Source organism: Peribacillus sp. NPDC101481 (genome assembly GCF_044767165.1).
GTDB lineage: Bacteria > Bacillota > Bacilli > Bacillales > DSM-1321 > Peribacillus.
The window spans coordinates 747,866-805,536 of the sequence record NZ_JBIWNJ010000002.1; the positions used below are offsets into that span (position 1 = coordinate 747,866).

At 40.6% G+C, this 57,671-nt stretch carries 48 protein-coding genes and 1 pseudogene (2 of these 49 running past the window's edge); 35 read left to right on the forward strand and 14 right to left on the reverse strand.

What is annotated here, in order from left to right; translation table 11 throughout:
• Nucleotides 1-1,585: the 3' portion of a cyanophycin synthetase gene (gene cphA, locus ACIROD_RS13650; protein ID WP_402941569.1), read on the forward strand. 1,037 nt of this gene lie to the left of the window's left edge; only the last 1,585 of its 2,622 coding nucleotides appear in the window; its start codon lies beyond the left edge, outside the window; its stop codon occupies nucleotides 1,583-1,585.
• A gap of 96 nt (nucleotides 1,586-1,681) precedes the next feature.
• Here the strand turns inward: cphA and yidC are convergent, their stop codons facing one another.
• Together yidC and ACIROD_RS13660 are read right to left on the reverse strand one after the other, a co-directional pair.
• Nucleotides 1,682-2,467 (reverse strand): membrane protein insertase YidC, encoded by a 786-nt coding sequence (gene yidC, locus ACIROD_RS13655; RefSeq protein ID WP_232782986.1) that lies wholly within the window; start codon nucleotides 2,465-2,467, stop codon nucleotides 1,682-1,684.
• 28 nt (nucleotides 2,468-2,495) lie between these two features.
• On the reverse strand, nucleotides 2,496-2,783 hold the full coding sequence (locus ACIROD_RS13660) for a hypothetical protein (RefSeq protein WP_101224472.1): 288 nt from the start codon (nucleotides 2,781-2,783) through the stop codon (nucleotides 2,496-2,498).
• Between the two features lie 304 nt (nucleotides 2,784-3,087).
• Here ACIROD_RS13660 and ACIROD_RS13665 point away from each other — a divergent pair, with 304 nt between their 5' ends.
• Entirely contained in the window at nucleotides 3,088-3,540 is a 453-nt protein-coding gene (locus ACIROD_RS13665) for a hypothetical protein (protein ID WP_402941574.1), read from the forward strand.
• 449 nt (nucleotides 3,541-3,989) lie between these two features.
• Here the strand turns inward: ACIROD_RS13665 and ACIROD_RS13670 are convergent, their stop codons facing one another.
• Entirely contained in the window at nucleotides 3,990-4,811 is an 822-nt protein-coding gene (locus ACIROD_RS13670) for a glycerophosphodiester phosphodiesterase (RefSeq protein WP_402941577.1), read from the reverse strand.
• A 205-nt stretch (nucleotides 4,812-5,016) separates the two neighbouring features.
• Here ACIROD_RS13670 and ACIROD_RS13675 point away from each other — a divergent pair, with 205 nt between their 5' ends.
• Complete coding sequence (locus ACIROD_RS13675) at nucleotides 5,017-6,333, forward strand: MFS transporter (protein ID WP_402941580.1); 1,317 nt, start codon at nucleotides 5,017-5,019, stop codon at nucleotides 6,331-6,333.
• Between the two features lie 53 nt (nucleotides 6,334-6,386).
• Here the strand turns inward: ACIROD_RS13675 and ACIROD_RS13680 are convergent, their stop codons facing one another.
• Nucleotides 6,387-6,803, reverse strand: a complete 417-nt coding sequence (locus ACIROD_RS13680; protein WP_101224475.1) for an organic hydroperoxide resistance protein — start codon at nucleotides 6,801-6,803, stop codon at nucleotides 6,387-6,389.
• A 299-nt stretch (nucleotides 6,804-7,102) separates the two neighbouring features.
• Here ACIROD_RS13680 and ACIROD_RS13685 point away from each other — a divergent pair.
• From ACIROD_RS13685 to ACIROD_RS13695, 3 genes and pseudogenes are all read left to right on the forward strand, one after another.
• Nucleotides 7,103-7,378, forward strand: a pseudogene (locus ACIROD_RS13685) (GntR family transcriptional regulator); the annotation flags it as partial.
• Nucleotides 7,375-8,274, forward strand: coding sequence for an ABC transporter ATP-binding protein (locus tag ACIROD_RS13690; RefSeq protein ID WP_101224477.1), 900 nt, complete (start codon nucleotides 7,375-7,377; stop codon nucleotides 8,272-8,274). The pseudogene ACIROD_RS13685 and the gene ACIROD_RS13690, both read left to right, overlap by 4 nt.
• Nucleotides 8,249-10,216, forward strand: a complete 1,968-nt coding sequence (locus ACIROD_RS13695) for a DUF6449 domain-containing protein (RefSeq protein WP_402941584.1) — start codon at nucleotides 8,249-8,251, stop codon at nucleotides 10,214-10,216. Before ACIROD_RS13690 ends, ACIROD_RS13695 begins: the two co-directional genes overlap by 26 nt.
• Nucleotides 10,217-10,313: 97 nt before the next feature.
• Here ACIROD_RS13695 and ACIROD_RS13700 read toward each other — a convergent pair whose 3' ends face one another.
• Entirely contained in the window at nucleotides 10,314-10,517 is a 204-nt protein-coding gene (locus ACIROD_RS13700; protein ID WP_061462203.1) for a cold-shock protein, read from the reverse strand.
• Between the two features lie 859 nt (nucleotides 10,518-11,376).
• Between ACIROD_RS13700 and ACIROD_RS13705 the strand changes: the two genes are divergently transcribed.
• The 4 genes from ACIROD_RS13705 (at nucleotide 11,377) to nhaC (ending at nucleotide 20,946) form a co-directional block, all read left to right on the forward strand.
• On the forward strand, nucleotides 11,377-12,951 hold the full coding sequence (locus ACIROD_RS13705) for a peptide chain release factor 3 (protein WP_076366909.1): 1,575 nt from the start codon (nucleotides 11,377-11,379) through the stop codon (nucleotides 12,949-12,951).
• Between the two features lie 853 nt (nucleotides 12,952-13,804).
• Complete coding sequence (locus ACIROD_RS13710) at nucleotides 13,805-18,004, forward strand: S8 family serine peptidase (protein WP_402941589.1); 4,200 nt, start codon at nucleotides 13,805-13,807, stop codon at nucleotides 18,002-18,004.
• A gap of 71 nt (nucleotides 18,005-18,075) precedes the next feature.
• Entirely contained in the window at nucleotides 18,076-19,338 is a 1,263-nt protein-coding gene (locus ACIROD_RS13715) for a response regulator aspartate phosphatase (protein WP_402941592.1), read from the forward strand.
• 228 nt (nucleotides 19,339-19,566) lie between these two features.
• Nucleotides 19,567-20,946 carry a Na+/H+ antiporter NhaC gene (gene nhaC / locus ACIROD_RS13720; protein ID WP_230177631.1) on the forward strand — a complete coding sequence of 460 codons (1,380 nt, stop codon included), beginning with the start codon at nucleotides 19,567-19,569 and terminating at the stop codon, nucleotides 20,944-20,946.
• Nucleotides 20,947-21,058: 112 nt separating this feature from the next.
• Here nhaC and ACIROD_RS13725 read toward each other — a convergent pair whose 3' ends face one another.
• A complete protein-coding gene (locus tag ACIROD_RS13725; protein ID WP_230177630.1) occupies nucleotides 21,059-22,252 on the reverse strand; it encodes an FtsW/RodA/SpoVE family cell cycle protein in 1,194 nt (397 codons plus the stop codon).
• A gap of 632 nt (nucleotides 22,253-22,884) precedes the next feature.
• Here ACIROD_RS13725 and ACIROD_RS13730 point away from each other — a divergent pair.
• The 4 genes from ACIROD_RS13730 to ACIROD_RS13745 all read left to right on the forward strand — a co-directional run bounded on the left by ACIROD_RS13730 (nucleotide 22,885) and on the right by ACIROD_RS13745 (nucleotide 27,849).
• Nucleotides 22,885-24,444 carry an aldehyde dehydrogenase family protein gene (locus tag ACIROD_RS13730; protein WP_402941597.1) on the forward strand — a complete coding sequence of 520 codons (1,560 nt, stop codon included), beginning with the start codon at nucleotides 22,885-22,887 and terminating at the stop codon, nucleotides 24,442-24,444.
• 259 nt (nucleotides 24,445-24,703) lie between these two features.
• Nucleotides 24,704-25,486 carry a TerC family protein gene (locus tag ACIROD_RS13735; protein ID WP_101224482.1) on the forward strand — a complete coding sequence of 261 codons (783 nt, stop codon included), beginning with the start codon at nucleotides 24,704-24,706 and terminating at the stop codon, nucleotides 25,484-25,486.
• A gap of 354 nt (nucleotides 25,487-25,840) precedes the next feature.
• A complete protein-coding gene (gene sigI / locus ACIROD_RS13740) occupies nucleotides 25,841-26,599 on the forward strand; it encodes an RNA polymerase sigma factor SigI (RefSeq protein WP_402941600.1) in 759 nt (252 codons plus the stop codon).
• Nucleotides 26,596-27,849: an anti-sigma factor domain-containing protein gene (locus tag ACIROD_RS13745; RefSeq protein ID WP_402941603.1), complete on the forward strand. Its 1,254-nt coding sequence runs from the start codon at nucleotides 26,596-26,598 to the stop codon at nucleotides 27,847-27,849. The genes sigI and ACIROD_RS13745 overlap by 4 nt, the downstream gene beginning before the upstream one ends.
• Nucleotides 27,850-27,905: 56 nt before the next feature.
• Here ACIROD_RS13745 and ACIROD_RS13750 read toward each other — a convergent pair whose 3' ends face one another.
• Nucleotides 27,906-28,097: an alpha/beta-type small acid-soluble spore protein gene (locus ACIROD_RS13750; protein WP_034314196.1), complete on the reverse strand. Its 192-nt coding sequence runs from the start codon at nucleotides 28,095-28,097 to the stop codon at nucleotides 27,906-27,908.
• Between the two features lie 234 nt (nucleotides 28,098-28,331).
• On the opposite strand from ACIROD_RS13750, the gene ACIROD_RS13755 reads away from it, so the two are divergent.
• The 14 genes from ACIROD_RS13755 (at nucleotide 28,332) to ACIROD_RS13820 (ending at nucleotide 42,159) form a co-directional block, all read left to right on the forward strand.
• On the forward strand, nucleotides 28,332-29,684 hold the full coding sequence (locus ACIROD_RS13755; RefSeq protein WP_101224485.1) for a TrkH family potassium uptake protein: 1,353 nt from the start codon (nucleotides 28,332-28,334) through the stop codon (nucleotides 29,682-29,684).
• 197 nt (nucleotides 29,685-29,881) lie between these two features.
• Nucleotides 29,882-31,204 carry an ATP-binding protein gene (locus ACIROD_RS13760; protein WP_157831110.1) on the forward strand — a complete coding sequence of 441 codons (1,323 nt, stop codon included), beginning with the start codon at nucleotides 29,882-29,884 and terminating at the stop codon, nucleotides 31,202-31,204.
• Nucleotides 31,205-31,308: 104 nt separating this feature from the next.
• On the forward strand, nucleotides 31,309-32,538 hold the full coding sequence (locus tag ACIROD_RS13765) for an acyl-CoA dehydrogenase (RefSeq protein ID WP_402941608.1): 1,230 nt from the start codon (nucleotides 31,309-31,311) through the stop codon (nucleotides 32,536-32,538).
• The gene (locus ACIROD_RS13770; RefSeq protein WP_101224488.1) at nucleotides 32,535-33,308 is read left to right on the forward strand and encodes an SDR family oxidoreductase; all 774 of its coding nucleotides are present in this window, start codon (nucleotides 32,535-32,537) and stop codon (nucleotides 33,306-33,308) included. The genes ACIROD_RS13765 and ACIROD_RS13770 overlap by 4 nt, the downstream gene beginning before the upstream one ends.
• 37 nt (nucleotides 33,309-33,345) lie before the next feature.
• Complete coding sequence (locus ACIROD_RS13775; RefSeq protein ID WP_402942927.1) at nucleotides 33,346-34,956, forward strand: long-chain-fatty-acid--CoA ligase; 1,611 nt, start codon at nucleotides 33,346-33,348, stop codon at nucleotides 34,954-34,956.
• Nucleotides 34,957-35,028: 72 nt separating this feature from the next.
• Nucleotides 35,029-35,592, forward strand: coding sequence for a TetR/AcrR family transcriptional regulator (locus tag ACIROD_RS13780; RefSeq protein WP_402941611.1), 564 nt, complete (start codon nucleotides 35,029-35,031; stop codon nucleotides 35,590-35,592).
• A 43-nt stretch (nucleotides 35,593-35,635) separates the two neighbouring features.
• A complete protein-coding gene (locus ACIROD_RS13785; RefSeq protein WP_402941614.1) occupies nucleotides 35,636-36,523 on the forward strand; it encodes a 3-hydroxyacyl-CoA dehydrogenase family protein in 888 nt (295 codons plus the stop codon).
• Entirely contained in the window at nucleotides 36,520-37,299 is a 780-nt protein-coding gene (locus tag ACIROD_RS13790) for an enoyl-CoA hydratase (RefSeq protein WP_230177626.1), read from the forward strand. The genes ACIROD_RS13785 and ACIROD_RS13790 overlap by 4 nt, the downstream gene beginning before the upstream one ends.
• Nucleotides 37,300-37,315: 16 nt before the next feature.
• Nucleotides 37,316-37,717, forward strand: a complete 402-nt coding sequence (locus ACIROD_RS13795; RefSeq protein WP_101224492.1) for an acyl-CoA thioesterase — start codon at nucleotides 37,316-37,318, stop codon at nucleotides 37,715-37,717.
• Nucleotides 37,718-37,736: 19 nt separating this feature from the next.
• On the forward strand, nucleotides 37,737-38,798 hold the full coding sequence (locus ACIROD_RS13800) for a phosphotransferase family protein (protein ID WP_402941618.1): 1,062 nt from the start codon (nucleotides 37,737-37,739) through the stop codon (nucleotides 38,796-38,798).
• Between the two features lie 3 nt (nucleotides 38,799-38,801).
• On the forward strand, nucleotides 38,802-39,560 hold the full coding sequence (locus tag ACIROD_RS13805; RefSeq protein WP_230177624.1) for a 2-phosphosulfolactate phosphatase: 759 nt from the start codon (nucleotides 38,802-38,804) through the stop codon (nucleotides 39,558-39,560).
• A 28-nt stretch (nucleotides 39,561-39,588) separates the two neighbouring features.
• Nucleotides 39,589-40,368, forward strand: a complete 780-nt coding sequence (locus tag ACIROD_RS13810; RefSeq protein ID WP_101224494.1) for an SDR family NAD(P)-dependent oxidoreductase — start codon at nucleotides 39,589-39,591, stop codon at nucleotides 40,366-40,368.
• Between the two features lie 17 nt (nucleotides 40,369-40,385).
• Nucleotides 40,386-41,165, forward strand: coding sequence for an enoyl-CoA hydratase/isomerase family protein (locus ACIROD_RS13815; RefSeq protein WP_402941623.1), 780 nt, complete (start codon nucleotides 40,386-40,388; stop codon nucleotides 41,163-41,165).
• A gap of 16 nt (nucleotides 41,166-41,181) precedes the next feature.
• Nucleotides 41,182-42,159: a quinone oxidoreductase family protein gene (locus ACIROD_RS13820; protein ID WP_101224496.1), complete on the forward strand. Its 978-nt coding sequence runs from the start codon at nucleotides 41,182-41,184 to the stop codon at nucleotides 42,157-42,159.
• A 60-nt stretch (nucleotides 42,160-42,219) separates the two neighbouring features.
• Here the strand turns inward: ACIROD_RS13820 and ACIROD_RS13825 are convergent, their stop codons facing one another.
• On the reverse strand, nucleotides 42,220-42,555 hold the full coding sequence (locus ACIROD_RS13825) for a DUF3905 domain-containing protein (protein ID WP_101224497.1): 336 nt from the start codon (nucleotides 42,553-42,555) through the stop codon (nucleotides 42,220-42,222).
• 123 nt (nucleotides 42,556-42,678) lie between these two features.
• On the opposite strand from ACIROD_RS13825, the gene ACIROD_RS13830 reads away from it, so the two are divergent.
• A complete protein-coding gene (locus tag ACIROD_RS13830; RefSeq protein ID WP_094246584.1) occupies nucleotides 42,679-42,837 on the forward strand; it encodes a hypothetical protein in 159 nt (52 codons plus the stop codon).
• Nucleotides 42,837-42,983: a hypothetical protein gene (locus tag ACIROD_RS13835; protein ID WP_402941628.1), complete on the forward strand. Its 147-nt coding sequence runs from the start codon at nucleotides 42,837-42,839 to the stop codon at nucleotides 42,981-42,983. The genes ACIROD_RS13830 and ACIROD_RS13835 overlap by 1 nt, the downstream gene beginning before the upstream one ends.
• Nucleotides 42,984-43,020: 37 nt before the next feature.
• Here the strand turns inward: ACIROD_RS13835 and ACIROD_RS13840 are convergent, their stop codons facing one another.
• Both ACIROD_RS13840 and ACIROD_RS13845 read right to left on the reverse strand, forming a co-directional pair.
• Nucleotides 43,021-44,781 (reverse strand): B12-binding domain-containing radical SAM protein, encoded by a 1,761-nt coding sequence (locus ACIROD_RS13840; RefSeq protein ID WP_402942931.1) that lies wholly within the window; start codon nucleotides 44,779-44,781, stop codon nucleotides 43,021-43,023.
• A gap of 194 nt (nucleotides 44,782-44,975) precedes the next feature.
• The gene (locus tag ACIROD_RS13845; RefSeq protein WP_402941629.1) at nucleotides 44,976-46,001 is read right to left on the reverse strand and encodes an acyltransferase family protein; all 1,026 of its coding nucleotides are present in this window, start codon (nucleotides 45,999-46,001) and stop codon (nucleotides 44,976-44,978) included.
• Nucleotides 46,002-46,273: 272 nt separating this feature from the next.
• Between ACIROD_RS13845 and ACIROD_RS13850 the strand changes: the two genes are divergently transcribed.
• On the forward strand, nucleotides 46,274-48,433 hold the full coding sequence (locus ACIROD_RS13850) for a PAS domain S-box protein (protein ID WP_402941631.1): 2,160 nt from the start codon (nucleotides 46,274-46,276) through the stop codon (nucleotides 48,431-48,433).
• Nucleotides 48,434-49,042: 609 nt separating this feature from the next.
• Nucleotides 49,043-49,282, forward strand: a complete 240-nt coding sequence (locus tag ACIROD_RS13855) for an aspartyl-phosphate phosphatase Spo0E family protein (protein WP_101224501.1) — start codon at nucleotides 49,043-49,045, stop codon at nucleotides 49,280-49,282.
• 304 nt (nucleotides 49,283-49,586) lie between these two features.
• Here the strand turns inward: ACIROD_RS13855 and ACIROD_RS13860 are convergent, their stop codons facing one another.
• The 3 genes from ACIROD_RS13860 to ACIROD_RS13870 all read right to left on the reverse strand — a co-directional run bounded on the left by ACIROD_RS13860 (nucleotide 49,587) and on the right by ACIROD_RS13870 (nucleotide 53,291).
• The gene (locus ACIROD_RS13860; protein WP_402941633.1) at nucleotides 49,587-50,318 is read right to left on the reverse strand and encodes a ZIP family metal transporter; all 732 of its coding nucleotides are present in this window, start codon (nucleotides 50,316-50,318) and stop codon (nucleotides 49,587-49,589) included.
• Between the two features lie 113 nt (nucleotides 50,319-50,431).
• The gene (locus ACIROD_RS13865) at nucleotides 50,432-51,655 is read right to left on the reverse strand and encodes an MFS transporter (protein ID WP_101224503.1); all 1,224 of its coding nucleotides are present in this window, start codon (nucleotides 51,653-51,655) and stop codon (nucleotides 50,432-50,434) included.
• Nucleotides 51,656-51,797: 142 nt separating this feature from the next.
• On the reverse strand, nucleotides 51,798-53,291 hold the full coding sequence (locus ACIROD_RS13870) for an ATP-binding protein (RefSeq protein ID WP_402941636.1): 1,494 nt from the start codon (nucleotides 53,289-53,291) through the stop codon (nucleotides 51,798-51,800).
• Between the two features lie 156 nt (nucleotides 53,292-53,447).
• On the opposite strand from ACIROD_RS13870, the gene ACIROD_RS13875 reads away from it, so the two are divergent.
• The 3 genes from ACIROD_RS13875 to ACIROD_RS13885 all read left to right on the forward strand — a co-directional run bounded on the left by ACIROD_RS13875 (nucleotide 53,448) and on the right by ACIROD_RS13885 (nucleotide 57,314).
• The gene (locus ACIROD_RS13875; RefSeq protein WP_034314147.1) at nucleotides 53,448-53,885 is read left to right on the forward strand and encodes a MarR family winged helix-turn-helix transcriptional regulator; all 438 of its coding nucleotides are present in this window, start codon (nucleotides 53,448-53,450) and stop codon (nucleotides 53,883-53,885) included.
• Nucleotides 53,886-54,101: 216 nt separating this feature from the next.
• On the forward strand, nucleotides 54,102-55,796 hold the full coding sequence (locus ACIROD_RS13880) for a M3 family oligoendopeptidase (RefSeq protein ID WP_402941638.1): 1,695 nt from the start codon (nucleotides 54,102-54,104) through the stop codon (nucleotides 55,794-55,796).
• Nucleotides 55,797-56,273: 477 nt separating this feature from the next.
• Nucleotides 56,274-57,314, forward strand: a complete 1,041-nt coding sequence (locus ACIROD_RS13885) for a YkvI family membrane protein (RefSeq protein WP_101224506.1) — start codon at nucleotides 56,274-56,276, stop codon at nucleotides 57,312-57,314.
• A gap of 51 nt (nucleotides 57,315-57,365) precedes the next feature.
• Here ACIROD_RS13885 and ACIROD_RS13890 read toward each other — a convergent pair whose 3' ends face one another.
• A protein-coding gene (locus tag ACIROD_RS13890; RefSeq protein WP_402941639.1) for a hypothetical protein crosses the window boundary here: on the reverse strand, nucleotides 57,366-57,671 show its 3' portion. Its footprint extends 309 nt past the window's final position; the window shows 306 of its 615 coding nt (coding positions 310-615); the start codon falls outside the window, past its right edge; the stop codon is at nucleotides 57,366-57,368.

Here is a 57,671-nt window from a genome sequence, read left to right on the forward strand (position 1 = left end):
TGAGAAGCCAATGTCAAAGATCCCGCTTACACATACCGTGACGTGTTACTTGGAAAAATCGAATCGGACGCTCGATACCATTCCGAATCAAGGGGAATTGGTTCAAGTTGTCGGCAATGCAAATCTTTCGACTGGTGGAAAGGCAATCGATGTAACGGATCAGGTTCATCCCACCATTAAAAATATGTCAGTTGCTGCCGCGAAAGCGGTTGGTCTGGATATAGCCGGAATCGATTTTATCTGTGAGGATATATCCAAACCAATCGAGCATTCACGGACTGCGATTATTGAAGTGAATGCTGCTCCGGGAATTCGAATGCATCATTATCCGAGCGAAGGGAAAAAAAGGGATGTAGGCAAGGCCATTGTCGATTATTTATTTCCGACTCGGGAAGAGGCAGCTATACCGATCATCGCAGTGACCGGAACAAATGGAAAGACGACAACGACCCGATTGGTTCATTATTTTCTTTCTAATGAAAATACAAAGGTGGGTATGACGAATTCAGATGGAGTATATATCGGCGATGAGGTAATGGATCAAGGTGACTGCAGTGGCCCGGTCAGTGCACGAATGGTATTGGCCCATCCTGAAGTTGATGTAGCCGTATTGGAAACGGCCAGGGGAGGGATTCTTCGTGAAGGTCTTGCATTTCGTAAATGTGATGTGGGGATCATTACCAATGTAAGTGAGGATCACCTCGGCCATGATGGAATCGATACATTGGATGATCTCATTAAATTAAAGAGGCTGGTAGCCGAAGTCGTAATGAAAACAGGCTATTGTGTGCTGAATGCAGATGATCCGAATGTAGCAGCCATGAACGCTCATACAGATGGAGAGGTCATTTACACCTCTACTGATGCCACGCAGCCTCACGTGAAGGCTGCGATAAATGGGGGATGTAAAGTTTGGTACGTCAATGAACAAGGTGTAATCTGTCATTCATCTGATGGTGTCATCCGACAATTTATGGATTGCACCAAGATTCCAATAACGATTTCCGGCATGGCACGTCATAATATCGCCAATTTACTTCAAGCGTTAGCCGCAGCCGAGACTCAAGGCATTTCAATGGAAGAACTACGAAGGAAGGCTGCCACATTTATGCCTGATACGAATTTGTCCAAAGGACGTTTCAATTTAAAAAAGTTGAAAGAGCGCACGATCATCATCGACTATGCCCATAATGAAGCAGGATTGAAGGCCATATTCGAAACGGTCAGTGCCTATAACAAAAATCGTCTTATCACTGTTTTGGCAGGACCTGGGGACCGTATTGATGAAGAGCTAATCAGGCTCTCCAAGGAGGCGGCCATGAATTCTGATCTATTCATCATTAAAGAAGACGATGATTTGCGGGGCAGGGAGCCGTTCGAAGTAGCCAGACTGCTTCAGGAAGCTGCCGTAGAAGCAGGGTTACAAAAAGATCGGACCTTAATCGAACCTAATGAATTGGACGCATTTGTAAAAGCTTGGGAAACATCACAACCGGGTGACCTATTATTGTTCTTTTACACGGATTTCGAATATGTAGAGAAGTTTTTCGAAAAGGTTTCAACAAATCCATTGCCGAAGAAATAAAATAGTGAATTTCGCCCTGAAAATCCACTTTCCATCAAGGCTAGCAATTACTCGCGAAAATTTAACTTTATGAAAAAAAAAGCTAATCCAATTGGATTAGCTTTTTTTCATAACCGTTTCATTTGCAGCCGGAACAACGGCATGGTCTTTTTTATATATTCGCTGAAGCACGATGGACTGAACAATCATGAAAATACCTCCGATTGACCAGTATAACGGCAAAGCAGCAGGAGCGGAGAAAGAAATGAATAAAATCATTGCTGGTGAGAGCAGGCTCATCATCTTCATTTGTTTCTGCTGTTCCTCCGGCATTTGTCTCATGGAAATGACCGATTGGAAGTAATAAATGACACCAGCAATAATCGCCATGGCAATATTCGGCTGACCAAGGCTGTACCAAAGGAAACTATGGGTCGCAATTTCATGTGAGCCTTGGATCGCATAATAAAAGCCCATTAGAATCGGCATTTGAATTAAGAGCGGCAAACAGCCCATGTTTAAAGGATTGACTCCATGCTTTTGGTAAAGCTGCATCATTTCCTGTTGAAGGGCCTTTTGTTTAGCTGGATCTTTCGTCTCTTTGATTTTCTGCTGGATTGCAGTCATTTCCGGTTTCAGCCCATTCATCTTCGTTTTCATGCTAAGCTGTGTTTTATATTGCTTGGCAGTCAGTGGAAGCAAGACAAGGCGAATCAAAAATGTCATCATGATGATGCTTAAACCATAGTTGCCATTAAATAAATCAGCATTAAATTCCAACATTTTTGTCATAGGGTTAACCAAAGCGGTATGAAATGGACCGCTCGTTGCTGCTGAGCATCCTGTCAATAGGGTCGTTGCCAGAAATAGTACTGCAATTAGAAACATGTTTTTCTTCTTCAATATAATTTCCTCCTCAAATTGTTAGTGATTAAACAAAGAGAAGGAGGCTTGGCTCATCGGAATCATCTGGTGAATCCTTTTGCCGGATAAATGTGAAGAAGCGCTGTGCACCGCGCCAGTCAAAAATGCTGCCCGCATGAACGGGGGATTTACTTTTATCTGTATGAACGGAAGCTTGATATTTGTCGTTCAAGAGCGATTGCTTTTTATTTAAGAAGTAAAACGCAGCCAGTGGAAAGACAAAGGTAAATAAGTAACCTGCCCATACCGCATGGCGAACGGTCTGATAATCGAATTCTAATAATAATTCCCACATAGGAATCCCTCGTTTTTTCTAAGATAAGAAAATTTGGCCTCCACAATGATTCAGGGCCTGAAATGACTTTTGACTTTATTGAGTTTAAATCATTAAGAACACTATATCAAATTCTAGTGCAAGAAAGCTAAAAAATACAGGGATTTTTTCAAAAAATAAACAGGGAATATTTTCTGACGCATTATTTTCCGTTTAAAGATTCGATAGAACCACAAAGTAGAGACAGTAATTAGGAATGAAAATGCACATATGGCCGTTCGTCTACATACGGATAAAAGAAAGTTCAATTATGAGGTGAAAAAGTATGAAACCATACAATTCATTCTATCAACACCATAACGGTACTGAAAATATCTATCAAGATGCACATCTCCGAAACATAGATAATGATTTCTTGGCGATTCCATATCCAAAACAAATAATGGATGTAAGGACTCCTCCTGGCCCGCCTGGCCCGTCCTACGGGGACCATCCGCCGCCGCGGCCGCCGCACGGAGGAGGCCCGCCTCATATAGCTCCGCCATTATTCACTCCACAACTTCACGATGGAATGTCTAAGGCAATGGACACTGATTCAATGAAAGGGTGTTTATACAAACATACGTATGTTTGGCTTAAAAATGGCCGCTCATTTTGGTTTTACCCCACATATGTCGGCTATAATTCCGTGGCAGGTTATCGATGGAGACGAAGTCAACAGCGATGGGCATATTATGGAACGGACGCGCATGAGATACAATTCTTTCATTGTTATTAAAATAACAATCCGCATTAGCGGATTGTTCAGTTGTGGACAAAAGGGGGTCGAATAAAATGGGTGTGGGTCGAATAAAATGGGTGTGGGTCGAATAAATGCGTGAACGGTCGAATAAAGTGTGGTGTAGGTCGAATAAAGTGCGTGAACGGCCGATAAAAGTGCGGTGTAGGTCGAATAAAGTGGGGTGTGGGTCGAATGAAATGGTGAACGGTCGAATAAAGTGGGGTGTAGGTCGAATAAAGTGCAGTGTAGGTCGAAAAAATGCGTGAACGGTCGAAAAAAGCGTGGTGTGGGTCGAATAAATGCGTGAACCCCAACAAAAGTGCTCCGGCTGAAAACAACGGGGAAGTTTTTTAAGAAGGAGGTTCGGAATGGTCTCACCCCGAACCATGATTATAAAAATTTCTGTAACCCTTATTAGAGTGAAGAAGGCAAATTCATTCAATGATTCAATCAAAAAAATAATCAGGAAAATCAGAAATGATCCCATCTAACTGCATCTTTTTGAACATGCGGATTTGTTTTTTATTGTTGACGGTCCATGTATATACTTTCATCCCGTGCTTTTGGATTCGCATTTGCAGTTTCGTACTCAAAATCGTTTGCTTTGGATTCAAAAATGATGCAAACTCGGCAATCTCCTTTAATTTTTGGTCATTAATTCGCCGTTTTATCAAAACGCCCACTTGTATGTCTGGCATTAATTGATGAAACCTTTTCATGGATTCCATATCGAACGAATGAATCATTATCCTATTTTCACTTGTTGAATATTCTTGGAATTTTCCTAATTCTTCTGCAAGTTTCCGTTCAATGCCGGGATAAGCAGATGGATGTTTTAATTCGATTAAGATTCCGACTTTTGACCCGAAATTTTCCAATACCTCACTTAATAAAGGAATTTTTTCGTTTTTAAAACGGGAATGATACCAGCTTCCTGCATCCAGTTCCTTTAATTCGGCAGCCGTGTAATCACGGATGTTCCCTTTGCCGTTCGTGGTTCGATCCAGAGTTGGGTCATGATGAACCACAAGTACATCATCTTTACTAAGATGGATATCCACTTCCAGGAAATCAGCTCCCAATTCAATAGCTTTATTATAAGATGCCATTGTATTCTCGGGGCAATATCCAGATGCACCGCGATGTCCAATTTTAAGTGGTGAATGCTGCATTTTGAAGTCCTCAGGGAAAACACCCTTTGTTCGATTAGAATAGATGGCGAACAGGACAAGTATGGTTACCAAGATAATAAGAAAAAATGCAATCATCTTTCACACTCCTTTTAGGAATTAAAATTCTTAAATATTCTTTAGATAGAATATAAAGAAGTTTTCAGGACAGCCTCATTTCACAATTTTACATGTTAGCCAAGGAAAAATCATGTTTTACACAATGTTATAATCCCGACTTAAAGGATTTATTGGAAAGGTATGGAATACATATAATTTAAGTATCAATAAGGGGGGAAAGCAGATGGAATTGCAGGTGAAACCGAAGTCTAAAAAATGGAGGGGGAATTTTGGTTTATATTTTTCCCTGCCCATTCTGTCTTGGGCGTTTTACGATTTTGCCAATACGATTTTTTCTTCTAATATCAATACGATTTTCTTTCCATTCTTCCTCCAGGAACAGATTGGGGAAAATGCCGTTCTTGATCAGATTGCCAGTACCTTCATCTCCTACGCAAATGCGATTGCCAGTTTGTTTCTAGTTTTGTTTTCCCCGCTGTTCGGTGTCATGATCGATCGAACGGGAAAAATGAAAAAATACATTATGATTTTCACAATCATTTCCGTTGTATGTACATTTTTAATGGGGGTATTTGGAGGGGCGCCGTTCGATGGGAAGCTTCTTGGCATTCCAATTTCCTTGGCGATCGTCATTCTTTTATTTGTGATAGCAAAGTTTTTCTATCATTCGAGTCTTGTTTTCTATGATACGATGATGAGTGATTTAGGCACGAAACAGCAATTGCCGCTTATATCAGGATTTGGCGTGGCGGTAGGCTACCTTGGAACGTTAGTGGGCCTGTCCATCTATCCATTCATAAGTAAAGGGAGTTCACATGAAGCCTTTATTCCCACGGCCATTTTATTTCTGGTTTTTTCCCTTCCATTGTTCTTTTTTTTAAAAGAGTCTCCAAAACAGCAAAAAGCGAAACAACCTTTTTTATCCGGTTATAAGGAAATTAAATCCACATTTAAAGATATGAAATCCCATCGATCGGTTTTTACATTCATGATTGCTTATTTCTTTTTAAATGATGCAATTGCGACCACTATCGGCATGATGGCCATATATGCCAAGACTGTTGTTGGATTTTCCTCAAGCGGATTCATTTTGCTTTACTTGGTTTCGACAGTATCGAGTATTGCCGGATCGTTTCTGTTTGGATACATCACGCAGTCGAAGGGGCCGCGGCTAGCTGTGACATATGTGGGGGTTCTGCTTTTGGTTGCTTTATTTATAGCGGTATTTGCACAAACCGCTCTATGGTTCTGGGTTGCCGGAAGTATGTTCGGCATTTCGCTTGGTTCGATGTGGGTGACATCACGGACATATATCATTGAATTGACCCCGGATGAGAAGAGGGGGCAATTTTTTGGACTATTTGCATTCTCAGGAAAAGTCTCTTCAATAATCGGTCCGCTTTTATATGGAACAATAACGTTGGTATTCCATGACCTCGGTACATTGGCGAGCAGGATGGCATTGGGCTCATTGATCATCATGGCGGTAATAGGTCTGGGCTTTCTTTTGAAAATGAAGGGATTGGAAGAAGTGAAATAAGAAAAAAGGGAATGGATCCGGCATTAATGCCGTATCCATTCCCTTGCATAATCTTATACCAAAATCAAGGTGACATCGACGTTCCCGCGAGTCGCTTTTGAATAGGGGCAGGTCATATGTGCTTTTTTGGCGAAGTCTTCAGCCTCTTCCCTGCTTAGGTCGGGAATAGAAACATCCAATCTTACAGCCAATTTAAAGCCGCCGTCATCCTCATCTTTACCGATCGTGACATTTGCCGTCACGGAAGTATCGACTTTTTTCTTTTCTTTTTGCAGAACAAGATTCAAGGCACTGTCAAAGCAAGCCGCGTAACCGGCTGCGAATAATTGTTCCGGGTTTGTGGCGCGCTCACCGGAACCACCTAATTCCTTCGGTGATCTCACATCGAAGTCCAAAATCCCGTCCTCTGATTTAACATGTCCCTCACGACCGCCTTGTACGGCAACTGTAGCTGTGTATAATGGTTTCAATGAAAACAACTCCTTTGTTTATTCTTACTATCATTAGTTCCCTCCTGTAAGTATTGTTAAACAAAATGAAAGCGAGTTTATGAAGAGTATTGTGTGAAAATGGTTTTAAATTGGTTTTAAATTGGAAGATATTGTTTTATAATTTACTGTATTAGGAGATGTAATACACCCATTTGCAAGGAGGGTTTATGATGTTTGAGCTGGATGTTCAAAATGGAAAGCCGATATATGAGCAATTGATGGATAAGTTAAAGGAACTAATGATCAATGAAGTTTTATAGGAACATAATCAGCTACCATCTATTCGAATATTGGCTCAGGAATTGACCATCAATCCAAATACGATCCAGAAAGCGTACAAGCAGCTTGAATCTGACGGGTTTATATATACATTACCAGGCAAAGGGAATTTCGTGGCTCCTCCTAAATCCTTGAAAAATTCATTGAAAGAAGAAAAAATCAGAAACGAGCTTTCAAGGGTACTCGCTGAAGCTCTTTATATCGGAATCGATAAACATGAAATTTATAGATTGATAAAGGAAATCAGTCCATTGGCAAAGGGGGGAGATTCATGATTGAAATAAAACAGGTGAGTAAATTATATGAAGGAAAAGAAGCGATCAAAAACGTCACCTTGGTCATACAAAAAGGCTCCATATTCGGGTTATTAGGTTCAAATGGGGCGGGGAAAACGACTTTATTAAAAATGCTTTCAGGCAATCTGATACAGGATGCAGGAGAAGTTCTAATTGATCGATCATACGTGTTTGAAAACCGTGAAGTGAAAAATCGTTGTTTCTTCCTTCCTGATACGCCTTATTTCCTGGCTAACTATACGATCATGCAAATGGCAAGTTTTTATAGCCATATTTATAGTGAATGGAATCAAGACCGTTTCTATCAATTACAGGAAGTATTTCCGATACCCGTACAAAATAAAATACATAAACTATCGAAGGGTATGCAAAGACAGGTTGCTTTTTGGCTCGCACTCTCGACGATGCCGGAAGTTCTCATCCTGGATGAACCGTTTGATGGGTTAGATCCGGTCATGCGTAAAAATGTGAGGCAGTTGTTGATTCAGGATGTATCGGAAAGGGATATGACGATTTTACTATCGTCCCATAATCTCCGGGAAATTGAAGATTTAGCCGATCATGTAGGGATTTTACATAGGGGTGAGCTTGTGATCCAAAAGGATTTGAATGACTTAAAAGCTGATGTACACAAAGTGCAAATCGCCTTTAAACATAAAATTCCCCACGGTTTATACCGCGGAATTCAAATTCTCAACAAGGAAAGACGCGGCAGCGTGATCGTTTGCATCGTTAAAGGTAAAGAATCCATGATTAAATCGCACTTTAATCAGTTTCAGCCAGAAATATTAGATATTCTCCCCCTTACTCTAGAGGAGATATTCATTTATGAAATGGGGGATATCGGTTATGTCATCCAGAATAACCTGGTTTAATAGAGAATTGATTATCTATATTTTCAGAAGCTCTGGCTGGGTTGGTTTCCTGTATCTCGTCGGCCTCATATTTGCGCTGCCTTTGGAAATGTTAGCGATTATCTTGAATGAGAACAATGAATATGTGAAATTTGAAAACCTCTTTTCCTGTCAGCAGATGGTACAGTTTGTCTTGGTCATCGTTATTCCAGTATTACTAGCCATCTTCCTTTTTAGGTTTTTACAAGTGAAACAAGCCTCTGACTTTATTCATAGTTTACCGATTACTAGACGCAGCATCTACATTCATATGATTGGGACGGGAATTGGCTTCTTGGGTTTGCCGATATTATTTACAGGTTTAATTTTGATACTATTCCACTCGGCAATTGATATAGAAACGCTATATACCATGCCTGATATATGGTCATGGATGGGGACTACATTTATTTTGGAAGCTTTGATCTTTTCTGTTGCCGTTTTAATTGGCATGGTGACGGGATTATCAGCCTTTCAAGGACTGGTGACCTATATTTTTCTTGCTTTGCCGGTGGGGTTGTTTGTACTGTTTGCAGCCAATGTGAAGTTTTTGATAGCAGGATTTTCTGCAGATTATTATCTAAGCTCCAATATGAATGGCATCTCCCCCTTATTAGCAGCAACAGAGATGGAAAAAATAGACTTTTTATCTGTTAATACTTTAATTTATAGTATATTAACCTTACTTTTTCTGATTAGTTCTCTTTTTCTCTATGAGAGGAGAAAGCTGGAGCATGTATCGCAGGCATTTGTTTATCCGAAGATTAAGCCATTATTTAAATTCGGCCTGACATTATGCATGATGCTGTTTACAGGACTGTATTTTAGCGAAACGACAAGCCAACCAGGGTGGATTTTCTTCGGATATACCATCGGTTCTTTACTTGGATATTATTTAGGGGAAATGGTCCTGCAAAAGACTTGGCGAATACGGGTCAACAAGAAAGGTTATGCAGCATTTATAGTGGCTATCATTGTGCTGGCACTCATTATAAAAATAGATCCCCTTCATTATAAGGCCAAGATTCCTGATGAAAAAATGATTAGCCAAATTTATATTGGCAATTCTCCTTTATTTTTTGAAGATGGTGACACATCGGATAACGCTTCCAATTATCTTAAAGAGAAGGAAAATATAGAAGCGATCAGGTTATTGCATCAGGAAATTATCGATAAGGGTAAAAAGGTTTCCATTGGTGAATTGAATGATGGACAATCCGTATTCCTGCTGTATGAACTCAAGAATGGAAAACGGTTAGCAAGGGAGTATCATTTGCAAAACTACGACTCATACAAACCGCTATTGGCGAAAATTTATGAGTCGAATGAATATAAAGAAATGGTTAATGAGTTATTGAATGTTTCTGCTGATGACGTATCTAAAATCAAGATAACTGCGAGCGGACAAGTGGACAAATCAATAACGATCACGGACGGTCAACAGCTGGAAGCGGCCGTAAAGGCATTGTCGGAGGATCTGAATAATCAATCGTTCGACCAAATGACATCTTCTTTTGGTGCTTATGCCTCCATCGACATTCTTTTGCATAATGACAAAACCATTTATATGAATTGGGACTCTTCATATACTCAGTTTTCAAAATGGATGGAAAGTACCGGACAATCGGAAAAAGCAAGGTTAATGGTTGATGATGTCTCTTATATACTGGTTGCGAAGACCGATTCGAAAGTTTATCATTCGTTTTCTGAAAGTGAAATCGCACAGCAGATTGAACAACAGCCAAACCGCTTGAAAATTAAGACCGCTTCGGAAATCGAGACGGCCATTGATAATGCCCAAATCGATTGGGGCGGGGAGTACTCAGCTGCCTTTTATTATAAAGAAAGCAGAGATGTGGACATCAAGAGTTTTTCCGGTGAACATGTTCCCGGCTTCATATTGGATCATTTTAATGAAAGATAACGTGAATATGTCGCTTGTACATATAAAGGAAAGGATGCCGCCCAATCTGGGCGGCATCCTTTTCCATTGTCCATCAATATGTTTGTGTATCTATGCTTTAGAGTTTTACGACGTTTTTAGCTTGGGGTCCGCGGTTTCCTTCTTCGATTTCAAATTCAACCTCTTGACCTTCATCAAGGCTCTTGAAACCTTCTCCTTGAATGGCGGAAAAATGTACGAAAACATCGTCTTCGTTTGGTACTTCGATAAATCCAAATCCTTTGTCACTATTGAACCATTTTACTTTACCTGTTACTGTCATTCGATGAATCCTCCTAAAAAGTTAAAAAATATTAATGGTGATGATTTTACCGTGATGGAAAAATCAATTTCACACATTATCCAGCACCCTCATTCAAGTTAAAATCATCATACGAAGATGCTTGATAATATGTGAAAGCCTCTTATGAGGCAATTTCCATTTTTTTAATATATACCCACCTTTATAAAGGATAAAACAAATGGAATTAATTTATACATTCCCATTAGGGAAAATATTATTAGACAGGTTTTATAAGGGGAAGCATAACGGTATTGCCGCACAGGAGTTTCCTGGATTGAAATTTGACCGGGCCAATAGGAAAAGCCTTTAGAGTGGAGAATAGGAAAACAATTTGGCATTAAAGTTTTTCACGAAAATAATCGGGTATAGGATAAGTAAGAAAGAAAGGACTGATGAAAAATGAAGAAATTATTAAAAAGGGCACTCATTTTTGCTGCTCCAATCATATTCAAGGAAGTAAAAAAACGCTGGAAGAACAAGCGGAATCAAAAAGCGATTAAACCTGCAAGGTAAACCATGAATAAATGAACGGTAACCATATGGATTAAGATAAGGGGCGCTGATTAAGCGTCTTTTGTTTTGCCATCTGAACAAAACCCCTTATGGTGATTCATTCACCTCTACATCTTTCCTTCATATCGTGTTAAAATAGAAAGGTTGATTGAAATGAATGCAGAGTAGCCAAGGTTTAAGCCTTATGATATATTTCTTCTTACATATATTGTGTATGATCAGGATTTTTGCATACAAAGAAAGGTTGCCATTCCAATGTAAATAATACAAATGAACCCCCTATAAATTTTTTTATTGATGACTCCAATAATGAAAGGAACATTTTATGACTACTTTAAAAGACGAGGTTCAATCCCGACGGACCTTCGCAATCATCTCCCACCCGGATGCAGGGAAAACGACTTTGACAGAAAAATTATTGCTGTTTGGCGGCGCGATCCGTGATGCCGGAACAGTTAAAGCTAGAAAAACAGGGAAGTATGCAACAAGTGACTGGATGGAGATTGAAAAGCAACGGGGAATTTCCGTTACATCTTCAGTCATGCAATTCGATTATGATGATTTCCGTGTCAATATTCTCGATACACCAGGCCACCAAGATTTCAGTGAAGACACATATCGTACACTGATGGCTGTTGATAGCGCCGTGATGATCATCGACTCGGCAAAAGGTATCGAGGATCAGACGGTTAAATTATTCAAAGTATGCCGGATGAGGGGTATCCCGATTTTCACTTTTATCAATAAAATGGACCGACAAGGTAAAACGCCGCTAGAATTGCTTGCCGAACTCGAAGAGGTTTTAGGTATAGAAACATATCCAATGAACTGGCCGATTGGGATGGGAAAAGACTTCGTGGGCATTTACGACAGGTTCAATAATCGGATTGAACAGTTCAAAACGGAAGGGGAAGAGCGTTTCCTTCCATTGAATGACGAAGGTGAACTCGAAGTGGATCATAAACTTAAGGATTCCCAGTTATATGAGCAAACTTTGGAAGAAATCATGCTGTTGACGGAAGCGGGTAACCAATTCTCTGAAGAAAACATTGCTAATGGAAAACTTAGTCCCGTATTTTTCGGGAGTGCTTTAACGACGTTCGGTGTTCAGACGTTTTTGGATGCTTATCTGAAATTTGCACCAGCTCCACAAGCGCGGATGACAACGTCAGGTGAAATGGACCCTGTCAGTAATGATTTTTCTGGTTTCATTTTCAAGATCCAAGCGAATATGAACCCAAAACACCGTGACCGGATCGCTTTCCTTCGCATTTGCTCCGGTAAATTCGAACGTGGGATGAGCGTCAACCTGAGCAGGACAGGAAAACCAATCAACCTTTCTTCTTCCACTCAATTCATGGCTGATGATCGGAACACCGTAAATGAAGCGGTAAGCGGAGATATCATCGGTTTATATGATACAGGTAACTACCAAATTGGCGATACGATTACAACAAGCAAAGACATGTTTCAGTTTGAAAGGCTGCCTCAGTTTACACCGGAACTATTCATGAGGGTAACAGCTAAAAACGTCATGAAACAGAAACACTTCCATAAAGGAATTAACCAACTTGTGCAAGAAGGGGCAATTCAGCTCTTCAAAACGGTCCGGATGGAAGAATATCTGCTTGGTGCGGTTGGGCAACTTCAATTCGAAGTATTCGAGCATCGAATGAGGAACGAGTACAATGTTGAAGTCGTGATGGAGCGCATGGGCAGCAAGATTACACGCTGGGCTGAAGATGAAAAGCTTGATGAAAATCTTCATAGCTCAAGAAGCATCCTTGTTAAAGATCGGTTTGATAAATATGCATTCTTATTTGAAAATGAGTTTGCTCTTCGTTGGTTCCAAGATAAAAATCCTGATGTGGAATTATATAATCCAATGGATTTGAAATAATGAAGAAGCCCGTGTTATATACACGGGCTTCAGACTGTAGACAAACTCGATGAAAATCGAGTTAGTCTACAGTTTTTTTTGTGTGAAAAACTCGAACGTTGATTTCCACTACAGGCACTCGCTTTCCGCGGGCGGTCCGGGAGCCTCCTCGACGCCTTGCGTCTGTGGGGTCTCCCTTGGACGCGTTTTTCCCGCAGGAGTCTCGCACCTTCCGTTCCAATCTACTTTGTCTTAAATTTTAGATAGCCCCCCTTTGTCTACAGTTTTTTTTGTGTGAAAAACCGAACGTTGGTTTCCACTACAGGCACTCGCTTTCCGCGGCGGTCCGGGAGCCTCCTCGACGCCTTTGCGTCTGTGGGTTCTCCCTTGGACGCGTTTTTCCCGCAGGAGTCTCGCACCTTCCGTTCCAATCTACTTTGTCTTAAATTTTAGATAGCCCCCCATTTGTCTACAAACTCGAACCCCGTGTGTTATGAATACAAGAGATTTTTTCATTATCTGGAGATATTTTAATTCTACTATAACTATCGCTTACATTACGGGTGACCTTATAGACAGGGAATGACTAGTGCCGAGAGCCTCATGATGGCCTCAGCAGACTTTTCTCGTGGGAATGTGGGGTAATTACTTCTATCATTCTAGTTCGCTTGTCCTACACTTGATTCATGCCAATTAGGAATGGAACCATGAAATCCATCCTGCCACTCCAATTGTCATGATATTTAACATAAAGATCATGGAACCATAGGGAGATACAACCAAGAGCATTACCCCAATTTACACCAATACCATTTATCCTCTATTATTTAACGGAAGATACTAAATTTTCTAAACAATAAGGAGGAATGGAAAAATGAAATTTTCTAAAGGGAAACTTGTTTTATCAGGCACCCTCGCTGCCGGGCTTCTTCTATCTACAACCTTTTCGATTCATCCATTGGCGGAGAAACCAGAAGTGACGATTACCCATAAAAATATTGAAGACATTTTATCGAACTTATCCAAGGAGCAACGACAAGCGATTCAGAAGCTGAACGCTGGTCCTAACTTCACCATTTCTCCAGATATAAAAACAAATAGCCCGGAGCTGGTTTCCATTATTGTTGAGTTCGAACAAGCTCCTGCACAGGTCGCGGTCAAAAAACAAGCGGTGCTTGGGAAAAAAATGACGATTGCTTCTGCAAAAAATAACGTAGATCAGTCACATCAAGAATTTAAAAGCTATATTGAATCTTTGAAAAAGAAAAAAGATTTATCCAAGTATGATTCCAGTAAATTAGCGATAAACAGAGAATATAAACATGCATTTAACGGCGTTTCCATGACGTTGCCAGGAGTTGCGGTAAAAGATTTACTTCAATCAGGGACAGTTAAACGAATCTGGAATAATGCAAAAATCCAATTGGAGCTCCCGGTTCAAGAAAAAGGGATCACTCCAAAAATGGCTGATAGCATTCCTCAAATTGGAGTAGATAAACTTCATGAAGAAAATATAAAGGGAAAAGGGATTAAAGTTGGTGTCCTTGATACTGGCATCGATTACAATCACCCCGATTTAACCAATGCATATAAAGGATACCGAAGTAAAGAAGGTGAGAATCCTAAGGACATTGAGCCTTCATCGGTTAAGGGCTGGGATTTCGTCGATAATGATGCAGATCCGATGGAGACAACCTATGAAAATTGGAAATCATCCGGTCAACCGGAATTCACCAGCAGTGGTTCTGCTTACTATACAGCTCATGGTACACACGTTTCTGGAACGATCGCCGCAACAAAAACAAATGAAGTGGATTATGCAGTGAAAGGTGTTGCTCCTGAAGCTGACCTCTATACATACCGTGTGTTAGGACCGTATGGTTCCGGTTCCAATGAAGGTGTAATAGCAGGAATTGATAAAGCAGTCAGTGATGGTATGGATATCATGAATCTATCACTCGGATCATCTGTCAATGATCCGCTTGATCCTACTTCTGTAGCGATCAACAATGCAATGCTTTCTGGAGTTGTTTCCGTTGTTGCTGCCGGTAATGCGGGGCCAGGTGAGAAAACTTTAGGCTCTCCTGGAACAGCTGCCCTTGGCATTTCAGTTGGGGCAAGTGATTCTGCCATGAAGATCCCTACCATAACTGCTGGTGCTGGAAAATATACATTTGAAAACATGAAACTATTAGGCAAAAACTTTTCGGATCGGATTGAAGACTTAACTAGTCAATCGTTTCCGGTCGTTTATGCCGGCATTGGACAGGAAAGCGATTTTGAAGGAAAAGATGTTCGAGATAAAATCGCTCTTATTGAACGGGGAACCCTTACGTTTGATGTGAAAATAAAGAATGCAAAGGCAGCTGGGGCAAAAGCAATTATAATCTATAACAATGTGGATGGAGAAATCACCTCATATGTTGGGGAAGGAACCGACTTTATCCCTACTTTTCGATTAACCAAAGAAGATGGGGAAAAATTAAAAGCTATCGAAAATGGATCCCTTACATTTAAAGATACAGGGAATACAAAAACAGTCGGAGATAATTTGGCAGACTTCAGTTCCAGAGGTCCAGTTAACGGAAATTACGATATTAAGCCAGATATTGTAGCGCCAGGCGTAGCCATTTTCTCCACTGAGCCGGAATATATCAATAGTCCAGATGAAGGGATTGATTACACATCATCGTATGGACGTATGCAAGGTACATCAATGGCTACACCGCATGTTGCGGGGGTCGCTGCATTAATATTACAAGAACACGGGGATTATGACCCGTTTGATGTGAAAGAAGCTCTCATGAATACATCCGTTGATTTACAAAAAGATCATTCGGTGAATGAAGTTGGAGCCGGCCGTATTGATGCCTATGATGCCGTGCATGTGGATACTTCGATAAAAGTATTGGATAAAACCGAAATTGTCAAAGGTGATGAAACGACAGAAATTAACGAGGAAACGGGCTCACTTGCATTTGGCCGGGAATATATAAGAGACAATGATGAAGCGATTGAACTCACGAAAAAAGTGGAAATTGAAAATAAGGGGAAAAAGAAAAAATATACCATTGATGTTGAATACCATAAAAATATAAAAGGTGTACAAGATGCCAATGCAAATGGCGTAAAGGTAAAAGTGAGTAAGTCGGTTACTGTGGCTAAAGGTAAGTCCAAAGTAATTGAACCAACTATCAGCGTACCGGCAAATGCAAAAGAAGGGGCATATGAAGGGTACCTTCACATCACAAACTCTGAAAATGATGAAGAAACGTATCAAGTTCCATTTTCGATCACAGTAACGGATAAAGGTATTGATTACGTTGAAACGGACAGTCCATCCATTGCTAATGATTTCCCGTTTTGGCAATACTATAACCCATTTATGAATGCTATGTTTCAGCTGAAAAGTCCAATGGAAACAGTGGATGTTATCCTAAAAGATACGAAGTCAGATAAACCATTAGGATACGTAGGGAGCCTAAATGCTTCTAGGTTCGAACCAGATAGACCGTATTATATTCTTTTTGCGTTTACTGGTCATGTATATCCATTTACAAACGATCCAGAGCATCCGATTTCCGATACGTATAAGAAACTTCAAGAAGGGGACTACACTCTAGAGTTCATAGGAAGAGATGAGTCGGGAAAAACTTACTCAGCTGGTACTGCTGCAATAGTCGATAACACCCCTCCAGACGTAAAATGGGACAAAGAACCAGGAGTATATGAAATAAATGACTCGATGTTTACCGAAGAAGATGGTCAGAAGGCTTTCTATGTACACGGAAATGTCAATGATGCGACAGTAAAAGTACTTCATGAGAAAGGTTTGGACTATGACCAAACTTCCAATACTATGTTTTACGACACGAGCAAATACGCATATTTTGGCAGGGAATTCCCAATCGATCCTGATGGAAATGTGAAATTCGGAATCGAAGAAAGTGATATTGCAAATGATGCACTTTATCTAAGGTTGGCAACTACAGATATGGCAACAGCAATGAATCCTCAAGATTATGTGTTTTTAAAAGAAGGGACTGAATATGTCACATTAAACTATGATAAAGAAGTGCTGAAAAAGGATGATACCTTTACCATGACTTTATCAGTCAATAATGTAAAACAGTTCCTTTCAGGAGAATATACGATCAAGTATGAAGGTGAGCTTTATCAATTTAAAAATGCTAAACTTTCCAGTAAAATAAAAAAATATGCAAAAGAAAAAGGGTTAAATGTTTCTTTAACCAAACCTGTCGTTAATGATGATAATCAATCTAAAGAAGTCAAGGTTGGCGCTGAATTGACAGGAAAGGCATTTAAAGGTTTAAACGGAGATATGCCTCTACTGGATGTATCCTTTAAACTTGTCGACGATACCTTTTATCATTTATATGCGGGAATGGATGTAGGAGAAGCTTCTTATATAAAACAAGGGGGCAATACTGCAACCAATCTTCCATATTACAGTGTTGACCGATATAAAATCATTTCTAAGCACTCAACTTTGAACGGATCGATTTCTCCAGAAGCGTTTTTAAGTGAGGAAGGATATATTAAGCCAGGTAATATCACAAAAATCGGTGTGAAAGTTTATGCGCAATCCAAAGCAGGGAAAAAATACTCGGGAACACTTGATGATTGGGGTCAATTCTCGATCAAAGGGATCCCTGCATCTAACCAGGAATATACGCTTGTCGTTGAAACGCCATCACATCTCAAGAGCCATACAAATTTCGTTCCAGGTAAAGAAAAAGACGGAACTCTATTAGGACAGAATATAAGACTCAGACCAAATCTGAACCTAGCGGGGGATATCAATAAAGATAAAGTCATAGACATAAAAGATATTCAGGAAGTCGTCGATGCATATGGTATCAAGGATAAATCCGTCATCAAGGAAGATATCAACCAGGACGGTACCGTCGATGAATTCGACGTCAGATATGTCGAGAAGAATTTCTTGACGAAAGGTCCGGATGCACCAGAAAATAAAGTACCGAAAGAAAAGATTGGCAATAAAGGTTTGGAATACTTTTTACGCCTGATTGGACTAGAAACGAATCAATAGCATTTGCCCCAGGAAAAATATATTTTCCTGGGGCTTTTACCATTTTGCTATAATTGGAGGAAAAAGTTAGCATGGGGGAATTTTTGGTGGAGGGTAAAATCATTAAGTTTTATCGGGAAAAAGCCCAAATGACACAAAAGGAGCTGGTACAAGGAATTTGTTCCATTACACATTTAAGCAAGATTGAACGAGGGATTACCGAGTATTCCAAAGAGATGATAACCCTGTTATCCGAGAGGCTGCAGATCAATATAAAAGAAGAGGTCAGAAAATATCATCTATTGGGCCAAAAACTTGATGAGTGGCAGAATGCTTTGATTTCACAACAGACGGAAGACTCAGCTAGGTTAAAAAAAGAAATAGAAGATGAGCCGCTTAAAGAGCTTCCTGATTTTCATGCATCCTATAATTTAATCCTCTCAAGGTACCATCTATTCATGAACCTTCCGGAGAAAGCGTTTGAAGGGATACAAATTATCCAAGGGAAAGAGTCACAGCTCTCATCGTACGAACGCAATTATTTAAAACATATCATGGGCATCTATTATTTCCTGACCGGACAATACAAAGATTGCATCAACATCCTTACGAGCATTGATCATTCTGGATACCATCACAATGAATATTATTATCATCTTGCACTGGCACACCATTCAACACATTCAAATATTGCATCATACTATTATGCTGAAAAAGCGCTAGCCTATTTTCATAAAACATTGAATGTCCTAAGAATCATCGATACCGAAACGATGATGCTTGTTCAATTGAACGCAAGGGAGCTGCACGACTTTGAGGAAACCAAGAAAAAATACGATTCCTTAATCAAGATGTGTGATGCTTGTCAGGCATATGATCGAAAATCCAAGCTCCTTAACAATCTTGCTTTCGAATGTTATAGAAGGAAAAGGTTTGCTGATGCAAGAAAATTATACGAAAGGGCGCTTCTGCTCGTTGATGAAGATAATCCTTTTTACACGATGTTTTTGGATGGATACATCAACAACGCGATAAAAGGAAAGTTATTGAATGATACAGAAATCACGGACCTAGCTGAAAAAGGATTGAGACTTGCCCGAAAACATAATGGCATGCCACCCTTTTATTTTCAATTGCATCTATATGCAATCCAGGAAGAGGAAGAAAAATTCTACCGTTTAATAGAAGAAGAAGCTTTGCCCTTTTTCAGGAAAACAGGCTACATAGTCCTGATCGATCATTATGAGAAAAAACTGTTTCATTATTTAGTAAAGATCAATGAGACAACCAAGGCATTGCAATTAGCCCAAATAATTATCGAATCACATAAAAGTCATTATGATGGAATGAATTGAACATATATCTATCGGAAGGAGCTTGGTAATGGTTTGCGTTGTATCAGTGGAGAGAAGTATCACTGATAAAATCGAATTATACTAAATTATTCCTTTGACAATCTCCTGAAACTCCTATATATTTAGCTAGTACTTTAGTGCTTAAAAGCGTTTCAGTAATTGTGAGGAGTGAAAAGGTCCTAGCCTTACCTCAGAGAATATACAACATTGAAAGCGGGGAAAAACATCATGCGTCTTGAAGATGCAAAGCTAAAACTCTCCTTACTTGAAGCAATTGGGGTTTTGGCCATTCTATTCTTAATCATTGCAACTGGTATCATACATTATGGACTTGCCCCCCATATTCCAATAATAGCGGCAATCCTTTTCTTATTTGTTTATGGGAAGATCAAGAAGCTGCCATTTTCAATTATGGAGGCGGCTATAGTCAAAGGTGCAGGTACTGGTATGGGAGCCATTTATATATTCTTTTTCATTGGAATGCTGATTTCCATATGGATGGCAAGCGGGACGATCCCTACCATCATGTTCTATGGGTTTGACTGGATTTCTGGTGAATATTTTTATGCAATCACATTTTTGGTGTGTTCGCTAATTGGGCTCTGTATCGGGAGTTCACTTACAACATCAGCCACTATCGGCGTTGCTTTAATAGGTATGGCGGCGGCGATGGATTTATCGTTGGCGATTACAGCCGGTGCAATCATTTCCGGTGCATTTCTTGGGGATAAAATGTCTCCATTATCCGACTCTACCAACCTTGCATCTGGAACGGTTGGAGCACCATTATTTGAACATATTAATAATATGCTTTGGACTACGATTCCAGGTTTTTTAATATCACTTATCATCTTTTACTTCCTTTCACCGAATGTCAAAGTTGCTCGTGTTGAGGAAATCGAAGCCATGACCAAAGCCTTGGAAATGGAAACGAATATAAGCATATGGAGTTTGATTCCGTTTGTCATCGTTCTAATCATGGCTTTGAAAAAGGTGTCAGCCATTCCGACATTGTCGGCAGGAATCATTTCGGCAGCCATCATCGCTTTCATTCAAACGCCTAATTTGACGGTTGCAAAACTGGCAGATATTTTATACGGCGGATTTGTACTCAAGAGTGGAATGGATCAACTTGACTCAATCTTATCGCGGGGAGGAATTGAAAGTATGATGTTCTCCGTTTCGATGGTGTTGTTGGCATTGGCCATGGGCGGACTATTGTTCGAATTGGGAGTCATACCTTCTATTTTAAAAGCGATCCAGGATTCATTGACGAGTGTAGCGAAAGTGATTTCCGCTACTGTATTTGCAGGAATCAGCGTTAATTTCCTGGTGGGTGAACAGTATTTGTCAGTTATACTGCCTGGGAAAGCCTTTCAGCAGAAATATGAAGATTTAGGCTTGCAGCCCAAAACGCTTGCGAGGGTACTTGAAGATGCGGGAACAGTTGTGAATCCTCTGGTTCCTTGGGGTGTCTGCGGTGTATTCCTGACACAGGTATTGGGTGTTTCAACCCTTGAATATGCCCCATTTGCATTCTTCTGCCTGCTTTGTCCTTTACTCAGTCTGATTTCTGGCTTTACGAAAATCGGTATCCATTATAAATAAAAAAAACAGGCGGTCGGGTCTCGACTGCCTGTTTTTTTATGTGAAGTTCCATAACCTTATAGAGAAGGGGACCCCCTGACATGAACAGAAATGTCAGGGGGTATTTGAACGATTATTTTGAGGACGCAATCTCATCTTTTGGGATGGACACGACCTTTTCTTTCTGTTCAAGCAAGTTCATTCGCATAACGACATTTTGGAATATGCCCATTGAAAGCATGAGCAGCAGTAAGGAAGATCCTCCATAACTGATGAATGGAAGGGTGATCCCTGTAATAGGGATAAGTCCAGTCACTCCGCCAACGTTGATGCCGACTTGAATGCCGATCATGGATGAGATGCCGATCAATAAAAGGCTTCCAAATGGATCCTTGCATTTTGCTGAAAGTACATATCCCCTTAAAACGATAAAACCTAGTGTCAATAAAACGAACCCCACTCCGAATATCCCGAGCTCTTCTGCAATGACAGACATGATGAAATCAGTATGTGATTCAGGCAGGTATCCGTATTTTTGTACACTGTCACCAAGACCCACTCCAGTAAGGCCGCCGGATCCTATCGCGAAAAGTGAATTTACGAGTTGATATCCGCTTTCTCCTGCCGTTCCGAAAGGATCTGCAAACCCCGTAAAACGAGACATCTTATTTTCAGAAAGAACGGAAGAAAAATTCCCTGTCACTATTACACCTAGTGCAAATATGGCAACGAAAATCGCAGTAATCAAAGAGAGTTTGAATATACTCTTAAAGGACATACCGGATGAAATGATCATGGTACTTGAAATCAGGAAAATGACCGCTGCCGTTCCATAGTCAGGTTGTATTCCGATTAAAAAGCATATGAATACAAGAAAGAAAATCGGCGGGATGACGGCTTTATCAATACTATTGATTCGATCCTGCCTTTTTCCATAAATGGCTGCCAAATAAATAATCATGGCTAACTTGGAAAATTCAGCGGGTTGAATCGACTTTGTCCCTAATTTGAACCAGCTTGTGGCATTTCCTGCTGTATGGCCGAAGATAAAGAGGAGCAAAAGGATACCGGCCATTCCAAACATCATAGACATCAAGAACATTTTGTTTTTGTACATCTTATAAGGAAGAATCATCGTGACGATCATTGCCACGAATGAAATGAGAAAGGCCGTTTTTTGTTTCTCAAAGAAGAAATCCATAGGCATGCCGTATCGAGCAACAGCAGTAATCATGCTCGAACTGTAAATCATGACTAAACCAAACAAACAGAGTAATACGACAGCGATGAAAATAGGGAAGTCGTATGCTTTAATTATTCTTTTCACTTGTGCGCTCACCTCAAATATGTATGCGCGAAAAAATCGCCTTCTTATATAGTAACGGAAAATCGTTTATATAGATAATAATTTTTATTCGATATATGAATTTATCCTCCATAAACCAATATTAAACACTAAAACCGAGAAACTTGTCTGCCGGATTTCCTTTTTGCTAATAGCCCAATTCGGATTCCTATACATTACCTTCGATAGCAAACGTGAATACTCCTTTTAATAACTGAAAAATTTTTACTATATATTCCATTTGGCGGTTCTTTAAGTCTGGAAGATTACTATTTAAGGTTATTTATGGAAAAACCTGATGTGATGAAGTGGATACTGTAGACAAATTTGTTAGAGTGGCTCATCTTAAAAGGTATACTTATTTTAGCCCCGGTTATGTGGCACGGAATGGTGCAGGGATTTAATGAAGAGAGCGAACCGGTTGTGAACTTGGTTCCAATGGATTATATTATACAGGCTCCTGCGTCTCTGGCATGATATAAAGAGGGGTGGAAAAACCTCGTACGTTACGTTTAGTGAATTAGGGAAGGCCTACCTCCTTGGTCGATCTTAATTAAAAGCATAAGAATGATGGGGAGTACCAATAAAAATAAGGTTAAGCAAGGGGAGTAGTTATGGAAGAGATATATGACAAGCTGGAAGTGTTTTCTCCGGCAACAGGTGAGAAGATTGCGGAAATCGTGCCAACGCCATTGAAGTCGATTCCTCATATATATAAGAAATCAAGACATGCGTTCCAAGAATGGTCGAATCTTTCCATCAAGGAACGGCTGCACTATTTAAAACGGCTTCGTTTATTGATGGTAGAAAAAATGGATGAAATAGCTGAAGTCATTTCAAAAGATACGGGAAAAGTGAAAATTGAAGCGCTGGTTGCTGATATCATGCCAACGATTGATGCAATAAAGCATATCGAGAAACATGCATTGAAAACTCTTTCCGTACGAAAGGTCACCACTCCGCTCATGTTAATTGGAAAAAAATCTTATATCCAATATATGCCCCGTGGAACGATACTCGTCATTTCACCATGGAATTATCCGCTGCAGCTTTCAATGGTACCCATTCTTAATGCTCTAGCAGCGGGAAATGCAGTCATCGCCAAGCCCTCAGAGGTAACACCTTTAGTTGGGGTTTGCATCGAAAAGCTGTTTCTTGAAGCTGGTTTCCCAGACGGAATTATACAGTTTGCCCATGGAGGAAAAGAACTGGGTGCGGCATTAACTGAGCAAAAGCCTGATTATATATTTTTTACTGGATCTGTAAGGACTGGGAAAATGATTGGTGAGGTCGCAGCTAGACAACTGATCCCAACGACTTTGGAGCTTGGCGGGAAGGATCCGATGATCGTTCTGCGTGATGCCAACCTGGAACGGGCTGTTAACGGGGCGCTTTGGGGGGCTTTTACAAATAGCGGGCAGGTGTGCATGAGTGTTGAAAGGGTTTATGTGGAACGTCCTGTTTATAAGGAATTCCTCATGCTTCTTAAAGAAAAGACGAAGTCCATGAGGCAGGGGGTGCATTCGCAGGATGACATCGGTTCAATGACCTTCCCGGCACAAGTTGATATTGTGGCTGGACAACTGGAGGATGCACTGAATAAGGGGGCCGTATTTGAAGCCGGAATACCTCCGAAAGAGTGGAAAACGGGACAGACCCATTTCATTCCGCCGACGATTCTGTCCAATGTCGATCATTCCATGAAAATCATGAAAGAAGAAACGTTCGGACCAGTGTTGCCTGTTGTGCCTTTTGATACGGAGGAAGAAGTGATCGCCCTGGCAAATGAAAGTGAATATGGACTCAATTCCAGCGTTTGGACGATGGATAGTGAAAAAGCAAGCAAAATTGCGTCTCGGTTAGTAACAGGGGCGGTGACGATCAATGATGTGCTGATAACGGTTGCTAATCATCATTTACCATTTGGCGGTGCCAAACAAAGCGGGGTTGGCCGCTATCATGGCGAGCATGGATTAAAGATTTTCTGCCATGAAAAAGCGATCATGATCGATAAAGGTAAAAACAATACAGAAATACAATGGTATCCATATGAAGGGAAATACACGAGTTTTTTATCGCTGTTTCAGAACTACTTTTCTGCCAAACCGAACTGGATTCGTTTCGGCAAAGAATATTTGCGATTGATTAAAATTTCCAAAGGGTACAGAAAATGAAATCCATTTATAAAAAAGATTGTTATTTTCATAACGAGCGCGTATACTATGAATATACTTAATAACTGATTTTCCTTTTCAAAGGGGAGTAGCGTTAGGGTTCGCCCTAAAACAAAGTCGTCATTACGTGAATGTTAAACATTCATCGGCTTTGTTGACATGTTTTCATGTTCAGCAAGACCTTTGCCTATATGGCAGAGGTCTTTTTATTTTGCCAATGCCAGTAGGAAGGAAATACTAACTATTGGAGGTTGAATGGATGGAAGCATCAATATTATTGGAATATGGCTGGGTCCTTCTTATCTTGGTTGGATTAGAAGGGATACTTGCTGCGGATAATGCGGTCGTCATGGCTGTCATGGTTAAGCATTTGCCAAAAGAACAACAGCGAAAAGCCTTGTTTTATGGTTTGATGGGAGCTTTTGTTTTCCGCTTTGCAAGCTTATTCCTTATTTCCTTTCTTGTCGAGGTGTGGCAAGTTCAAGCAATCGGTGCGATTTACTTACTTTTCATTGCTTTTCAGCACATTTACAAAAAATACGCTGGTAAAGGTGAGAAGGAAATCACGAAACCTAAAAAGCAATCCGGCTTTTGGATGACCGTGGTAAAGGTTGAAGCGGCTGATATAGCTTTCGCAATCGATTCGATGTTGGCTGCTGTCGCACTGGCTGTTACACTTCCTGAAACAGGCTGGATGAAAGTCGGCGGTATTGACGGAGGGCAATTCGCTATCATGTTCCTCGGCGGCATGATTGGATTGATCATTATGCGATTTGCAGCAAATGGGTTCGTGAAGTTGCTTCATCAGCGTCCTTCCCTAGAAACGGCTGCATTTTTGATAGTGGGTTGGGTAGGAGTGAAGTTGGCGGTACACACACTCGCACACCCTTCACTGGCTATCATCGATCATCATTTCCCTGAATCAACTCTTTGGAAATCGATTTTCTGGGTCGTTTTGATTGGAATTGCAGCAGGTGCATGGATCATTTCAAGCAAAAAAGAAAAAAAAGAAAAAGAAGAGAAAAAAATACAGGAAGCTTAAAAAAACAGGCGTGCTGGTCACGCCTGTTTTTTTTGCTTTTTCATGTATTTTTGGAGATGACCCTCAAAAGCGCAGGGATGTTTACGAATGATATGTTAAAAGATGTGAATATTAAATTCCGGTTATAAAAATGACAAATGTCCCATTGTATTGGACAAAAATCAGGAAAAAGATAACTTACTGTAATTGCACTGTAATAAACGAGAAAAAACTAAGTATTTTATCATGTTGATATATTATGTGATTTAATTTTTAATGCAAAAATAGTTCTTTTGGTACTGTCTTTTAGACTCCCTCCGCTTAAGATAAGTATGTTGATGCGTATTTTATGTTCAACAGGAGCGAGGTGAGCAAATGCTTGGATTGTTGTTTACAGCATTCAAAAAAAAGCGTTCTTTAGAAGAAACCGTATTGAAAATTCAACAAGGCGATATTAGCCTTCGTAATGATAGCCTTCGTAATGATACCATAGAGTCATTCAAACCTTTTATTGCGAAAACTGTGTCATCGGTTTGCAAACGTTACATATATGAATCAGATGATGAATTCAGTATTGGACTGATTGCTTTTAACGAGGCAATCGATAAATATTCCCCGGAAAAAGGCCGTTCTTTATTGGCATTTGCCGAAACCCTCGTTAAACGAAGGGTTATAGATTATATAAGAAGCCAGTCCAAACAAAAAGAAGTCCTATTGGATTTATCACTGAATGATGATAATGAGCAGAGCCATATATATATCGATAATGAAAATTCCATCAATGAATACGAGAAGCAGAAGGAATCGGAAAGAAGAAAAGAAGAAATTCTGCTTTATATAAGCCATCTAGAGGATTTTGGTCTGTCATTTGAGGATTTAGTTGAAAACTCTCCCAAACATGCAGATGCCAGGAAGGGAGCTATTATGATCGCTAAATTGTTAATGGAAGATGACGAACTGAAAGAAATCCTGTTTGCAAAAAAGCGGCTGCCCGTAAAACAGCTTGAGGGAAAAGTGGAAGTAAGCAGAAAAACGATTGAACGGAACAGAAAGTACATCATTGCTGTGGCAATCATAATAAACGGAGATTTTTTGTATTTGAATGATTATATAAAAGGGGCTATCGATGAATGAAAAAAGGAGTTATTCTTTCAGTTAATAAGCGATTTGTTACCCTATTGACCCCCGAGGGTGAATTTCTGAAAACCAAAAGGCAGGAACGGGTATATGAAGTGGGTGAGGAAATCACTTTTTCACCTGCTAAACAAAAGTTCACTTTAGCCTTTTCCAATTTTCATTCATCTTTCAAAAAAACGGCCGTGCTAAGCATTGCCTCCACCTTCTTGATTCTGTTTTCGATTCTTCCTTCTTATTTCTCTGGTCCTGTGTCGGCATATATGACGATAGATGTGAATCCAAGCATTGAATTGGAGCTTGACGATGATTTAGAAGTTCTCAAACTTACCGGTTTAAATGAAGACGGCAAGCTTGTGATTGGTCAGCTGAAGGACTGGAAAGGCAAGGATATAAAGACTGTTACAAACCGGATCGTTGAAACGACGAAGCAACTTGGTTATTTGAAAGGAAATAAACAAATTGTGGTTTCCACAACGTTATTGGAAAAAGATAAAGAACTGGATAAGAATTTAAAAGAAGAGATAAAAGAAATTTCTGAGCAGGATAATGTTTCTAACACAAAAATGAAAGTGATCCAGGCAACAAAAAGCGATCGGAAGCAAGCAAGGGAACAAGGCATATCCACTGGAAAGTATCTCGAAAAGAAGTTGAATGAAGATAAAGATAAGGATAAGGTAAAAGTCAATAAGAGGGAGCCTGCTCCAGCACCAGATAAAAAAGTCGAGGATAAGGGTGTTAATCCGAAAGAGAAGAGCGTAACGCTGAGTACGGAAAACAAATCGGATGGAGAAAAGAAAAAAGAGAATAATGAAATTGAAATAAAGCAAAAGCAGGCCAATGAAGACAAACCGACTGAACGGAAAAACGCGGGTATGGAAGTTACCAAAATTAAGAAACAAAATGAACGGGAAGATACAATTGGAAAACGGAAACGGGATGCAGTAAATGGACACAAGGAAAAAAGCAACGAGACAAAAGGAAAATCCGAAAGCGACCACAGCAACCAATCAAAGAACAAGCAGAAAAATGAAAAGAATGATAAAAAGTTCGATGTGAAAAAAGTTTCTTCAGCCAAAGAAAATAATAATGATCATTTAAAGCACGAAAGTAAAAATAAACAAGCTAACCAAGTGAAGCAGGCTAATCGGGATAAGCAAGCAAAACAGCGTAAGCAAAATAAACAAGATTGGGATAAGTCGAAAAGGGGTATCGGCAATAATGGAAAAGGAAATGGACATAATGATTAAAAAGAGTCCAGCATGCAGCTGGACTCTTAGCCATGGATATTTAATTGTGTTAGGAATTATTGACCTTTAAGTTGAGATTGTGCTTGTTGTACAAGGCGTTTCGTAATTTCTCCGCCAACTGAACCATTGGCACGTGCTGAAGTATCGGAACCTAATTGTACACCGAATTCAGATGCAATTTCATATTTGATTTGTTCTAATGCTTGTTCGATTCCAGGAACAAGAAGATTGTTACTGCTGTTAGCCATTTTTAAATCTCCCCTTTACTTTTTCAACGGCTTTTGCCGCTGTAATGATAGTATAAGTAGAATGTCGAGTTTTACTTATATGAGCAGTACCAAACTTATTGGTAAACCTGCCTTTTTGTTGTAAGTAAGTCAGTTTTAAAAGAGAATGGAAAAAAGAATGAAAAAAGGGTAAACTAGATATTTAATGGTTATGTGATTCACATAACTATATAGGAGTAAGAAAGGAAACTCTTTATGTTTGCTATCAAAAAAATATTATCAAAGTTAACACCAGCTCAGCTTATTGTCGGTTATTATTTTTTGGCCGTCACTATCTCGACCGTACTGTTGAGCTTGCCGGTTGCTCTGAAGCCAGGCGTGGAATTTAAATTCATGGATGCTTTATTCACAGCCGTAAGTGCAGTTAGTGTGACAGGTCTGACAGTTGTTAGTTTGCCTGAAGTGTATAATGAGGTAGGCTATTTCATTCTAATGTTCGTTCTCCAATTTGGCGGTATTGGCATCATGACACTCGGAACTTTTTTCTGGCTTATAGTGGGAAAGAAAATCGGTTTGAAGGAAAGGCAATTGATCATGACTGATCAAAATCAATCGAATCTTTCGGGCCTTGTTAAATTATTGATCCAAATCATTCAGATATTTGTCGTAATTGAAATGATTGGAGCTCTCGTTTTAGGTATTTACTTTCTGAATTTTTTTCCAGACTGGAAAGAGGCCTTTTTAAATGGCTTATTTTTAGCCGTAAGTGCCACCACGAATGCTGGTTTTGATATTACCGGTATATCGATGATTCCATTTAAAGACGATTATTTTGTACAGTTCATTACGATTATCCTGCTTACCCTTGGCGCCATTGGGTTTCCTGTTTTAATTGAGCTGAAAGAGTTTTTGTCCAATAGGGCCCGTACTTATAAGTTTCATTTTTCTTTGTTCACGAAGCTGACCTCAGTCACCTTCTTTTCCCTTATAATTGGGGGAACGATCCTGATTTACCTCCTGGAAATAAATGGATTCTTCAAAAATAAGAGCTGGCATGAATCGTTCTTCTACTCTTTATTTATGTCCTCCAATACTCGAAGCGGCGGGTTAGCAACAATGAATGTGAGTGACTTTTCGGAACCGACCCTTTTATTGATGAGCATTTTGATGTTCATTGGAGCATCCCCAAGTTCAGTCGGGGGAGGAATCCGGACAACTACATTGGCCATCATGATTCTATTTTTATGGAATTTCATGAGAGGAAGGCGTTCCATTAAAGTGTTCAAACGGGAAATTCACCCCGATGATATCCGAAAAGCGACTGCAGTTATGATCATGGGATCCCTCCTTTGCATAATGGCGGTCTTCATTTTATCAATTACCGAAAATTTCACTTTGATGCAAATCATTTTTGAGGTATGTTCGGCTTTCGGCTCAGTCGGCCTTTCGATGGGAATAACGCCTGACCTCAGCAATACCGGTAAAATTGTCATCATGATCATTATGTTCATTGGCCGTGTCGGGATAACCTCCCTCCTGTATATCATAGGCCATAAAGAAGTTACGGAAAATTTCCATTATCCAAAAGAACGCGTCATCATTGGGTAAATGATTTAAGCTTAACAATGACCTTTCCACCCGTGGAAAGGTTTTTTGTGTTGTTTGCAGGAATCATGGATAAAATGTTGAAATTTACCTATAAGTGAGTTTTCCACCATTTCTATTTAAAAGATATGCTAATTTAATCCCTTACTTGGAATTCGATCAGATGAAGTATAAATCATTTTGGTAAGGAGGTGGAAGAAGTGAAGAAATATACAGGAAGAATCTTTGTCCCTGCCCTTTTCTTCATATTGATACTGCCCTATATAGGGTGGCTGGGTCATGAAGAACGCAGGTTTTCCGCCTTTGCAGGAATATATTTAATCGTAATTTTGACCATAGCCTGGTGTTTGGGTGCCAACTTTGATCATAAACGTAAAACGATTGCTTTATTGCAGGATAGCGAAGGGCGTTATCGCATTATCTCCAATTACTCCAAAGAACTGGTCAATAGCTTCAATGAGGTTATTTTCCAGACGGATGATAAAGGAAATTGGCTGTACTTAAACCCGGCATGGAAATCGATGAGTGGTGCAACCGTGAATGAATCCCTGGGACTTCACTTTTCTAAACATATGGATAAAAATTCTTATCAGGATGTATTAAAGGCCTTTGCGGACACCTTTCATCGAGGGAATAAATACTTTCGCGCGGACATCAAACTAAATGCGAAAAAGGGAACAAGTTGGGTTGAAGCATTCGTTAAACTAATTTATGATGACGCTGGGAAATTCATCGGGACGGCGGGCATATTATCGGAAATCAATGAACGTAAACATGCGGAAGAGAAGCTTGTGAGCCTAAACGAACATTTGGCAATTACATCAAGCAAATTATCAACGGCTGCCCAACTTGCGGCAGGGATTGCACATGAGGTCAGGAACCCGATGACAGCGATAATGGGATTCGTGAAGTTGATTAAAGATGGCGGTGCCGAAAAGCAGGAGTACTATGATATTATTTTTTCGGAAATAAATCGAATTGAGCAAGTGCTGAATGAACTCTTGCTGCTATCGAAACCTGCTGAGGCGGTTTTTCTTGAGAAGGATTTAAAGGAAAGCTGCAACCATGTCGTGACGTTGTTGGAGACAAACGCCGTACTGAACGATATTCAAATTCATAAAAATTATGATTCGGAACCTATTTTTATGTACTTTGATGAAAACCAAATCAAGCAAGTACTAATAAACATGATAAAAAATTCCATAGAATCGATGCCGAATGGCGGAAATATTTTTGTAAGCATAAATGGGGAAAATGGGGAAGTTTTTTTGAGCATTTTGGACGAAGGGGAGGGTATTCCGGAAAACTCCCTGCAAAAAGTAGGAGAACCATTTTTTACTACAAAAACATCAGGAACAGGATTGGGTCTTTCCGTTTGTTTTAGAATCATCGAAAATCATGGCGGAAAAGTTTTCATCACAAGTGAACTGAAAAAAGGTACGAAAATCGTATGTATATTTCCCACCGTCCAAAAAAAGGAATATAGTGGGAAAGAAAAGGTCCAGGTACAGGGCTTTGAATGATAAGAAAATAATGATTTAATTGTTGAAAAAATCTGAATGTTGTGTATATAATTTAAAAGTAATAACATACTAACCGGTCAGTTAGTTTAAAAGGAGGATTCAATTTGAACTTTGAACATACTCAAAAGGTGAAAAACTTGGAAAAGAAGTTAACGGAATTCATGGAAAAGTACGTATACCCAAATGAATCAATATACAAAAAGCAGCTCGAAGCACAGAAGAGCCGCTGGAGTGAAATACCCCCGATATTATCTGAATTGACGGCAAAAGCAAAGGAAGAAGGATTATGGAATTTATTTTTACCTGATAGCGATTACGGTGCGGGTTTAACAAATCTAGAATATGCCCCGCTTTGTGAAATCATGGGTAGGTCGACGATAGGACCTGAAATCTTCAACTGTAATGCGCCGGACACAGGTAATATGGAAGTGTTGGTGCGATACGGTTCGGAGGAACATAAAGAACGCTGGCTGAAGCCCTTGCTTGCTGGGGAAATCCGCTCATGCTTCTCGATGACGGAACCGGAAGTGGCGTCTTCCGATGCGACCAATATCGAATGCAGGATAGAAAAGACGGGTAATGAGTATGTCATAAACGGCCGAAAATGGTGGTCTTCGGGAGCAGGCGATCCTCGATGCAAGATTGCCATCGTCATGGGTAAGACAGATCCTGAGGCGTCCAAGCATGAACAACAGTCAATGATTCTTGTACCGCTGGATACACCGGGTGTCAAAATCGAGAGAATGCTCCCTGTGTTTGGCTATGATCATGCCCCGCATGGCCATGCTGAAATCACTTTTGAAAATGTGAGGGTCCCGGCAACGAATATTCTATGGGGTGAAGGCAAAGGATTTGCAATTGCCCAAGGACGACTCGGACCCGGAAGGATTCATCATTGCATGAGGCTGATCGGCGCTGCTGAAAGAGCACTTGAAGAATTATGTAAGCGCATTCAAAATCGTGTCGCTTTTGGTAAAACATTGGCGAGACAAGGTGTGATCATGGAGTGGGTCGCAGATTCACGGATTGAAATCGAACAAGCGAGACTTCTGACCCTAAAAGCCGCTTATATGATGGATACTGTCGGGAACAAGGAAGCGAAGGCGGAGATTGCCATGATAAAAGTGGTGGCACCAAATATGGCATTGAAAGTGCTGGACAGGGCCATCCAAGGCTTTGGAGCTGCAGGGATCTCCGATGATTTCCCTTTTGCTGCACATTGGGCAAATGCACGGACGTTAAGGCTTGCTGATGGGCCAGATGAAGTTCACCGCTCACAAGTTGCTAAAATAGAACTTCGAAAATACCAACAAAAGCATGAGGTGAAAATATGAAAGTTACCGATTTATTCGATTTGACTGGAAAGACGGCGATCATAACCGGCGGAGGGAGAGGATTGGGAGCACAAATAGCGACTGGCTTTGCCGAAGCTGGGGCGAATGTAGTTCTTTGTTCAAGGAAGAAGGAGGCATGCGACGAAGTTGCTTCACAAATCGAAAAGCTTGGAGTCAAGGCGCTTTCCTTCAAGTGTGATATCACCAATCCGTCAGATGTACAGGAAGTTGTTAACGAAACTTGCCGAGAATTCGGTGCCATCGACATTTTAGTAAACAATAGCGGGGCATCCTGGGGGGCACCGGCCATCGACATGCCCCTTGAAGCATGGCAGAAGGTGATGAATGTCAATGTAACCGGAACCTTTATCATGAGCCAGACAGCAGGCAGGGTCATGATTGAGCAGGGACATGGGAAAATCATAAATATCGCTTCCGTCGCCGGATTAGGGGGGACCGACCCTAGGGTGCTCGATACGGTCGGATATAATACGAGTAAAGGGGCGGTCATTACTTTAACGAAGGATTTAGCTGTTAAATGGGGTCAGCATAATATCAATGTAAATGCAATCGCACCAGGATTCTTTCCGACAAAAATGACGAAAGGGGTTCTTGAGCAAGGAAAGAATCCTATCTTGGATTCCACTCCGCTAAAAAGATTAGGGAGTGATGATGATTTAAAAGGGGCAGCGGTTTTCCTTGCCTCGAAGGCATCTGATTTTGTGACTGGAAATATCCTGATCGTCGATGGGGGTTCACATGCAAAGTAATGAAAGGTAAGTAAATATGGCTGGAGGGTATGAAATGATGAATGAAAAAAAATGGCTGTCCGTTTATCCTGATTCAATATCAAAGGAAATCAAAGTCCCTGAGTTTCCGATGCAAAGAATCCTTCAAAATGCATCTCAGTCCCATCCAAACAATACAGCTATTACTTTTTATGACCGAAAGATATCCTATCAGGAACTTTTTCATGCGTCGCAAGCCTTTGCTTCAGCCCTGCAAAAAAAAGGTGTTCAAAAAGGCGACCGTGTCGCCATCATGCTGCCTAACTGTCCGCAATACGTCATTGCGTATTATGGTTCGTTGACAACAGGAGCCATTATCACACAAATTAACCCAATGCTGGTTGAAAGGGAGCTGCAGCATATTTTACAAGACTCCGGTGCAGAAACGATCGTTGTATTGGACGGATTATACCCGAAAGTGAAAAGTGTACAGCAACATGCAAATTTGAAAAATATTATCGTCGTAAGCCTGCAGACTTCGGATGCAGATTTTCAGCCTGATGCTTCGTTTGACCAATTCATGAAAACAGGAGATGGCAAAATCAATCCAGTATCAATCGATCCGGAAAATGATATAGCCGTTCTTCAGTATACAGGAGGAACGACTGGCCGTTCAAAAGGAGCGATGCTGACACACAGCAATATTCTGGCCAATGTCGTTCAAACGTATGAATTCTTCAAGCATGAATTAAAAATAGGTACTGAAAGAACGCTGTCGGTCATCCCGCTTTTTCATGTTTTTGGAATGTCGTCCGCAATGAATTTATCCGTGTATATCGCGGGTGACTCGATCATGCTGCCCCGATTTGAAATAGAAGAAGTGCTGGAAACGATAAAGCGTGAACAGCCGACCACTTTTCCTGGTGTTCCCACCATGTATGTAGCGTTGACGAATCACCCGAGGGCAGAAGAATATGGAATGGGCTCAATTCAGGTCTGTAACAGCGGAAGTGCACCGATGCCCGTGGAACTGCTGCGTGAGTTCGAACGAAAATCAGGTGCAAAGATATTGGAAGGCTACGGTCTTACGGAAGCTTCGCCAACAACTCATTGTAATCCGGTATTTGCAAAAAGGAAGCCGGGGAGCGTCGGGATCGGAATCCCTTCGACTGAATATAAAGTGATGGACCTGGGAGACGGGACAAAAGAAGTGGCCACTGGCGAAATGGGGGAATTGGTCGTCAAGGGACCACAAGTGATGAAAGGGTACTGGAATATGCCGGAGGAAACGGCGGTAACCCTTAGAGATGGTTGGCTTTATACGGGTGATATCGCCAAAGTTGATGATGACGGGTATCTCTATATTGTCGATAGGAAAAAAGATTTGATCATCGCAAGTGGTTATAATATATATCCGCGAGATGTGGAGGAAGTGCTTTATGAACATCCTGCTGTCCAGGAAGCGGTTGTCATCGGCGTTCCGGATGCGTACCGAGGAGAGTCGGTAAAAGCGGTGCTTGTACTTAAAAATAATAAAACGGCAAATGAGCGGGAAATCATCGACTACTGCCGTGCCAACCTATCGGCCTATAAAGTTCCGCATTTCGTTGAATTTCGTGAAGAGTTACCGAAAACAAATGTCGGAAAGATTTTAAGGCGGGCTTTAAGAGAAGAACTTTCCAGGAAATAAGAGGGCTTTGATAGTACGAAAGCGTATGATATCAATTCAGCTGAAATTTTAACAGATTGCGAGGGTGCTTACATGAAAGAAAAAATGACAGAACATAGCATACGCTTATTTGAAAAGAAGGGCTTTAGTGAAACGTCGATTTCTGATATCGTCGAATCGGTCGGGGTGACGAAGGGAACGTTTTATTATTACTTTACGAGCAAAGAGCAATTGCTTATGGATATTCATCTCGCTTATATAGACGAGTTGCTTAGTGAGCAGGAAATGATCATTTCGGAACGTGGGAAAAGCTGTAAGGATAAGCTTTTCGATATGGTATATATGCTTATAAAAAGCATCAAAACCAAAAAATCCAGCGCAACGGTCTTTTTCCGTGAAATGAAAAATCTAAGTGACGAAAAACTTGCACAAATCCTTCCTAAGCGGGATGAGTTCCGTAATAAAATCGAGCAAGTGCTGATTAGCGGCATCGAGAGCGGAGAACTACGTTCCAATCTCGATGCATCCATCATCTCTTTCGCTATTTTGGGTGTAGCCAATTGGAGCTATCATTGGTTCGACCCAGAAGGTGAAAAAAACGAACAGGAAGTTGCCTCCATTTTTATGGGGATGATTCTGCAGGGAATTGAAGCGTGACCAGGTAACATACTAACCAGTTAGTTGAAGGGAGATAGAAGGCATGGCCAACAAGCAAATTCAATCGATAACCGTAATTGGGGCCGGGCAGATGGGGCATCAAATTGCGATGCTTGCTGCACTTGGAGGGTACGAAACGATTCTTCAGGATGTTCAGGAATTAGCGTTGAATACAGCCAGAGAAAAACTGGACGCCATTTTGACTAAATGGGTTCAAAAAGGAAAATTGTCGGAAGATCGTAAATTGGCTGCTTTTAGCCGTCTTCAATATACTACCGATCTTGAGAAAGCGGCGAGTGGAGCTGATCTGATCATTGAAGCGGTAGTTGAAAAACTTGATGTGAAACAGGAGGTCTTCGCTAAACTTGAAGAATTCGCCTCCGCGGAAACCATTTTTGCTACGAATAGTTCAACGATCGTCAATAGCCTGCTTGCGAGTGTGACGAAGCGCCCGGATAAGTTTATTAATATGCATTTCTTTTTTCCGCCTCTAGTTATGGATTGTGTTGAGGTTGTCATGAGTGATCAAACATCGGAGGAAACAGCCGAGCTTGCGATGGAAGTGACAGAGAAAATGAATAGGACAGGAGTTTTGTTGAGAAAAGAGATATCGGGATTCGTAGCCAATAGAATTTTGGGAGCGTTGCAGCGTGAGGCCCTATATTTGTATGAAGAAGGAATTGTGGATTATAAGGATATCGATTTAATTTGCAGGAAAGCTTTAGGCCATCCCATCGGCCCTTTTGAACTGATGGATCTATCAGGTATTGATGTAGGATATTTTGTCATGCAGCAGCGATACAATGAAACTGGAAATCCAGAAGACAAGCCGAATGCTTGTATAGCAGAAAAGGTGAAAAAAGGGGATTTAGGAAGGAAAACAGGAAAAGGCTGGTATGATTATCCAAATCAAGGGGTGAAGAATCGATGACAAAATTAATTAGAGTGGTTAAGGAAAATAAGCTTGCGATCATCACCATCGATAATCCTCCATTAAACGTAATCAGTAAACAAGTATTCAGGGAGTTGGGAGAAACATTCGATGAACTTTCAAAAGATAATGAAACAGTTGCGGTACTCATAACAGGTGCAGGCAATATCGCATTTGCGGCTGGTGCTGATATAAAAGAATTCCCTAGCATGATGGGGAACCCGAATATGAAGGAAATTGTAAAGGAGGGTCATGCCGTCCTAACCAAAATAGACCAGTTTCCTAAACCTACAATAGCTGTATTAAATGGCCTGACTTTGGGCGGTGGATGTGAACTGGCTCTGGCCTGTGATTTGCGAGTGGCTGAAACACAGGTTCAAATTGGTCTGCCGGAAGTGAAATTAGGCTTATTTCCTGGAGCTGGCGGTACACAGCGTTTGTCCAGACTTGTCGGAAACGCAAAGGCAAAAGAGATTATATTTACCGGTGATCCGCTAGGTGCCATGGAAGCGGAAAAGATCGGGCTTGTCAATAAAGTCGTCGAGCAAGGCTGCGGCTTATCGGAAGCGAAAATCTTGGCCTCACGAATGACAAGGCACTCACTTCAGGCACTTTCGAGAATCAAAAAGGCGATTAATGAAGGCAGTGAAGCCACGCTTGAACAAGGTCTGGAGATTGAAACGAATCTTTTTGAAGAAATCTTCCAAACTGAAGATGTTAAAGAAGGGGTTTCCGCTTTCTTGGATAAACGTAAACCTGCTTTTGTGCATCGTTAATTCAAGGAGGGGTCTTATGCATGAATTGGAAGTCGACGTCCGTTTTTCCGAAACGGATGCTTTGGGCCACATCAATAACACAAGCTATTTCATTTACCTTGAAGAAGCGCGAATGAAATTTTTTGAAGCGTTGGGCTTGGCTACGAATGTCGAGTCATGGAACTTTTTGTTAGCCTCCACTAAATGCGACTTTATTGCTCAGGGATATTTCAATCAACTCTTGACCATTCGTTCATCTATAAAAAAGGTAGGGACGAAAAGTTGTGAAATGGCCCATGATATCCTTTGCTCACAAACTGGGGAAATCATTGCTAAGGGAAGTGCAGTTTTAGTTTGTTTTAATTTTTTGAATCAAAAAAGTGAACCTATTCCTGAAATGATTAAAGAAAAACTCATTTCACATCTTGTTCATAATTAGAATGAAGGAGTGGAAGAACATGGTTGGCGATACGATTCCTGTTCGGCCCGGCGAGGAACTGAATATTGGTGCATTAGAAGGTTTCCTAAGAAAAAATGTATTGGGCCTTCCAAATGAACCGTTAGAATTGCAACAATTTTCAACGGGCTATTCCAATTTGACTTATCAGCTGAAAATTGGTGAGTGGGAGGCTGTTCTAAGAAGGCCACCGCTTGGCCCTGTTGCGCCAAAGGCACATGATATGAAGCGTGAACATCATATCCTTTCCTCAATCAACCCATATTTTCAAGCGGCTCCCGAGCCTATTCTGTTCTCGGATGATGAATCGATTGCGGGGGCCCCTTTTTTCCTAATGGAAAGGAAACATGGAATCGTAATAGATACCGAATTTCCCAAGGGAATCGAGCCTACTGTTGAAAAGTGCCGACAGCTTTCTCATGTCATGGTCGATCGGCTTGCTGATCTTCACTCGATTTCCTATGAGAAAACTGCGTTGGTGGAAATCTCCAAACCTGAAGGGTTCATTGAAAGACAAGTGCGCGGATGGATTTCCCGCTATGAGAGAGCAAAGACAGATGAAATCAAGGAAATTCGACCGCTCATCGATTATTTTCAACAGTATATCCCGAAACATAGCCAGACTTCCATTATCCATTATGACTATAAGATCAATAATGCCATGTTTAACCAGGACCTTACAGAGATGGTTGGTTTATTTGATTGGGAAATGTCCACCGTTGGTGATCCGTTAGCCGATCTAGGAGTGGCTTTAAGCTACTGGACGGAAAGCGGTGATCCGGAACTTATCAAAATCGGTGTGGGTAAAGGATCCGTCACCACTTTACCTGGTTTCCCGACACGAAGGGAATTTATCGAGATGTATGCAGCTAGAAGCGGCAGGGATGTTTCCAACGTCGATTTTTATTTAACATTTGGTTACTTTAAGTTGGCTGTCATTCTTCAGCAAATTTATTATCGATATAAAAAAGGCCAGACTAATGATCCCCGTTTTTCCAATCTCGGAAAAATGGTTAAAAGCTTACTCACTCATGCAGCAAATGTAGCTGCGAAGGAAGTTTAATATATGGAATATATACAAAACATTCATTTGCTGCTAAAAAAAGAAGAGATAGATGGAAAAAAGCTTCAAGAAGGGGAAAAAGTTGCGGTCGTACTTGATGTATTATTAGCGACCACTACGATTATTTCAGCACTTCATGAGGGAGCACGCCAGGTGATACCTGTCATGGATCCAGTGGATGCCTTGGTGAAAAGCCAGGAATTGGACCATGGGGATGTTGTAGTTGCAGGGGAACTAAAAGCTAAGCCGGTTGATGATTTAATGTATCCGAGTCCGACGCTATTGAGTAAGTTGGTACGCGGCAAAACATTAATACTTTCCACGACTAATGGAACGGTTGCGCTGAGAAATTCTGCAGCTGCCAAAAAGGTTTATATCGCATCTTTGTTGAATAATCCGTCTGTTGCAGAAAAAATAAGAAAACATCATAAAACAGAAACGATCATCATCGTTTGCTCGGGAAATTCAGGTGAATTCAGTCTGGAAGACTTTTACGGTGCAGGTCATTTGATAGATTGCCTGATTGCTGGTTCGCAAGGCTCTTTCATACTCAACGATGCAGCAAAGGCTGCCAATGCGCTTTATCGCACGAATAGCGAAAATGCCTTTGATATCCTGAAATCATCATATGTCGGACAGCTGTTTGACAAACATAGTTTGATTGCCGATTTGGAATTGGCGGCGCAAAAAGGTTCGTTGGATCTTGTCCCGGAGTTGGTGGATGGAAGGATCGAAGCTGAATTGAAAAGGCAGGAAACGTAGTTCAAAATCCAGATAAGGAGTGAAGGGGATGAGGTTTTCACAATCAATAGCGGTGGTGACAGGTGCAGGCTCCGGTATTGGGAAAGCTACAGCGATGCGCCTATCGGACGAAGGGGCAAAAGTGTTATTGGTAGGGCGGACGAAAGGAAAGCTGGAGGAGGCAGCTGCAGAAATCAATGCGAGGCATACGATTCCCGTGGCCGACATTTTCCCTGCAGATGTTACCGTCGAGGAGGATGTAATAGAACTGGCCATGTTTGTGAAGGAACAATATCGTGACCTTCACATTTTAATCAATAACGCAGGTGGATCAAAGTCCTCGAAGCTTTTGGATACATCTGCTGCTGATTGGGATATGATTCAGCATGTCAATTTGAAAAGTGTCTTTCTTGTTTCCAAGTACTTGGGGAAAGTGATGGAAGAAGGAGCGGGCAGTGGTAATGAAGGCTCCGCCAATCGGGCAATCGTGAATGTGGCTTCACTGTCAGGGCATCAGGCAGGTGCATTCATCCCGCATTACAGCTCTGCTAAAGCAGGTGTCATCAGTTTAACTAAATCATTGGCACTGGAACTCGCTGCAGTCGGCATTCGGGTCAATTCCGTATCACCTGGATTCATTGAAACTCCATTGACGGAGGATGGATTGCAAAATGAAAAATTCGTAAAGTCCATTCAACGGAACACGGCACTGGAAAGAGTGGGGAGAGCGGAGGAAATAAGTAATGTCATTACCTTTGCTGCTTCCCCGGAGGCTTCCTATATGACTGGGACGGATTTATTGGTGGATGGCGGCTGGTTGATCAAATAGAAAAAGGGGATGGGTAAATGTTAAAAGAACACTTATTGACAGAAGTAATCGATAATGTAATGATCCTTACTTTGAATCGTCCTGAAAGTTTGAATGCGTTTAGTCCTGATATGATCGCAAGCTTAACGAAAGCGATTAAGGATGTAAAACATACACCACATATAAGGGCCGTCGTCATTAAAGGGGCGGGAAGGTCGTTCACTGCAGGAGGAGACGTAAAGTCGATGGGGAAGGCCTCTGCAGGTCAATTGTATGATCATGTCGGCAGAATGAACGAATGCATAATGGCTCTCGATGCCTCTGAGGTTCCCGTAATCGCTGCCGTCCATGGATTTGCGGCAGGGGCAGGATTCAATTTGGCACTCGCTTGTGATTTGATCGTGGCTTCCGATGATAGTCAATTTGCCATGAGTTTTTCACAGGTAGGCCTGATTTCTGATGGAGGGGGCTCGTATTTTTTACCTAAGTTAGTAGGGCCCCACCTTGCAAAGCAGCTCTTCTTTTCTGCCGAACCGATTTCTGCGGAGCGCTTATACCAGTTAGGTGTCATTAATTATTTATACCCACTCAATCAACTTGAAGAAGAATCATTGAAACTTGCGGAAAAGCTGGCAAATGGACCGACAAAGGCTTATGGAATGATGAAAAAGCTCGTAAGTCATTCATTTACAGCTACACTTGATGAAATACTCGAACAAGAGCGCATCACGCAAACCTTGATGGCTTCAACAGAAGATCATCTGGAGGGAGTTGCAGCATTCAAAGAAAAGAGAAAACCGGAATTTACAGGGAATTAATGAGGGAGGGATATAGATGAGAGCCATTCATTTTGAAGAATACGGCGGACCGGAAGTACTGAAATTGACTGAAATGGAAAGACCCGTGCCAACTGGGCATGAAGTTCTGATTGAAATCGATTGTGTCGGCGTCAATTATGCAGATACAGCCAGAAGGGAAGGGCAATATGTAGTACCTACGCCGCTTCCTTTCATTCCAGGTGCGGAAGTGGCTGGCGTTGTGGTGGAAGTTGGTGGAAAGGTGACTAAAATCAAACCTGGTACAAGGGTCGTGAGTTTAATTGAATCAGGTGGGTATTCGGAATACGCCCTATCTGATGAGTTCTCGGCCATTCCGCTTCCTGATGCCATTCAGTTCCATGAAGCTGTTGCCCTGCCCCTTCAAGGTCTGAGCGCCTATCATATTTTAAAGACAATGGGTCGCATGCAACAGGGGGATACGGTATTGGTCCATGCTGCTGCAGGTGGAGTAGGAACGATTGCTGTCCAGCTAGCCAAAATCTTCGGGGCTGGAAAAGTGATTGCCACAGCCAGCACAGTGGAAAAGTTGAAACTGGCTAAAGAGATGGGGGCAGATGAACTCATCGATTACACGAAAGAAGGATGGGAAATGGAAGTCCGTGAGGTCACGGGAGGAAAGGGAGTCGACGTGGCGCTGGAAATGGCTGGAGGGGATATTTTCAATAAAACATTGAAATGTTTGGCACCATTCGGACGTCTAGTTGTTTTTGGTAATGCCAGCCGTAAGCCATATACGATGAATCCGCAGCAATTAATGAGGCGCAATCAATCCGTTGTAGGTTTTTTCTTGCCACAGATCATGAAACACCCAGATTTACTGTTGCCCAGCATTCAAGAACTTTTTGCATACGTCGCGTCTGGGGAACTTAAGCTAACCATCGGCGGCATCTATCCAATTGAAAAGGCAGCAGCCGTCCATGAGGAAATGAACGCACGTCAAACAAAAGGGAAGTTGATTTTGCAGGTTAAATGAGAAGAAGGGGTGTGATGCACCCCTTGTATGATAATGGGATTCTTGCCCTTCTAGAACGACTCAATCCGCATCGGTGCTGACATCCTTATCGGGATGCATGAAAGGCGGCTGCGGTGCTCTTTTAGCCTCTAACAATTCACGGTTTTCAGTTGTATTCCAGCCTATATCATTGGTGGGGTGTATCCATTCGTCTCCAGCCATGATTTCCGGATCTGTATCTTCACTCCAATTTTCAAGTGGTGAGTTTTCGGATGCATATTTACTGTCGCCGATGACGACTCCATAATCATTAACGAATGGAGCCTTTGGTTTTATGCCGGTTCCTTTAAAGCTTGGTGCGTTAATTTGGTGCGGTTGTGTATCGTCGATAATTGGTGAATCCAATTTTTTCTTCATATAGCGACTCCCTTTCCGTTTTACGATTATTTTTCTCGTCTGTCCCTATATTATCCCTGAATAATTTCCGGCATTTTTACCCCATTCTAAAGAAGTAAACTATATTAAAAAGGGTGGATGAAAATGAAACGGAAAGCCAATGTGGATGGTGCTGTCAAAGCAAGTAAAACGCCAAAAAGAAACCAAGCTGAAAATGAATTTTCCAATGAGTTCGCAATGGAGGAAAACGCGATGAAAGGTGCCAACCGCAATTCAAAGCAGGGCAGAAAAGGAAGAAGTTAATGGATAAAGAAAAACGGGACAGCGCGGAAAAGATGGGGGAACATGTACGGACGGAATTTGGAATCGAATTCAGCGGCGATATGAACGCAACAAAAATTTATGAGATTTTGGCAAAAGAAAATAAAAAACGTGAAAGTGATAAATAAATAAGGACGGACCCAATTCTTGGGTCCGTCCTTATTCTTAAAGTATGATGCTGCCAGATTTTGATTGAGGGAAAATCGTTGATCCCTTACCACTCGGATCAAAATAGGCAAGCATGAACGATGGTTTATCGACGATTGTTCCCTCAGCTAAATACGTTTCCAAATCAAAGGGAAGTGCCTCGAGCAATGTGTGTTTGTGTATTTCCTTTTCATTAAGGGCCAAAGCTGTGAAAGAGGAACCAAGCTGTCCGGGGTTATTCAGAATATCTTCATATATCTCTTTCCGCCCATTTTTATCTAATGAAGCTTCCCACCAAGGTTTACGTGGTTTGTATTTTTGATTGATGAAATAATCCAATTTCATGAGTCCGATAATGTTTTTCAGTTCGGCAGATTCCCGGGAAGCCAAAAACTGCTGTAAACGTCTGAACAAGTCTTCAAGCTGATGTCCGATTCGTGACCACCCTTGTTCATCCCAATAGGTACCGAAATCTTGAAAGAAGTCGAACGGTGATTGAAATACCGTTTGGACAAGATATTCCGTGGTATGGTCCATTCTATGATCGTTCCAGTATTTTTCAAGGACATCTTCAACTTGTTTAATGCGGACAATGTCATCGAAGGATAAAACATTATTCCCCAGGATTTCATAGGGAGCATGTTCGCTGTATATATATTGGTGTTCATCGGCACGTATCCGTAAGCCAGTGCCACGAAGCATCTTTAAGAAACCAAGCTGCATCTCTTCGGGTCTGAGCTCGAAAACATCATTGAAGGTCTTTCTGAAAGAATGATAATCTTCTTCAGGCAAACCTGCAATAAGGTCTAAATGCTGATCAATTTTCTGTCCTTCTTTTACCATGGTTACGGTCCTTGTCAGTTTTTCGAAGTTCTGCCTTCTCATTACTAGATCATTCGTATGATCATTCGTCGACTGTACTCCTATTTCAAAGCGGAACAATCCTGCAGGGGCATGATCATTCAAGAACTGGATAACTTCCGGACGCATGATGTCTGCCGTGATCTCGAATTGGAAAACCACACCGGGAAGATGTTCATCGATTAGGAATTGAAACATTTCCATGGCATAGCTTCGGCTGATATTGAACGTTCTGTCAACGAACTTAATTGTCTTGGCACCATTAGCCATAAGGTACCTGATATCTTCTTTAATCTTTTCCCGATCAAAATATCTGACACCCACTTCAATCGATGAAAGGCAAAATTGGCAGCTGAACGGGCACCCTCGGCTAGTTTCGATATAGGTGACACGTTTAGATAGATCTCCGCGGTCTTCCTCCAAACGATATGGAGTAGGGAGGGATTTTAAATCAACCTTGCCGTTCTGAGGCTGGATGATTTTTCTCCCATCCTGCCGATACGCAATGCCGCCGACCTTCTTATAGTCATTCGAACCTTCGATTTCAGATAAAAGGGCCTTGAAGGTAACTTCACCTTCGCCAATTACGATGAAATCAGCCCCGGGAATCTGATCAAGCCATTCCCCAACATCATAGGTGACTTCAGGTCCGCCCAGGATGATAACCAATTCTGGATTGATCTTCTTCAGCATGGCTACGACCTTCATTGTTTCCTCGATGTTCCAAATATAGCAGCTGAACCCGATTACGTCAGGTTTTTTGGAATGAAGGTCACCAACTATGTTCATAATCGGATCTTTTATTGTATATTCCGCCAGCTGTACATCATAATCTGGCTGGGCATAAGCTTTTAAATATCGGATGGATAGCGATGTATGGATATATTTTGCATTAAGAGTACTGATTATTATATTCATGTTAAAGGGCGTAAAGTAAACGCCTGACTCCTTTCGTGTACATGTCTTTTTAAGCCAACAAGCACTAACGAGTAATTTTACCATAGCGTGCTTCATTTGAAAAATGAGTTATTGTATTGAAGGGGGAATCTTTTCCCTTGAAGGTCGATATGAAATAAAAACGGATAAAGCAGAAAATGCTTCATCCGTTTTATTTAAAAAGCTTGTTTAATATATTCTTTTGTTTTAGTCATGAAACGTTTTGTTTTGGTCGCCTTCAATTCGATGATCGGCTGTGCCATCGTAGCGATCATTTCACTTGATAATAACACCGTAATCAAGAAAGAGAGACCGGCGAGCATGATGAAGCTCTCGGTATTGCTGAAGTATTCCTGTAAGGTGCTTTCACGGAAGAACCGAATGAAGAAACCATGCAGCAGATAGACATAAAGGGTTTGTTTACCCCAATTCGTAAAGAAATATTGTCCGCGTGGGATGAATGAAAGGAAGCTGAACACTGAAATTATGCTCAATCCATAAAAACCCAGACGTTTGAACATGGACACTATTGTCGCATCTTCAAGTTCGGCATATGGTTTCGAACCGAGCAGCCATTTATAATTGATATCGGTATTTAAATAAAATCCGATAAAAATCACTAACATGACACTAAGTGAAGCCAAACGAATTTTGGGAGTGAAAAGTTTTTTTAAATGGTCCTTGCTTAAATGGTATCCGATCAAGAACATCGGGAAAAAAACGAATGTCCTGGAAAGACTAAGGTAATTGGAGATATTGTCAATATATCCAATCAATAATGCGATTAAGATTGATAAACCTATGCCTACTGATGGCTTTAGCTTTGAAAAACCAAGCAGCATGATGTTCCAGCAGAATAAACTGATCAAGAACCATAGCGACCATTGGGGATCAAGCAGGTCTACGGTGATGGCAGAGCGTTCATATAAAAAATAATAGTAAACGGTATATATCAATTGGAAAATGATGTAGGGTAAAATCAGTTTTTTAGTAATTTTACCTAAATACCCTTTTTGATAAAAACCTTTTGCAAAGAAGCCTGAAACCAGGATAAAGGCAGGCATGTGAAAGGAATAAATGGTTTTATATAAAGCATAAATCGTTTCACTGTCATGTATATACGTATTCAGCAAATGTCCAAAGACGACAAAGGCCATGAGAATGAACTTGGCGTTATCGAAGAAAAAATCACGTTGTTTCATTGTTGCCTCCATTTAATAAATTTTTAAGGTAGCTAGAAAGAAAGCATTGTTATCTCTTATACCCTAAATACCTTGTACGAAATCAATATTTATTAAATTTATTATAAAAATCTTAAATTAAGCTTAACGCGAAGTTTTATAGTATTCAATATACTATCATTTGATATATAGTAAAATTTTGTAATTTTATCGTTTTTCGAAAATACCGAGGAAAATCAAGATGGATGTCGAATAAAGTTTGGTAAGTTGGGGTTTTGATGAGGGGGGTTAATATGAATATCGGTTATGAGAATGAAACGGGATATAAACAGGAAATTATAAAGTTGAATAAACAAATCGAAGGGTTTTTGAATATTTTCAATTCAATGTCAGAGCCTTATATTAGGGTTGATGAGGAACTGCGTATCACTTTTGCCAATGATGCCTCATGTGCCCTGCTGGAATCATCGAAAAATCAGCTGGAGTCCATGAAGATAACTGATTTTCTCGATGTCATCCCTTTAAATAATCAGGAAGTGTCAAGTTCCCTAAAAACCTCGAATGAACCTGAAAGGCAAATTATCCAGCTTCATACCGGAGCCCTTAAGCAAATAGAGTTTATTCGTATAGGCGAGCTTTCCGAAGGACAGCAGTTCTATCGTTTGAGGGATGTGACATTGGATGTTTCTTCGTCAAGGGAAACAAGGATGTCAAGGCAGATGTTTTTGGACATTTTTGATACAGCCATAGAAAGTATCGTTCTATTCGACAGTTCAGGAATAATCATGGAAGTGAACCATGCCTTTATCCATGTCATGGGCATCCCGAAAAAAGAGATTGTCGGTAAGAATATGAGGGACCTCATATCCCTTGATTATCGGGGATATTGGGATGAGAGCATACAAAGAGCCTTTTATGAGTCGAACTTCAAAGGAGAGGTAGAGATTAAGGTTGGGGATGAACTGCATCACTTTACTTTTTCCATAAGTTCAACGGTAGGAAATGAATTATATATGTCGGTGCTTCGAAAAATTACAGAATCAAATATAATAGAAAAAAAGTTAGAAACGAGCGAACGGATTTTTGCTGAATTATTCGACCAGTCGATGGATGCGATCATATTCTGGAATGATGATGGAATCATTTTTCGGGTCAATCATTCAGCATGTAAAATATTCGAATCCAGCAGAGAGGATTTGATAGGCAGTTATATCTGGAAATACGTGTACAGCAATAATCACCATTTTGGTCAGATGATGGAAACGTTTGAAAGAGACACCCAAGTTCGGGGTGAGCTGATTTATAAAATGCCTAATAACCAAATTAAATTGCTTGAATTGACTGCCAAAAAACATGAAGGTGACGGGTATAACGTAACGATATTTCGAAATGTCAGTGAGCGCTGGTTGATTGAGAAGGAATTAAGGGATAGTGAGAAGAAGTTCAGGAAGATTTTTGAGGGAACATTAGACGGCTTGATTCTCTGGAATCATGAAGGGTTCACGGATATTAATGAAGCAGGTCAAAAAATATTGGAGATTTCAAAGCGTAAACTGCTTTCTTTATCTGTTAAGGGATTCATCAAAAAAATTCCTGAAAATGCTCCTGTCTTGAACGCTCACATTGAAAATGTTTATAAGCATGAGGTCTACTCATCCATCATTCCAATAACATTCGAAGATGGAAGAGTAAAGCATATTGAATTTTTGACAAGGAAAAATTTATATTCGAACCTGAATTTAAGCATTTTCCGAGATGTGAGTAAAAATCTCGAAATGCAGGAACAGATCAGGAAATCGGATACTTTGAATGTCGTTGGTGAACTGGCGGCCGGAATTGCTCACGAAATCAGGAATCCAATGACAGCCTTAAAAGGTTTTATCCAGTTACTTGAGGATGGTGTCAAGGGGGAGTTTTCCACATATTTTCATGTGATAACATCCGAAATTAAGCGAATCGAATCCATTATCACGGAATTTTTGGTGTTGGCAAAGCCGCAGGCGCTAAAAATTTTTAAACAGGATGTTCATACAATTTTGAGAGAGACACTAGAATTACTGGCCGCTCAGGCACTGTTGGAAAATATTCAATTCGAGACAGACTTTGAAGAAGAGGAATTTAAGGTTTTATGTGAAGCGAACCAGTTAAAGCAAGTGTTCATTAACATCATCAAAAATGCATTGGAAGTCATGCCGGATGGCGGATCTGTTCAAATTAAAACAAGCCGGTTTTCAGAGAAATACGGCTGCATCTCAATTACCGATAAAGGTATGGGGATTTCAACGGAAATGCTAAAAAAATTGGGCGAACCTTTTTATACGACGAAGGATAGGGGAACCGGACTGGGGCTCATGGTCAGCTATAAAATCATTGAAGAGCACAATGGCTATATAGAGGTGGAAAGCGAAGTGGGAAAAGGGACGAGCTTTCATATTTATTTGCCTTTCGAGTAAAAGATATTTGCGACATTACTGCCGAATAACTGGCTATGCCTGCTTTGATGTGGCTTGGAAGGCAGTAGGCGGAAAGGGAGTGGATTCTGAGAATAACTAGGACGTTTTTCGTGAAAAAAGGTTCTAGCTAATTTATTAAAGGGATTGGAACGGAAAGCGTGTGCCTGGAGTGGACAAATAGTACTTATCCTAAAAAACTGCAGGCAGACTGGCATTTCTTCGAATTTTCTACAGTCTGGGGAATCCTTTATTGGATTCCTTTTTTTGTTCCATCATTATTATCTTGGAATCACAATTAAGCTCATAAAAAATGTTGTGCTTTCATAAAAGGGAACTGTGCCGAATTAATTAAGCGGAAACAAATAATCCCCTCAAATTGGGTGACTTTCGAATCATTTCTCGGAGCTGGCTTCATATGATTCTTCCTGATCATTATCAGGGTTTTATGGTTAGAAATTTCCGTCATATCCTGTCTGCTGGTGGGTAAAGCTTTATCGCAATTTAAGAAGTTTTGTCTTTTTTTGCGAATCTATTTACATATAAGGCATATTTTGTAATACTTCTTTATTATAATGTAACTTTAAAAGGGCAGGAGTAGTGAATGTTGTTATGAATTCTAGGTGTGCAATGGAAATTTGTTCTGAGATTCGAATGAAGCGTTGGGAAATGATGGAGTTAGCCAAAATGTATGGACTAGGTCATGAGTATACCCTTCGCCAAAGCGAGCAGCTTGATAAACTAATAAATGAGTATTTGATCCTTCAACATCATTCATCGGAAGTGAGAAATAAGCGGGAAGAAATGGTTGTTATAGTGCAGCAGCCCTTTAATGATGACATAACCTTTTAAGGGAACTGAATGCGTGAATGACCTTTTAAATTGGCAGGCAGGGAGACAATCCCCTTTTTGCGATTTCTCATGAAGGAACCTTTACGAACATATCATTTAAAACAATTAAAGAAAGACTCATATACACAAGAAATATCTTTGGAATTTCATGGGCTTGGGATATATATCGGGAGAGGTCACCAGAAGGTGTCCTTCATGCATCGGGATTGGTTTAGAGGCCTTATTTTTCTGAATGGATTACACTGATAAATGAAAAGTAAGGGCTGACTCACTTGATGGAGCCAGCCATGGCAGGTGGGGGAAATTACAAAACTTCCAATAAAATTACCATGAACAAAAGGCCGACGATGAAGGAATAGGTTGATGTGCGTTCATTACCATCCCCATGGCTTTCAGGAATCAATTCCTTATAAACGATGAAAAGCATGGCCCCGGCGGCGAAGGCTAGGCCGTATGGAACCAGGAACCCAATGTAAGAGGTTAAATAATAACCCAATAATCCTGTAATTATTTCTATGGTACCGGTTAAGGTTGCTATCAGGAACGCTGTGATTTTACCAATTTTTTGATTAATTAAAAACAAAGCCACCAGCAAGCCTTCCGGAGCATTTTGCAGGCCGATGGCAAAAGCGATCAAGTTACCTGTATCAGCTGTATCAGACGCATAACTGACCCCGACGGAAAGACCCTCAGGAATATTATGAAGTGTAATGGCAGTGATGATGAGCAAAGCCTTTTCATCGAACTGAATGCCACTTTTCGTATGGCTGAGATCGATATGAGGAATGTTTTTTTCCATGATCGTTAATGTCAATACCCCGAGAAACACTCCAATGACTAGCTGAATATACCCTCCGGTGGCCAGAGACTCCGGGATCAGGCTCAATAACGAAGCAGCCATCATGATTCCAGCGGTGAATGCCAGAAGAGTGTCTCTGAATCGATGTGTGATTGAACCTTGAATGAACAAGATCGGTAACGCACCAAACCCTGTAGACATAGCAGATAGGATGCTGCCTAATAAAACTCCACTCATAAATTTCTCCTTTGTATGGTACTTATCGTTACTTAGTTTAAATTTTTGGGTGAAACAATAATTTATTGTATTTAGACATAAAAAATATGTTCCAGGAAATAACAATTTTGCAGTTACTCTTCTGCATACCATTTTTTCAATGTTTGATCAGTCGGCAGCGACATGCTGATGATTCCCAGCAATGGCAGGAATCCCACTAGCTTAATCATGGATTCGATTCCAATTATATCGGCAATGGCTCCTAATGAAACGGATCCAATGGCACCCATTCCAAAGGCTAACCCTACAGTCAACCCTGCCATCGTTCCGACTTTCCCCGGGACCAATTCCTGTGCGTATATTACAGTGACGGAAAAACTGCTCATTATAATGAAACCCGCCATCAATAATAAGATAAAAGCGGCTGTAGGAGGTACGAATGGTAAAAGTGCTGTTAGTGGCATGCTGGCAGCGAATGAAAAGAAAATGACATTTTTGCGCCCGAATCTATCAGCAAGCGGACCTCCGAAAAACGTACCTACAGCACCAGCGGCCAAAAAGGCAAATAGGAAAAATTGTGCGGATTTTATCGTGAAAGAATACTGCTCGATCAAATAAAAACTATAAAAGTTCGTCATGCAAGATACATACCATGAACGTGCAAAAATAATGAATAATATCAATACCAGGGCCTTTGCCACTTTATGGGACCGCTCTTTATTGATTACTTTCGCAGCAAGCTTTTTAGGCTGGAAGTGAACTAACTTTTGGGAATACCACTTCGCAATATACAGCAATAGGATAACGGCCATTAAGGCAACCAGGGCAAACCAGAGTGCGCCTTTTTGTCCAAAAGGAACAAGTACGATGGCTGTGATGAGCGGGGCAAGTGCTTGCCCGCTATTCCCTCCGACTTGATAAATTGATTGTGCCAGGCCTCTCTTTGATCCGCCTGCCATGTAGGCAACCCTGGAGCCTTCCGGATGGAATATGGCTGACCCTAAGCCCATCAAGATGACTGCACCAAGGATAATGGTATAGTTTGGGGCAAGTGCAAGAATGATGACCCCGATTAAAGTACTGGTCAACCCGATGGGCAATGCATATGGAAATGGCTTTTTATCAGTATAGAACCCAACTGCCGGTTGCAGAAGCGATGAGACGATATTCAGGCAGAATGCAATCATCCCCAGCTGTGTATACGTTAACGACATTGATTTTTCGAGGATTGGGAACATGGCCGGTACGACGGCCTGTAGAGAATCATTCATTAAATGGCATATGCCTATGATGATCATGATTTTAAGAGTCATATCCTGTTTTTGCGGTTTTGTTTTAATGGCAGCGATACTTCCCATCTGTTTATTTCCTTCTTCCTGATTGAGATTTTTACCTATTCAATAAATAGATTCAAGAGGCATGCACCGTATGCATGACATCTTAAAATAAATCGGAATCGTTACTAGTCTTCATAAAAAAATGAAACCCTTCAATGTATTGCTATGAATGTTTTATCAGCGGTAAGCTGATTGTAACGGTTGTACCGATTTGAGGTTTACTTGAAAACTCGATGGTACCGTTAAAAGATTCAATAATTCGTTTACACACAAATAGCCCTAATCCGGTTCCTTCCTTTTTCGATGTATAGAAGGGATCGAACACTTTATCTATATCTTTTTCATTCAGTCCTTGCCCGGTGTCGATGATCATGATTTTAGCCCATTCATTTTCATGGTGAATTTGAATCTTTAACTTTTTCCCAACTTCCATGGCCTCGAAACCGTTTTTGGCAATGTTAAGAATGACTTGTTTGAGTTGGTCCTTTGTACAATGAACCCGGATCGGCTCCTTTATGATATTCCATTCCACTTCAATATTGAAGTGACGTGCTTCTGATTCTATTATTGGTCTCAATTCAGCAATGATACTGCGAATATCATATAAGGATAAAGTCTGGGCCATTGGCTTCCCTAAAATTAAAAATTCGCTGACGATGCTATTGATCCGTTCAATTTCCTTCATGATGACAGAGTAATAGAACTGATCTTGTTCTTCAGGGTGTTTTTCAACCAATAATTGCACTAGCCCCTTTATGCCGGTAAGTGGGTTTTTTATTTCATGTGCAGTACTGGCAGCTAAAGTACCGACAAAATCTATTTTTTGGCTTTCGTTTAGTAACTTTTGTTTTTTGGTATTCCTGCGAACGATCAGTTCCTCCACGATGATATAGATCATGTGAGTAAAAAAGAAGGTGAAAAAGACAAGCATTAAAAAAACATTCATGTTATTTGTGTTAATCTTATCGGGCACTTTGACCGACAGTGTCCAATCGACTTCGGTCAAAGGGAAATCCACCCATTTTGAATGTCCAGTGAATCCTTCGGCATTCATATCTATAATTCGGGTTTTGTCCTTTGTTTCCAATTTAAAGGTATGACCGGGGTTAAGGATCTTTAATCTTTTTTCCATATGATCCAGTCTGATTTGTGCTAATAAAAATCCTTGCACTTTTCTATCTTGATCCAGAATGGGAGCAAAAATGGAAAAATAATTAAAATCATGGCTATGTAGCTCATTTGTTTCTGCAACAACCGCTTTTTGAGTTTTTAAGGCACGCTCAATATCATTCTGTTCAATTAAATAGTTATGATGGAAATTCTTATTCGTCCCTGAAATGGACACACCGTCGCGATTTAGCCAATACACTCCTGCATACCTGGAATCTGTATCTTTGATCCATTTCAAAAGAAGTTCTGTTTTTTTGTCATCCATATAAAGCATGGAACTGCTAAGGCTAAGCAGCTCAAGGCTTTCCTTCGTTTCACTGATAACTTGATCTATGTATTCTTGATAAACCGTTCCCGCCCATTTAGCTTGTTCCTGTCTTTCTTTTTGAATGAAACGATCTAAATGCATCCAATAAATGATAGAGAGAAAAATTAATGGTAAAATAACAATAAGTAGATATGTGGTGAATTTATGCCTTGTTTTCATGTTTGTCACTACTTTAGCTTTTTTTTCAAGTATATCAAAATGATTGATTAAACAATAGTGCATACTAACAGGGCAGATTGACAAAGAAGTCTTTATGTCATATAATAACTTTTAATTCAAGATATTTTAATTAAAAATTTTTAAGGTTGTGAAGTTATGGAGAATAATAACATCCAACAGTCTTTGAAACTGTTTATCGTGATGTCTAGAGCTCATCGATCCATTAATGATGTAGTAAATAAACATATAGCTGAAGAGGGTTTGAATCCAACAGAGTTTGCAGTACTGGAATTACTTTATCATAAAGGGGATCAGCCTCTTCAGCAAATAGGCGGAAAGATCCTGCTGGCGAGCGGCAGCATTACCTATGTTGTGGATAAACTTGAACAGAAGGAATATCTACAGCGAATTGCATGTAAAGAGGATCGCCGTGTAACCTTTGCAAAAATAACGGATAAAGGAAAGGCCTTCATTGAAGGAGTATTTCCTGAGCATGAAAAAAGAATCGATGATATCATGAGTGTACTTACGCAAGATGAAAAGGCCACCGTGATCGAATTGCTTAAAAAGATTGGGTATTCCGCCCAAAATTAGCTAAAAAACCAGCACCCGGATTGACTGCAGGTGCTGGTTTTTTTATGTCTGATAAAACCTGAATTTGTTTCGGGGACATAGAGGTTTTTAATAAAGCTGTGGCGAATTTTTATATTACGATAACCGTGACAATGATGAATGTGACCTGGATTGGAAACTGTTACTCTGGATTATACAGGAAAAAAATGTTTTTATATCGTGAAAAGGAGCGTACATATGAAATTTAATGAGTATGAATATAAACGTCCTGAAATGGATGAAATTAAAACACGGTTCATGAAAGCTTTGGAAAAGTTTACTGACGCTGCTAATGCCGATGCACAAATAAAAGCCATGGAAGAAATAAATGAAATTCGAAATTATGTAGGTACGATGTTTAATTTGGTCTATATACGGCATTCCATTGATACCAATGATGATTTTTATAAAGCGGAGAATGATTATTTAGATGACTTCTCCCCTGAAATGGAAGAGTTAACCTCCAAATTTTACAATGAACTCGTTCGCTCGAAATATCGCAAGGAGCTTGAGTTGAAATGGGGAACTCAACTATTTGACCTGGCAGATGCCCAACTCAAAACTTTTTCGCCCGAAATCATACCACAGCTGCAAAAAGAAAATAAATTATCAAGCGAATATTCACAATTGATTGCCTCTGCAAAAATCCCCTTTGATGGAAAAGAATTAACACTAGCGCAGCTTCAGCCTTTTATGGAGTCCTCGGATCGTGAATTAAGGAAAAATGCAAGTGAGGCATACTACGGTTTCTTTGAAGAAAAGCAGGAGGAATTGGATCGTATATTTGACGACCTTGTCAAGGTGAGGCATGGAATTTCGACAGCGCTCGGTTATGGGAATTTCGTGGAACTTGGGTATTATCGAATGACAAGGACTGATTATGATGCTGAAATGGTTGCTTCATTCCGCAAGCAGGTGAAAGAGGAAGTGGTACCGCTTGTTACCCGGCTGAAGGAACGTCAGCGCGAACGTCTTGGATTGGAGAACCTGAACTATTATGATGAGAATTTTCATTTCAGAACGGGTAATGCCACTCCAAAAGGCGATGCCGGGTGGATCATCGAAAACGGGAAAAAGATGTACAAGGAGCTTTCGCCTGAAACGAATCAGTTTTTCAACTATATGATAGATAATGACCTGATGGACCTTGTGGCGAAGAAAGGAAAAGAGAGCGGAGGCTATTGTACTTTTATAGAAGACTATAAAGCTCCATTCATCTTTTCCAATTTCAACGGAACTTCCGGGGATATAGATGTTTTGACACATGAGGCAGGTCATGCATTCCAAGTGTTTCGCAGCCGTGATCTTGACATTCCTGAGTATTATTGGCCCACATATGAAGCATGTGAAATCCATTCGATGAGCATGGAATTTTTAACTTGGCCATGGATGGAGCTATTTTTCAAGGAAGATACGGAAAAGTATAAGTTTTCCCATTTAAGCGGTGCCCTCATATTCCTTCCGTATGGGGTGGCTGTTGATGAATTTCAGCATTTTGTCTATGAAAATCCTGATGCTTCACCAGTTGAAAGAAAGCAGGCTTGGCGTAAGATCGAGATGGAATATTTGCCGCATCGCGATTATGAAGAAAATGAATTCTTGGAGAATGGCGGGTATTGGCAGCGGCAAAGCCACATTTATCAATCACCTTTTTATTATATCGACTATACATTGGCCCAGATTTGTGCTTTCCAATTCTGGAAAAGGTCGACTGAAAAAGATGAAACGGCTTGGGAGGATTATTTGAATCTGTGCCAACTTGGAGGCAGCAAGTCTTTTCTTGATCTCGTTGAATCTGCGAATCTGAAATCCCCATTTGTTGAGGGGACTGTAGAGTCCGTTGTGAAGGTGATAGACGAATGGCTCTCCACTGTAGATGATAAGGCATTATGAAATATCAGGCTTGATGATACGAACTGGATACTTGAAGGAATGGTCTAACTCCGAACCATGATTATAAAAGAAGACTTGGTTATCCTTCATGAACACTTTTTTATATAGAAAGAAACCATATTATTGGATTGAAGAAATTTTGCGACACTCCTGCCGAATTACTGACTAGCCGAGACCCCACAGGCGCCTGCTTTGATGCGGCATGGCAGACAGTCGGCGGCAAAGGGAGCGTATTTCTGAAATCAATTGGAACTTTTATTAATTTGTTTACAGTCTGAACGCTTGGAGATTATTCCAAGCGTTTTTTAAAATCTTTCATACGTTCGGAATGATGATTCACAGTGAAATGCATGAGGAGTTTCAGACTGCACAATGAGAGGAAGTAACCCAGGAAAAAAACAGCCGACGAAAGGAATATTACTCGGCTTGTCTTAAATGTCTCTTCCTTACATATAAATGTAGGGAGGAGGGGAGAGTATGCTGTCAAGGTGGTCAGGGAGTTTTCAGATTGCAGCGGTTTATGTAGGCACAGTCGTCGGTGCAGGATTTGCAACTGGAAAAGAGATTGTCGAGTTTTTTACCCGGTATGGCTTTTATGGTTTTATCGGGATTTTAATAGCAGGTTATATTTTCATTTTCACTGGAACGAAAATCATGCTCATTTCCGCAAGGATCAGAGCATCTTCTTATGAGGAGTTCAATCAATTTCTTTTTGGCAGGAAAATAGCAGGAATCATCAACATCTTCTTCCTTATCATGCTTTTAGGGGTGACAGCTGTCATGATTTCGGGCTCTGGAGCCGTTTTCGAAGAACAACTTGGCGTGTCTAAAAGTATAGGAAGTTGGTCTACGATCATACTGGCATCCTTGGTCCTGATGATGGGCATGCGCGGTGTTTTCACTGTGAACTCGTTTGTTGTACCAATCATGATCTGTTTTAGTTTGATCCTTTTTTTCTCGACTTTGGGTAATGGGGATTTCTTTAAGACCCTTACAAAAGTTCCAGATGAAGTGATCACCGTGAAAATGCTTTTATCACCATTTGCCTATACAGCCTTTAACCTTGCTTTGGCACAGGCTGTGCTGGTTCCGGTTGCTTATGAAGTTCGAGATGAGAAGGTCATTAAACATGGAGCAATCCTTGGAGGGATATTCCTTACGATCATTTTATTGACGGGGCATTTTTCACTTATGACACTTCCTGACGTGAATGGTTATGAAATTCCTTCAGCAGTTATTATGAGAACGGCAGCCAGTCAGTTATATTGGATGTTCATTTTGGTGATTTACGGGGAGATATTCACTTCGGTCATCGGAAACATATATGGATTACAGAGGCAAATCAGCAGTTATATTAAATTGCCAAGCATGCTGATCATAGCGGTGATTTTTTTAATAGCTTTGATCATTAGTGAATTCGGCTATGGAAGGTTACTAGGATATATTTATCCGGTTTTTGGATACATAAGCCTCCTTTTTTTAATTCTGGTCTGGAAAAGCAAGGCGGGGAAGGAGTGATGAAGAACGGGGGGCCTGAACTTAGCCCTCCGCATCAGGGGGAATCAATGTTCATCCTTTCATCAGCGTCTTAGCCATCACTAGAAAAGCATCCCGGTAATCTCGATCTTTTTTTGTGAACATAGTTAAGCGGACGGGTGCTTTTTCATCCTTGAGCAATATGGAAGTGATCACATCATCCCCACTTTCCACTTCAAATCCCGTGCCGCCCTCGATTTCAAGTGAAGGATCCCTAATCGTTTCTGAAATGCTTTCCAGCTGGGATTGAACATTTTTTTCCACCTCATCCCAATTGACATCCGTCTTCAATAGTTCTATTCTCATATAAATGGAGTCATCTTCAGTCAGGAACACAAT

Coding starts and splice junctions, on each gene's coding strand:
- ACIROD_RS13660 (WP_101224472.1), bottom strand. CDS start 2,783: ATGTGGGAATTATTATTAGAATTCGATTATCAGACCGTTCGCCATGCG.
- ACIROD_RS13665 (WP_402941574.1), top strand. CDS start 3,088: ATGAAACCATACAATTCATTCTATCAACACCATAACGGTACTGAAAAT.
- ACIROD_RS13670 (WP_402941577.1), bottom strand. CDS start 4,811: ATGATTGCATTTTTTCTTATTATCTTGGTAACCATACTTGTCCTGTTC.
- ACIROD_RS13675 (WP_402941580.1), top strand. CDS start 5,017: ATGGAATTGCAGGTGAAACCGAAGTCTAAAAAATGGAGGGGGAATTTT.
- ACIROD_RS13690 (WP_101224477.1), top strand. CDS start 7,375: ATGATTGAAATAAAACAGGTGAGTAAATTATATGAAGGAAAAGAAGCG.
- ACIROD_RS13695 (WP_402941584.1), top strand. CDS start 8,249: ATGTCATCCAGAATAACCTGGTTTAATAGAGAATTGATTATCTATATT.
- ACIROD_RS13700 (WP_061462203.1), bottom strand. CDS start 10,517: ATGACAGTAACAGGTAAAGTAAAATGGTTCAATAGTGACAAAGGATTT.
- ACIROD_RS13705 (WP_076366909.1), top strand. CDS start 11,377: ATGACTACTTTAAAAGACGAGGTTCAATCCCGACGGACCTTCGCAATC.
- ACIROD_RS13710 (WP_402941589.1), top strand. CDS start 13,805: ATGAAATTTTCTAAAGGGAAACTTGTTTTATCAGGCACCCTCGCTGCC.
- ACIROD_RS13715 (WP_402941592.1), top strand. CDS start 18,076: ATGGGGGAATTTTTGGTGGAGGGTAAAATCATTAAGTTTTATCGGGAA.
- nhaC (WP_230177631.1), top strand. CDS start 19,567: ATGCGTCTTGAAGATGCAAAGCTAAAACTCTCCTTACTTGAAGCAATT.
- ACIROD_RS13730 (WP_402941597.1), top strand. CDS start 22,885: ATGGAAGAGATATATGACAAGCTGGAAGTGTTTTCTCCGGCAACAGGT.
- ACIROD_RS13735 (WP_101224482.1), top strand. CDS start 24,704: ATGGAAGCATCAATATTATTGGAATATGGCTGGGTCCTTCTTATCTTG.
- sigI (WP_402941600.1), top strand. CDS start 25,841: ATGCTTGGATTGTTGTTTACAGCATTCAAAAAAAAGCGTTCTTTAGAA.
- ACIROD_RS13745 (WP_402941603.1), top strand. CDS start 26,596: ATGAAAAAAGGAGTTATTCTTTCAGTTAATAAGCGATTTGTTACCCTA.
- ACIROD_RS13750 (WP_034314196.1), bottom strand. CDS start 28,097: ATGGCTAACAGCAGTAACAATCTTCTTGTTCCTGGAATCGAACAAGCA.
- ACIROD_RS13755 (WP_101224485.1), top strand. CDS start 28,332: ATGTTTGCTATCAAAAAAATATTATCAAAGTTAACACCAGCTCAGCTT.
- ACIROD_RS13770 (WP_101224488.1), top strand. CDS start 32,535: ATGAAAGTTACCGATTTATTCGATTTGACTGGAAAGACGGCGATCATA.
- ACIROD_RS13775 (WP_402942927.1), top strand. CDS start 33,346: ATGAATGAAAAAAAATGGCTGTCCGTTTATCCTGATTCAATATCAAAG.
- ACIROD_RS13780 (WP_402941611.1), top strand. CDS start 35,029: ATGAAAGAAAAAATGACAGAACATAGCATACGCTTATTTGAAAAGAAG.
- ACIROD_RS13785 (WP_402941614.1), top strand. CDS start 35,636: ATGGCCAACAAGCAAATTCAATCGATAACCGTAATTGGGGCCGGGCAG.
- ACIROD_RS13790 (WP_230177626.1), top strand. CDS start 36,520: ATGACAAAATTAATTAGAGTGGTTAAGGAAAATAAGCTTGCGATCATC.
- ACIROD_RS13795 (WP_101224492.1), top strand. CDS start 37,316: ATGCATGAATTGGAAGTCGACGTCCGTTTTTCCGAAACGGATGCTTTG.
- ACIROD_RS13800 (WP_402941618.1), top strand. CDS start 37,737: ATGGTTGGCGATACGATTCCTGTTCGGCCCGGCGAGGAACTGAATATT.
- ACIROD_RS13805 (WP_230177624.1), top strand. CDS start 38,802: ATGGAATATATACAAAACATTCATTTGCTGCTAAAAAAAGAAGAGATA.
- ACIROD_RS13810 (WP_101224494.1), top strand. CDS start 39,589: ATGAGGTTTTCACAATCAATAGCGGTGGTGACAGGTGCAGGCTCCGGT.
- ACIROD_RS13815 (WP_402941623.1), top strand. CDS start 40,386: ATGTTAAAAGAACACTTATTGACAGAAGTAATCGATAATGTAATGATC.
- ACIROD_RS13820 (WP_101224496.1), top strand. CDS start 41,182: ATGAGAGCCATTCATTTTGAAGAATACGGCGGACCGGAAGTACTGAAA.
- ACIROD_RS13825 (WP_101224497.1), bottom strand. CDS start 42,555: ATGAAGAAAAAATTGGATTCACCAATTATCGACGATACACAACCGCAC.
- ACIROD_RS13830 (WP_094246584.1), top strand. CDS start 42,679: ATGAAACGGAAAGCCAATGTGGATGGTGCTGTCAAAGCAAGTAAAACG.
- ACIROD_RS13835 (WP_402941628.1), top strand. CDS start 42,837: ATGGATAAAGAAAAACGGGACAGCGCGGAAAAGATGGGGGAACATGTA.
- ACIROD_RS13840 (WP_402942931.1), bottom strand. CDS start 44,781: ATGAATATAATAATCAGTACTCTTAATGCAAAATATATCCATACATCG.
- ACIROD_RS13845 (WP_402941629.1), bottom strand. CDS start 46,001: ATGAAACAACGTGATTTTTTCTTCGATAACGCCAAGTTCATTCTCATG.
- ACIROD_RS13850 (WP_402941631.1), top strand. CDS start 46,274: ATGAATATCGGTTATGAGAATGAAACGGGATATAAACAGGAAATTATA.
- ACIROD_RS13855 (WP_101224501.1), top strand. CDS start 49,043: ATGAATTCTAGGTGTGCAATGGAAATTTGTTCTGAGATTCGAATGAAG.
- ACIROD_RS13860 (WP_402941633.1), bottom strand. CDS start 50,318: ATGAGTGGAGTTTTATTAGGCAGCATCCTATCTGCTATGTCTACAGGG.
- ACIROD_RS13865 (WP_101224503.1), bottom strand. CDS start 51,655: ATGGGAAGTATCGCTGCCATTAAAACAAAACCGCAAAAACAGGATATG.
- ACIROD_RS13870 (WP_402941636.1), bottom strand. CDS start 53,291: ATGAAAACAAGGCATAAATTCACCACATATCTACTTATTGTTATTTTA.
- ACIROD_RS13875 (WP_034314147.1), top strand. CDS start 53,448: ATGGAGAATAATAACATCCAACAGTCTTTGAAACTGTTTATCGTGATG.
- ACIROD_RS13880 (WP_402941638.1), top strand. CDS start 54,102: ATGAAATTTAATGAGTATGAATATAAACGTCCTGAAATGGATGAAATT.
- ACIROD_RS13885 (WP_101224506.1), top strand. CDS start 56,274: ATGCTGTCAAGGTGGTCAGGGAGTTTTCAGATTGCAGCGGTTTATGTA.